This window comes from Paenarthrobacter sp. E2MeOHC11, from assembly GCF_058744955.1.
Genome location: NZ_CP196673.1, coordinates 1,383,722 through 1,440,481, shown reverse-complemented (window position 1 = coordinate 1,440,481; position 56,760 = coordinate 1,383,722). Strand labels below are relative to the sequence as shown.

At 63.8% G+C, this 56,760-nt stretch carries 53 protein-coding genes (2 of these 53 only partly in view); 14 read left to right on the top strand and 39 right to left on the bottom strand.

Annotation, left to right across the window (positions count from 1 at the left end; all coding sequences use genetic code 11):
* Positions 1-914 carry the 3' portion of a Gfo/Idh/MocA family protein gene (locus tag ACSSVG_RS06560; RefSeq protein WP_231340641.1) on the top strand. 106 nt of this gene lie to the left of the window's left edge, so the window shows 914 of its 1,020 coding nt (coding positions 107-1,020); its start codon lies off the left edge, out of view; the stop codon is at positions 912-914.
* 82 nt (positions 915-996) lie between these two features.
* Here the strand turns inward: ACSSVG_RS06560 and ACSSVG_RS06555 are convergent, their stop codons facing one another.
* Both ACSSVG_RS06555 and ACSSVG_RS06550 read right to left on the bottom strand, forming a co-directional pair.
* The gene (locus ACSSVG_RS06555; protein WP_253466293.1) at positions 997-2,256 is read right to left on the bottom strand and encodes an MFS transporter; all 1,260 of its coding nucleotides are present in this window, start codon (positions 2,254-2,256) and stop codon (positions 997-999) included.
* A 203-nt stretch (positions 2,257-2,459) separates the two neighbouring features.
* A complete protein-coding gene (locus tag ACSSVG_RS06550; RefSeq protein ID WP_492417995.1) occupies positions 2,460-3,755 on the bottom strand; it encodes an MFS transporter in 1,296 nt (431 codons plus the stop codon).
* A gap of 294 nt (positions 3,756-4,049) precedes the next feature.
* Between ACSSVG_RS06550 and ACSSVG_RS06545 the strand changes: the two genes are divergently transcribed.
* Positions 4,050-4,724 (top strand): ThuA domain-containing protein, encoded by a 675-nt coding sequence (locus tag ACSSVG_RS06545; RefSeq protein WP_231340638.1) that lies wholly within the window; start codon positions 4,050-4,052, stop codon positions 4,722-4,724.
* Here the strand turns inward: ACSSVG_RS06545 and ACSSVG_RS06540 are convergent.
* From ACSSVG_RS06540 to ACSSVG_RS06480, 13 genes are all read right to left on the bottom strand, one after another.
* Complete coding sequence (locus tag ACSSVG_RS06540) at positions 4,721-5,197, bottom strand: heme-degrading domain-containing protein (RefSeq protein WP_492417993.1); 477 nt, start codon at positions 5,195-5,197, stop codon at positions 4,721-4,723. The genes ACSSVG_RS06545 and ACSSVG_RS06540 overlap by 4 nt on opposite strands.
* Positions 5,194-6,216 carry a Gfo/Idh/MocA family protein gene (locus ACSSVG_RS06535; RefSeq protein WP_253466303.1) on the bottom strand — a complete coding sequence of 341 codons (1,023 nt, stop codon included), beginning with the start codon at positions 6,214-6,216 and terminating at the stop codon, positions 5,194-5,196. The genes ACSSVG_RS06540 and ACSSVG_RS06535 overlap by 4 nt, the downstream gene beginning before the upstream one ends.
* A gap of 4 nt (positions 6,217-6,220) precedes the next feature.
* Positions 6,221-7,105, bottom strand: coding sequence for a TolB family protein (locus ACSSVG_RS06530; protein ID WP_253466306.1), 885 nt, complete (start codon positions 7,103-7,105; stop codon positions 6,221-6,223).
* Positions 7,102-7,989, bottom strand: coding sequence for a 3-keto-disaccharide hydrolase (locus ACSSVG_RS06525; protein WP_253466309.1), 888 nt, complete (start codon positions 7,987-7,989; stop codon positions 7,102-7,104). The genes ACSSVG_RS06530 and ACSSVG_RS06525 overlap by 4 nt, the downstream gene beginning before the upstream one ends.
* Before the next feature lie 3 nt (positions 7,990-7,992).
* Positions 7,993-8,994 carry a sugar phosphate isomerase/epimerase family protein gene (locus tag ACSSVG_RS06520; protein WP_231340634.1) on the bottom strand — a complete coding sequence of 334 codons (1,002 nt, stop codon included), beginning with the start codon at positions 8,992-8,994 and terminating at the stop codon, positions 7,993-7,995.
* 2 nt (positions 8,995-8,996) lie between these two features.
* Entirely contained in the window at positions 8,997-10,187 is a 1,191-nt protein-coding gene (locus ACSSVG_RS06515) for a Gfo/Idh/MocA family protein (RefSeq protein WP_492417990.1), read from the bottom strand.
* Positions 10,188-10,208: 21 nt separating this feature from the next.
* On the bottom strand, positions 10,209-11,330 hold the full coding sequence (locus ACSSVG_RS06510) for a Gfo/Idh/MocA family protein (protein ID WP_253466318.1): 1,122 nt from the start codon (positions 11,328-11,330) through the stop codon (positions 10,209-10,211).
* Positions 11,327-12,073, bottom strand: coding sequence for a sugar phosphate isomerase/epimerase family protein (locus tag ACSSVG_RS06505; RefSeq protein WP_492417988.1), 747 nt, complete (start codon positions 12,071-12,073; stop codon positions 11,327-11,329). Before ACSSVG_RS06505 ends, ACSSVG_RS06510 begins: the two co-directional genes overlap by 4 nt.
* Positions 12,074-12,131: 58 nt before the next feature.
* The gene (locus ACSSVG_RS06500; protein ID WP_492417987.1) at positions 12,132-13,025 is read right to left on the bottom strand and encodes a carbohydrate ABC transporter permease; all 894 of its coding nucleotides are present in this window, start codon (positions 13,023-13,025) and stop codon (positions 12,132-12,134) included.
* Complete coding sequence (locus tag ACSSVG_RS06495) at positions 13,025-13,987, bottom strand: carbohydrate ABC transporter permease (protein ID WP_024819493.1); 963 nt, start codon at positions 13,985-13,987, stop codon at positions 13,025-13,027. Before ACSSVG_RS06495 ends, ACSSVG_RS06500 begins: the two co-directional genes overlap by 1 nt.
* A 12-nt stretch (positions 13,988-13,999) precedes the next feature.
* Positions 14,000-15,328, bottom strand: coding sequence for an ABC transporter substrate-binding protein (locus ACSSVG_RS06490; protein ID WP_492417985.1), 1,329 nt, complete (start codon positions 15,326-15,328; stop codon positions 14,000-14,002).
* A 118-nt stretch (positions 15,329-15,446) separates the two neighbouring features.
* Positions 15,447-16,262, bottom strand: a complete 816-nt coding sequence (locus tag ACSSVG_RS06485) for a hypothetical protein (RefSeq protein WP_492417983.1) — start codon at positions 16,260-16,262, stop codon at positions 15,447-15,449.
* The gene (locus ACSSVG_RS06480) at positions 16,259-17,350 is read right to left on the bottom strand and encodes a Gfo/Idh/MocA family protein (RefSeq protein ID WP_492417981.1); all 1,092 of its coding nucleotides are present in this window, start codon (positions 17,348-17,350) and stop codon (positions 16,259-16,261) included. The genes ACSSVG_RS06485 and ACSSVG_RS06480 overlap by 4 nt, the downstream gene beginning before the upstream one ends.
* A 144-nt stretch (positions 17,351-17,494) precedes the next feature.
* On the opposite strand from ACSSVG_RS06480, the gene ACSSVG_RS06475 reads away from it, so the two are divergent.
* On the top strand, positions 17,495-18,712 hold the full coding sequence (locus ACSSVG_RS06475; RefSeq protein WP_492417979.1) for an ROK family transcriptional regulator: 1,218 nt from the start codon (positions 17,495-17,497) through the stop codon (positions 18,710-18,712).
* A gap of 50 nt (positions 18,713-18,762) precedes the next feature.
* A complete protein-coding gene (locus tag ACSSVG_RS06470) occupies positions 18,763-19,956 on the top strand; it encodes an MFS transporter (protein ID WP_492417978.1) in 1,194 nt (397 codons plus the stop codon).
* Positions 19,957-20,082: 126 nt separating this feature from the next.
* Here ACSSVG_RS06470 and aceB read toward each other — a convergent pair whose 3' ends face one another.
* Together aceB and aceA are read right to left on the bottom strand one after the other, a co-directional pair.
* The gene (aceB, locus tag ACSSVG_RS06465; RefSeq protein WP_492417976.1) at positions 20,083-21,735 is read right to left on the bottom strand and encodes a malate synthase A; all 1,653 of its coding nucleotides are present in this window, start codon (positions 21,733-21,735) and stop codon (positions 20,083-20,085) included.
* 358 nt (positions 21,736-22,093) lie between these two features.
* Positions 22,094-23,422, bottom strand: a complete 1,329-nt coding sequence (aceA, locus tag ACSSVG_RS06460; RefSeq protein ID WP_492417974.1) for an isocitrate lyase — start codon at positions 23,420-23,422, stop codon at positions 22,094-22,096.
* A 143-nt stretch (positions 23,423-23,565) separates the two neighbouring features.
* Between aceA and ACSSVG_RS06455 the strand changes: the two genes are divergently transcribed.
* Both ACSSVG_RS06455 and ACSSVG_RS06450 read left to right on the top strand, forming a co-directional pair.
* Positions 23,566-25,080 carry a helix-turn-helix transcriptional regulator gene (locus ACSSVG_RS06455; RefSeq protein WP_253466350.1) on the top strand — a complete coding sequence of 505 codons (1,515 nt, stop codon included), beginning with the start codon at positions 23,566-23,568 and terminating at the stop codon, positions 25,078-25,080.
* Positions 25,081-25,220: 140 nt separating this feature from the next.
* The gene (locus tag ACSSVG_RS06450; RefSeq protein ID WP_492417973.1) at positions 25,221-26,522 is read left to right on the top strand and encodes a serpin family protein; all 1,302 of its coding nucleotides are present in this window, start codon (positions 25,221-25,223) and stop codon (positions 26,520-26,522) included.
* Here the strand turns inward: ACSSVG_RS06450 and ACSSVG_RS06445 are convergent.
* Positions 26,494-27,132 (bottom strand): TetR/AcrR family transcriptional regulator, encoded by a 639-nt coding sequence (locus ACSSVG_RS06445; protein WP_492417971.1) that lies wholly within the window; start codon positions 27,130-27,132, stop codon positions 26,494-26,496. The two genes, ACSSVG_RS06450 and ACSSVG_RS06445, sit on opposite strands and share 29 nt — an antisense overlap.
* 301 nt (positions 27,133-27,433) lie before the next feature.
* Here ACSSVG_RS06445 and ACSSVG_RS06440 point away from each other — a divergent pair, with 301 nt between their 5' ends.
* The gene (locus ACSSVG_RS06440; RefSeq protein WP_231340619.1) at positions 27,434-28,366 is read left to right on the top strand and encodes a cytochrome b/b6 domain-containing protein; all 933 of its coding nucleotides are present in this window, start codon (positions 27,434-27,436) and stop codon (positions 28,364-28,366) included.
* Positions 28,367-28,435: 69 nt separating this feature from the next.
* Here the strand turns inward: ACSSVG_RS06440 and ACSSVG_RS06435 are convergent, their stop codons facing one another.
* From ACSSVG_RS06435 to ACSSVG_RS06390, 10 genes are all read right to left on the bottom strand, one after another.
* The gene (locus ACSSVG_RS06435) at positions 28,436-29,272 is read right to left on the bottom strand and encodes a hydroxymethylpyrimidine/phosphomethylpyrimidine kinase (protein WP_492417969.1); all 837 of its coding nucleotides are present in this window, start codon (positions 29,270-29,272) and stop codon (positions 28,436-28,438) included.
* A gap of 61 nt (positions 29,273-29,333) precedes the next feature.
* Complete coding sequence (locus ACSSVG_RS06430) at positions 29,334-30,338, bottom strand: TAXI family TRAP transporter solute-binding subunit (RefSeq protein ID WP_492417967.1); 1,005 nt, start codon at positions 30,336-30,338, stop codon at positions 29,334-29,336.
* On the bottom strand, positions 30,331-31,743 hold the full coding sequence (locus ACSSVG_RS06425) for a sensor histidine kinase (protein WP_492417965.1): 1,413 nt from the start codon (positions 31,741-31,743) through the stop codon (positions 30,331-30,333). Before ACSSVG_RS06425 ends, ACSSVG_RS06430 begins: the two co-directional genes overlap by 8 nt.
* A complete protein-coding gene (locus ACSSVG_RS06420; RefSeq protein WP_492417963.1) occupies positions 31,740-32,402 on the bottom strand; it encodes a response regulator transcription factor in 663 nt (220 codons plus the stop codon). Before ACSSVG_RS06420 ends, ACSSVG_RS06425 begins: the two co-directional genes overlap by 4 nt.
* Positions 32,403-32,520: 118 nt before the next feature.
* On the bottom strand, positions 32,521-33,918 hold the full coding sequence (locus tag ACSSVG_RS06415) for an MFS transporter (RefSeq protein ID WP_253466369.1): 1,398 nt from the start codon (positions 33,916-33,918) through the stop codon (positions 32,521-32,523).
* Positions 33,919-34,463: 545 nt separating this feature from the next.
* A complete protein-coding gene (locus ACSSVG_RS06410) occupies positions 34,464-34,631 on the bottom strand; it encodes a hypothetical protein (protein WP_231340613.1) in 168 nt (55 codons plus the stop codon).
* 81 nt (positions 34,632-34,712) lie between these two features.
* Entirely contained in the window at positions 34,713-35,612 is a 900-nt protein-coding gene (locus ACSSVG_RS06405; RefSeq protein WP_231340612.1) for a TIGR01777 family oxidoreductase, read from the bottom strand.
* Positions 35,609-36,271 carry a TetR/AcrR family transcriptional regulator gene (locus ACSSVG_RS06400; protein ID WP_231340611.1) on the bottom strand — a complete coding sequence of 221 codons (663 nt, stop codon included), beginning with the start codon at positions 36,269-36,271 and terminating at the stop codon, positions 35,609-35,611. Before ACSSVG_RS06400 ends, ACSSVG_RS06405 begins: the two co-directional genes overlap by 4 nt.
* A 149-nt stretch (positions 36,272-36,420) precedes the next feature.
* Entirely contained in the window at positions 36,421-37,275 is an 855-nt protein-coding gene (locus tag ACSSVG_RS06395; RefSeq protein WP_492417960.1) for an IS3 family transposase, read from the bottom strand.
* A complete protein-coding gene (locus ACSSVG_RS06390; RefSeq protein WP_231343490.1) occupies positions 37,272-37,670 on the bottom strand; it encodes a helix-turn-helix domain-containing protein in 399 nt (132 codons plus the stop codon). Before ACSSVG_RS06390 ends, ACSSVG_RS06395 begins: the two co-directional genes overlap by 4 nt.
* A gap of 516 nt (positions 37,671-38,186) precedes the next feature.
* Between ACSSVG_RS06390 and ACSSVG_RS06385 the strand changes: the two genes are divergently transcribed.
* Entirely contained in the window at positions 38,187-38,897 is a 711-nt protein-coding gene (locus ACSSVG_RS06385) for a queuosine precursor transporter (RefSeq protein WP_231340610.1), read from the top strand.
* 15 nt (positions 38,898-38,912) lie between these two features.
* Here the strand turns inward: ACSSVG_RS06385 and tgt are convergent, their stop codons facing one another.
* From tgt to ACSSVG_RS06345, 8 genes are all read right to left on the bottom strand, one after another.
* A complete protein-coding gene (gene tgt, locus ACSSVG_RS06380) occupies positions 38,913-40,223 on the bottom strand; it encodes a tRNA guanosine(34) transglycosylase Tgt (protein WP_253466378.1) in 1,311 nt (436 codons plus the stop codon).
* Positions 40,224-40,270: 47 nt separating this feature from the next.
* Positions 40,271-40,981: an SRPBCC family protein gene (locus ACSSVG_RS06375; RefSeq protein WP_492417957.1), complete on the bottom strand. Its 711-nt coding sequence runs from the start codon at positions 40,979-40,981 to the stop codon at positions 40,271-40,273.
* Between the two features lie 50 nt (positions 40,982-41,031).
* Positions 41,032-42,048: a DUF6707 family protein gene (locus ACSSVG_RS06370; protein ID WP_492417955.1), complete on the bottom strand. Its 1,017-nt coding sequence runs from the start codon at positions 42,046-42,048 to the stop codon at positions 41,032-41,034.
* A gap of 73 nt (positions 42,049-42,121) precedes the next feature.
* A complete protein-coding gene (locus ACSSVG_RS06365) occupies positions 42,122-42,661 on the bottom strand; it encodes an NUDIX hydrolase family protein (protein ID WP_091465301.1) in 540 nt (179 codons plus the stop codon).
* Positions 42,662-42,738: 77 nt separating this feature from the next.
* Positions 42,739-43,347, bottom strand: coding sequence for an RraA family protein (locus tag ACSSVG_RS06360; protein ID WP_492417953.1), 609 nt, complete (start codon positions 43,345-43,347; stop codon positions 42,739-42,741).
* Complete coding sequence (locus tag ACSSVG_RS06355; protein ID WP_492417951.1) at positions 43,344-43,763, bottom strand: RidA family protein; 420 nt, start codon at positions 43,761-43,763, stop codon at positions 43,344-43,346. Before ACSSVG_RS06355 ends, ACSSVG_RS06360 begins: the two co-directional genes overlap by 4 nt.
* Positions 43,760-45,127 carry an MFS transporter gene (locus ACSSVG_RS06350; RefSeq protein WP_253466387.1) on the bottom strand — a complete coding sequence of 456 codons (1,368 nt, stop codon included), beginning with the start codon at positions 45,125-45,127 and terminating at the stop codon, positions 43,760-43,762. The genes ACSSVG_RS06355 and ACSSVG_RS06350 overlap by 4 nt, the downstream gene beginning before the upstream one ends.
* Before the next feature lie 156 nt (positions 45,128-45,283).
* Positions 45,284-46,495 (bottom strand): PucR family transcriptional regulator, encoded by a 1,212-nt coding sequence (locus tag ACSSVG_RS06345; protein ID WP_492417949.1) that lies wholly within the window; start codon positions 46,493-46,495, stop codon positions 45,284-45,286.
* 136 nt (positions 46,496-46,631) lie between these two features.
* Here ACSSVG_RS06345 and ACSSVG_RS06340 point away from each other — a divergent pair, with 136 nt between their 5' ends.
* Genes ACSSVG_RS06340 through ACSSVG_RS06320 form a run of 5 tightly spaced genes read left to right on the top strand, consistent with a single transcriptional unit; the run spans position 46,632 to position 53,996 of the window.
* Entirely contained in the window at positions 46,632-47,963 is a 1,332-nt protein-coding gene (locus tag ACSSVG_RS06340; RefSeq protein ID WP_231340602.1) for an MFS transporter, read from the top strand.
* Positions 47,960-49,582, top strand: coding sequence for a thiamine pyrophosphate-dependent enzyme (locus tag ACSSVG_RS06335; protein WP_492417947.1), 1,623 nt, complete (start codon positions 47,960-47,962; stop codon positions 49,580-49,582). Before ACSSVG_RS06340 ends, ACSSVG_RS06335 begins: the two co-directional genes overlap by 4 nt.
* 12 nt (positions 49,583-49,594) lie before the next feature.
* Positions 49,595-51,001 carry a gamma-aminobutyraldehyde dehydrogenase gene (locus tag ACSSVG_RS06330; protein WP_492417945.1) on the top strand — a complete coding sequence of 469 codons (1,407 nt, stop codon included), beginning with the start codon at positions 49,595-49,597 and terminating at the stop codon, positions 50,999-51,001.
* 8 nt (positions 51,002-51,009) lie between these two features.
* A complete protein-coding gene (locus ACSSVG_RS06325; RefSeq protein WP_492417944.1) occupies positions 51,010-52,731 on the top strand; it encodes an amidohydrolase in 1,722 nt (573 codons plus the stop codon).
* 8 nt (positions 52,732-52,739) lie between these two features.
* Entirely contained in the window at positions 52,740-53,996 is a 1,257-nt protein-coding gene (locus tag ACSSVG_RS06320; protein WP_231340598.1) for a M20 family metallo-hydrolase, read from the top strand.
* A 5-nt stretch (positions 53,997-54,001) separates the two neighbouring features.
* On the opposite strand, the gene ACSSVG_RS06315 is transcribed toward ACSSVG_RS06320, so the two are convergent.
* Positions 54,002-54,724: a hypothetical protein gene (locus tag ACSSVG_RS06315; RefSeq protein WP_231340597.1), complete on the bottom strand. Its 723-nt coding sequence runs from the start codon at positions 54,722-54,724 to the stop codon at positions 54,002-54,004.
* A gap of 101 nt (positions 54,725-54,825) precedes the next feature.
* On the opposite strand from ACSSVG_RS06315, the gene ACSSVG_RS06310 reads away from it, so the two are divergent.
* Positions 54,826-55,419, top strand: a complete 594-nt coding sequence (locus ACSSVG_RS06310; protein WP_492417942.1) for a YdeI/OmpD-associated family protein — start codon at positions 54,826-54,828, stop codon at positions 55,417-55,419.
* A 14-nt stretch (positions 55,420-55,433) separates the two neighbouring features.
* Here ACSSVG_RS06310 and ACSSVG_RS06305 read toward each other — a convergent pair whose 3' ends face one another.
* Complete coding sequence (locus ACSSVG_RS06305; protein ID WP_231340595.1) at positions 55,434-56,600, bottom strand: ABC transporter ATP-binding protein; 1,167 nt, start codon at positions 56,598-56,600, stop codon at positions 55,434-55,436.
* Positions 56,597-56,760 carry the final stretch of an ABC transporter permease gene (locus ACSSVG_RS06300; protein ID WP_492417941.1) on the bottom strand. The gene runs 1,438 nt beyond the window's last position, so the window shows 164 of its 1,602 coding nt (coding positions 1,439-1,602); its start codon lies beyond the right edge, outside the window — the gene reads right to left on this strand; it ends in the stop codon at positions 56,597-56,599. The genes ACSSVG_RS06305 and ACSSVG_RS06300 overlap by 4 nt, the downstream gene beginning before the upstream one ends.

The window sequence follows — 56,760 nt, the reverse complement described above, 5'->3', positions numbered from 1 at the left end:
TCTTCAGCAACGACGCCAAGCATGCGAAGTCCTATGCCCAGCGCCATGACATCGCCCGGCATCATGGAACCCTTGAGGAGCTCCTGTCGGACGGGGCAATCGATGCTGTCTACATTTCGAGCCGAAACGAATACCACTCGTCACAAGCCCTCGCGGCAGCCGCCGCGGGAAAGCACATTCTGTGTGAAAAGCCCGTAGCAACGACGCTCGAAGATGCTTACACAATGATCGGGGCGTGCCGGGCCAATGACGTCGTGTTAGCCGTCAATCACCACCTCCCGGCAGCTGGAACTCATCGCACCATCCGGGAACTTGTCGCCGCTGGCGCCATCGGACGTCCTCTTAGCGCAAATGTCAGGCACTCCACACTCCTGCCTGAACGCCTCCGTGGCTGGCGGCTGGAGAGCGCCCCGGGCGCCGGCGTAGTCATGGATCTCTCGTGCCACAATGCCTCAGTCGTCAACCCACTGCTGGGCACTCGTCCCCTTGATGTCGTTGCCACGACGCTTTCCCAAGGCAGTTGGCCTTCCGGCGCGGACGACGCCTCCAGCGCCTCAATCCGATACGACGGCGGGGTCCTGGTCGATTTCCAGGACTCATTTACGCTGCCCTTTACGCCCTCGTTTATCAGAATCAACGGTGAACAAGGCAGCCTCGTTGGGCTTGATGTCATGACGCCAGAGCCGGTCGGATCTGTCCATCTCACTGACAACAGGGGGTGCCGGGAGATCTTGGTGGGGGACCGAAGGCATAGCTATGACATCACGCTCGAGCATTTCCGCTTAGCGGTACGCTCGGGTGCCCGACCCGTAGTCGATGGGCTTGATGCCGCGAACAATCTGGCGGTGAGTCTCGCTATCCAAGCAGCGTCAAACAGTGGCAAGAGAGAAGAAATAAGGTTCATGGAACGGTAGCTGCAGCGCCCGGCCGTCGACAACCAGGAACCGTTGGCGGCCAAGTGCTGGCTCAGTGACGGGGCATATAGTGCCGCCCGCCCTAGCGATCAGAGCTGGACGCGGGGATGCTTCGCAGGTGGTCGGCTACACCATCGTCCTTCCCAGGGGCCACGGCTTTGGCAAGGAGGACTCCGAAACCACAAAACAGCAACGGCAGGATGAACGCCAGCGTCAGCCCAACCATTCCACCCAACCAGCCAATAATTGCCGGACCTGCCAGAAGGCCCACATACCCGCAGCTGACCACCCGTGCGAGTGTTTTGCCGGAATCGCTCCTTCCCGCAGCGCCCGCTGCGGTGTAAACCTGCGGAATGATCCCTGAAAGTCCCAGACCGAACAAGGTCCATCCGATGATGGAGAGCGGATAGAAGGTCGACACGACTACCGCAAGCATTCCTGCTCCGGCCATGATGGAACCGTAGCGGACCACTCGGACTGGACCCAACGCATTCGAAGCTCGATCGGCGAGGAGCCGACCGACTGTCATGGCCCCCGCAAACGCCCCATAGGCCAGGGCGGCCGCAGCCTCGGGCTCGTTGAGATGCTCGACCGTCTGGAGAGCGCTCCAATCGTTTGCCGCCCCTTCCGACAGCAGTATCAGGAACGCCATGACGGCGAGAGCGACGATTCTGCGCCTGTTACGACCAGACGTATCACGTACTGGCGATGCATGTTCGGCCAGCGACACAGGGCTGGTGCCGGTTTCGAGTCGGCGTTCGGTTGCCCGGGAAAGAAGGGCAGGCACCGAAGAAGCTGCGGCTGCCGCACCAACGAGGCAAGCAATGAAAAGAATCCATGCAAGGTCCAGACCGGTGGATTGCCCCGCTGCTGCGGCAACGGCACCCAGTGCGCCGCCAAGGGAATAGAAAGCATGGAAGGCGGACATGATGGGCCGCCCGTATTCCCGCTCCACGACCACGGCATGCTGATTCATCGCCACATCGGTAATCCCGTGGCCGAGACCAAAGATAAAAAGGGCGATCCCAAGGGAAACGGCGTCGGTGGCCATACCCGGTAAGTTCACCGTGATGACCAAGAGCCCTAGCCCCAACGAGCAGCTGGCACGGCTTCCGATCCTGCGGATCAAGAGGCCGGTGAACTGCATGGACACCAACGCACCGAGCCCCAGAAGAAGGATGAGTCCGCCGAGCACGGCATGGGAAGTCCCTGTCCGCTCTTGGATGTCCGGAATATTGACAAGCCATATTGCTGAGAGGAACCCGACTCCCGCGAACGTGCCGAACACACCCCATCGTGCACGGACGAGTGCCCGTCGAGGCGTGAGGATGCTGGGAGACATGGAGATCCTTCCGGACAATATTGTGGTTGGCGCTGCTACACATCGAGGGATGCGGTTGTCATTCGGAACGCGCATCCTCTAGAACCTGGAACGTTGGGAGCGGCCGTCAAAGGAGACCTCGAACGCCCCTCAGCCTCTGGACTGGTGCGTGCATCACAGGGAGAAGCAAGGTTCCCCCCCGAATTTATGTGTACGATCGTACGCTAACGCGCAGATTCGGACAAGGCCAGCTCCGCGCTGCGTTGCGCCGGAAGGACCTTTGAGACCATCGGTGAGAATGCGACGATCAAGACAAGGAGGGCAAGGGCAACAAATGGAATCGAAATCGAGCCAAACGCGCTCACGACGACGGTCATTCCCAGGGGCCCTGCGAGCATCGCAACGTAGCCGATTCCGGTGACGATACCGATGCTCCGCCCGGCGTTCGCGGGGTCGAGTCGACCCGCGCTCGATAGCATGACGGGGGCCATGCTTGCGACGCCTACGCCAACGAGGAACATGCCGCTGGCAAGTGTGAGATCACCTCGTCCCAGGATGAGGACCAGCGCTCCGAAGATGCCGATAAGTCCGCTCACCAGTAATACCCTGACCTCTCCGAATCGCATCACCAGCCGATCGGAAATCATTCGTCCGGCAAACTCACCCAGGGAGAAGAAGGAGATTGCGACCGCAGCGGCTGCGGTGGTGGAGCCGTAAACCTCGACTCCGAACGTTTGACCCCAATCCCAAAGGGAAGACTCAACCCACATGGACAACACGAGCATGCCGCCAAGTACGCATGCCAGGGCCGGCAAGCCTTTCTGGACGACACTCGTTTGTAGCCGCACTGAGTTCAGCTTGTGGTTCTGGTGGTCAGTCGGAAGGATCTGGTCTTTGCGGAGTACCCAGCCTCCGACCACCGCGCCAATCCCTGCGAGGATGAGGCCCTCTACTGCGTACAGGGGCAGCGGCGAATCATGGACGCCCAGTAGCACGATGAGGCCGCTCGACGCCCAGCCGCCCAAGAATCCACCGATGGGGAAGATGGCTTGGAATCCAGCCATGAGCGGCCGTTCGTAGTGACGTTCCAAGGCTATTGCCAAGGCCCCCGTGGCGGTGTCGAGGCCGCCCCTGACGAGGCCGATGGCGACGCCCAGCACCAGCGCTGCGACGAAGGAATTAGTCAGGGCAAGAGGGAGGAAGCTTGCGGGAAAAAGCACCAAGAGGGGCCAGATGACCATTCGCGGCCCATATCTATCGGCCAAGGGACCGGTCAAAAAGCTTCCAATGACGGCGCCGACGCCTATGGCCGTCGTCAGCATGCCGAAATGGAGGGCGTCGACGGTGCCGTCGGACCCGATCCAGCCATAGCTGCGCTGGAGCGAGGATGTGCTCGACGACCACATGTTGAGGGCTACGCCTATCTGGAAGTAGCCGAAGAAGGTGGCGATACGGGCACGCACAAGCTGCGTTCGCGTGACACCGCCCCACGTAGAAGATTGAGCGTGCGTTAGGGTCATTGCTGTTCTCCAATGGAAGGCGCCGGGCCGTTGCGCAGTTGTGCTGGCAGGCCGCCTCGGTTTCCAACGCCCTACCCCTCGGGCGTACCCAAGGTAATGTCCACATTACTTCCAGTAAAGGAAAGTAAACCTTATAAGTCAAGAGGTAACGGTTGCTGATGCGGCAGCTACAGAGGGCGCTTGGTCGCGCTGGTTGCATAAGGTAAAGTATGCGTAAGCTTCATATTTACATATATAAGCTTTTGCCAGTCTTGGGCCTGCCCCGGCTGGGCGGTGCACCGTGAAGGAGTCCGAATGACCAAAGTTCTATATCTCTACGGTGGCTGGCCGGGACACAACCCTTACGGCGTTGCGGACTGGACGCGGTCCTTGCTGCAGAGTCTGGATTTCGAGGTGCAGGAATCGACGGATATCTTCATCCTCGACCAGGATCTGACCGATTACGACCTGATAATCAACAACTGGAACAATGCCCTCCTCAGCGAGACTCTGACCCCGTCCCAGGAAGCACATCTGCTCGGCGCGGTGGAGGCAGGGACCGGATTCGTCTCATGGCATGGTGGTGGGGCGGCGTTCAGGGGCAGCGTGATGTACCACATGATGCTGGGCGCCGACGTGTTTTACCACCCTGCAGGTGAGGGAACGCGTCATCCATACCCGTTGTATGTGATGGATCGGGACCATCCGATTACCCGTGGAATACAAGACTTCCATGCTGCCAGCGAGCAGTACTACATGAACGTAGACCCCCGCAATCACGTACTTCTTGAGACAGTGTTCGACGGCGAACACATGCCCTGGCTTGATGGCCAGCGCATGCCGCAAGCGTGGACCAAAGACTGGGGCAAGGGCCGGGTGTTCTATAGTGCCCTCGGCCACTACTTGGACGACCTAACAGCTGCCCCGGTAGAGGAAATCGTCCGACGAGGTCTTCTTTGGGCACGCCGTAACCATCAATCCGCCGACTAAACCCCCACCGTCTTCAGATAGCTCCGAATCCCGTCCACCACCAGTTGGTGGTCGTCGTCGGACGACAGCCCGGACACTGTGATCGCGCCGACCACGCCGGCGCCGCGCACCCGGATAGGGAACGAGCCTCCAGCCAAGGTGTAGTCCTCGTGGGCGAGCCAGCCGCCACCAACAGGACTGTGTCCTCGGGCGGAGAACTCCTCGGACAGCAACGCCGTGCTGTGCTCAAAGCGCAGCACCGACGCGGACTTGCGGCGGATCCACTCCTCCTGGTCCGAGGTTGCCCCCGGCAGGACGCAGCGGAAGAGCACGATGTTATGACGGCGGATGTCGATGGCAACCCCGAAGCCGGCAGCGATGGCATGGTTGGCGATCAGCGAACCGAGCCGCCAGGCGTCGTGGTTGTCGAAGGCTGCGAAGACCAGCTCTTCCTCGTGCTGCTTCAGCTCAGCAATGCGCGGCGAGTCGGTCATGACGCACCCTCTACTGCGTCGGCCTCGTAGCTCAAACCGATCTGCCGGCGCATCTCGTCCATCGCCGCCATGATGGCCACGGTCTCGGCCGGGGGAAGGACGGTTCCAGCAGTAGAACCATCCCGAACCAGACGCTCCAGCTCAGCGGCCTGGAACTGCATCCCACGGCTGCCGACGGGCTCGTCATACCGTTCAATAACGCTGCCGTCCACGGCGTGGACTGTGAAAGGAACGGGGTTGTACCAAGTGTGCTCGATGTCGATCCAGCCGTTGGTTCCGATCACCATTGCGCGGTTGGCGCTGGCGGCATCGAGCTCACAATCAACAATCGCCTGGGCGCCGTTGGTGTATTCGAAGATCGCAGCGGTCTGCCGGTCGACGCCCGTCGCGGACATGGAGGCGCTGGCCCGGATTGCGGCCGGCGTTCCCAGGATGTCAAACGCGAAGGAGACCGGATAAATGCCCAGGTCCAGCAGCGCTCCGCCGCCGAGCGCGGGATCGTTGAGCCGGTGCGCAGGGTCTTGGGGGAGGCTCTGGTTGTGGCTGGCGACCACCTTGCGGACCTCCCCGATGGTGCCGGCAGCGATGATGTCGCGAACGCGGATCATGTGCGGGAGGAACCGGGTCCACATGGCTTCCAGGGCCACGAGCCCCTTGGACTCGGCCACGTCAATGATGTCCTGTGCTTCGCGGGCGTTCATGGTGAACGACTTCTCCACCAGCACGTGCTTGCCAGCGTTCAAGGCCAGCAGCGCATTGGCGTGGTGGAACGGGTGCGGTGTGGCGATGTACACCACGTCAATCAACGGGTCAGCCACCAGATCCTCATAGCAGCCATGCGCGGTGGCCACGCCATACTGCTCGGCGAACGCCTTGCTCGAGTCCAGCGAACGGGACCCCACGGCCTGCACCGTGAAGCCGTTCTCGTTCAGGTCCTTCGTCTGCAGCCCCGCAATAAAACCGGTGCCGAGGATTCCCCAGCGGATGGTTCCGTCGGAGGTGCCATTGCTGAGAGTCACGTGCCTAGTCCTTTGTTGGGTCGGAAATTGGGTACGCCACAAACGCAAAGCGCCCGGAATCCGGCGACCAGCTGTTGACGTTGAGGGTACCTTGGCCGCCGAAGAGTGGCCATGTATGGAGGGGAGTGGTCCAGTCCTCGGTCGAAACAAGCACGACGTCGACCGGCAAGTCGGCGGGGTGGCCTTCCGTTCCGCTGGGGAATCGGATGTAGCTGGCGAAGCGCCCATCGGGGGAGACGTGCGGAAACCAGTCGACGGTATCGGACTCGAGGAGCTGCTCGAATTCGTTGCCGTCGATCGTGATCCGGGCAAGCTGGGCGTGGCCGGGTACCGAGCTGAACGATTCTGTGTTCAGGTACAGCCACTCCCCATCCGGCGAGTACTCCGGGCCGTCGCAGTGACCGGACCCGACATCAACGCGGGCGGCAGCACCGCCGTCGGACGCCAGGGTCATCAGGCGGCCCGGCTGCGTAAAGTCGCCCGCCTCGATGCCCACGTAGGCGAGTTCCTTTCCGTCAGGGCTGACTCCGTGGAGGAAGTGGAAGGAACCGTCGTCGTCAGTGATCCTGGTGGCCGGGCCACCGGAAAGCGCGGCACGGTAGATGTGGCCATCGTTGGCGGAGAGGAAGATGTCCTTGCCGTCAGGTGCCAGAACGTGATCGTTGTTGAGGTCCGGGACGCCACTCAGCGGAACAGCCTCCAGGGAACTGGCGGACAGATCAAAGCGCCACAACTTTCCGTCCCCGTTGAGGACGAGTGCCTCGCCGTCGAGGGTCCAGTTGGGCGCCTCCAGCAGCACGTCATCAGCGGAGTACACCAGCTCGGCCTGGCCGGTGACCGACGCGATCCAGACTTCGCAGCGCTGCCCGGGTTGAAGGGCGCGGATCACTCTGACACCTCCGTGCCGATAGGCGTGAGTTCCTTAATACGGATATTCCGCCAGCGGCATTGCGCTCCGACACCCCAGCGTGCCTCGCCGAAGTACGAGTCGTTGTCGTGGACCTCCAACGCGATATGCCCGCGTTCGCCGAGCACGTCCAGGACATCGGACGGGTTGTAATCGGGCGAGTCCAGGGTGGCGGTGTCAAGCTCGGCGATCTTGAGGCCATTGACCCAGGTCGTTATAACAGGAAGCGCACCCACGCAACGGATCCGAAGCTCGTTCCAGTCGTCCCAGCGCCAGGCATTGAGGAAATCGTCGACGTCGGCCGCGTAGCTCAGTCGGGCACGCTTTTCTTCGGTGACTGGTTCGACAGACGAGGTGGGGTCATCGGCGATCAGGCCAGTCGGCCGTCCCGAGGTGTCGCGGGCTACGTCCACGGCGAACGGTACAGCCGAGAAACTCGCCAGTCCGTTGCCGAAGAACCCGCCGATGCCGCCGGACGGACGGTGGTCCACCAAGACCTGGAAGCCTTCCCAACTGTCAGGCAGGCGTCGAAGCATGACGCCAGTATCTGCAGGCCAGTCGGGCCGCATTTCCAGGACCAGTTCAAAGTCACCGTAGGCCTTCTCCGTGACGAGGTATCCGCCGTAGCCGCTCCCCGGGGAGTCCTGTTCGCCCACCAGCACACCGTTGTCCACGAACCACTTCGCTGGATGCTTCTCGGGCTCGACCGGAAGTTCCCTTCCGTCTTGCGCGAAGAGATCCAGGACGGAAGGGCCACCCGGGTACAAAGATCCGTAAATGCGGGGCACGGTTCTCCAACCGGACAGGGTGGTGCCGTCGAACAGGGGGACGAACCCGGCGTCCTCGTGAGTTTCTGTCTCAGCCACGCCCTAGTCCTTGCTGCTGAAGGCGGCGTCGAAGCTGGTCTGCGAGGCGGGGAAGTCGAACTTCTTCAGCGCCGCGAGGGCTTCGGGGGCGCCGTGCAGGCGGTCCATGCCGGCGTCTTCCCACTCAACAGAGATGGGTCCGTTGTAGCCGATGGCAGTGAGGGCGCGGAAGGACGATTCCCAGGGCACATCGCCGCGTCCGGCGGAGACGAAGTCCCAGCCACGGCGCGGGTCGCCCCAGGGCAGATGGGAGCCCATCACAGTGTTGCGGCCGGTGGGGCGGAGCTTGGTGTCCTTGCAGTCCACGTGGTAGATCCGGTCCTTGAAGTCCCAGATGAAGGACACAGGGTCGATGCCCTGCCACATGAAGTGGGACGGGTCCCAGTTCAGCCCGAACGCTTCGCGGTGACCGATCGCTTCGAGGGTCCGGACGGTGGTCCAGTAGTCGTAAGCGATCTCACTCGGGTGGACTTCGTGGGCGAAACGGACCCCGCATTCGTCGAAGACGTCCAGGATGGGGTTCCAGCGGTCGGCGAAGTCCTGGTAGCCGGCCTCGATGACTTTCTCGGGGACGGGCGGGAACATGGCGACGTACTGCCAGATGGAGGAACCGGTGAACCCGACCACGGTATCCACCCCGAGCGCGCGGGCGAGGCGTGCGGTGTGTTTCATTTCCTCGGCAGCGCGTTGGCGGACGCCTTCGGGTTCCCCGTCGCCCCAGACGCGCGTGCCGACGATGGCTTCGTGGCGGAAGTCGATGGGGTCATCGCAGACTGCCTGGCCTTTGAGGTGGTTGGAGATGGCCCAGACCTTCAAGTTGTACTTCTCCAGGATGGCGAGCTTGGACTCGACGTAGCCGGGCTCGTCCCAGCGCCAGGCGTCCAGGTGGTCTCCGGAGACGGCGATTTCCAGGCCGTCGTAGCCCCAGCCCGAGGCTAGGCGCGCGACTTCCTCGAAGGGGAGGTCGGCCCACTGGCCGGTGAACAGGGTGTACGGGCGGGACATGGTCAGGCTCCTTCAGTTGCGGTGCTGGAAAGTTGGATCAGTGAGCTTTTGGCGGCAGCGGACTCTTCCACGGCGGCGAGGATGTGCTGGACGTTCAGGCCTTCCTCGAACGACGGCGATGGCGCCTCACCGGCCGCGATGGCGGTCAGGAAGTCCCGGATCTGGTGGGTGAAGGTGTGTTCCCAGCCGATGATGTGACCCTGCGGCCACCACGCCTCGAGATAGGGGTGTTCGGGTTCGTTGACCAGGATCCGCCGGAAACCCTGCTCACGGACGGGCACGGTGGCGTCCAGGAAGCCGAGTTCATTGAGGGCTTCAAGGTCAAAGAGGATGGTGCCCTTGTCGCCGTAAATTTCGAGTTTGAGGGAGTTCTTCTGGCCCGTCGCTACCCGCGAAACCTCAACTGAGGCGATTGCCCCGGAGGCGAGGGTCAGCGTGGCCCAAGCGGCGTCGTCGACCGTGACATCTTCAAGCCCATTAGCGCCGGGGCGGCGGTCCACGAAGGTGTGCAAGCGGCCTGAAACCTCGGTGACCGCGTCACCCAGGAGGAACAGGACCTGGTCGATGGCGTGGGAAGCGATGTCGCCCAGGGCACCGGAACCGGCCGTTTCCTTCCGGAGGCGCCAGGTCATGGGGGACTCGGCATCCGAGAGCCAGTCCTGCAAGTACGCGGCGCGGACGTGGCGGATGGTGCCGAGGCGTCCTTCGGCGATGAGTTCCCGGGCAAGCGCCAGGGCCGGGACACGGCGGTAGTTGAAGCCGATCATGGACTGCACGCCGTTGGCCCGCGCGGAGGCGGCTGCGGCCACCATCAACTCGGCCTCACCCAGGGTGTTGGCCAGCGGCTTCTCCACCAGCACGTGTTTCCCGGCGGCCAATGCCGCAATGGCAATTTCGGCGTGCATCCAGCCGGGCGCGCAGATATCGATGATGTGGATGTCGTCGCGTTCAATCACGGAACGCCAGTCGGTGGCGGACTCGGCCCAGCCATACTTGGCTGCTGCCTCGGCCACCTGGGTGGCGTCCCGGCCCACCAGCACTTTCTGCTCGAAAGCCGGGACGTCGAAGAAACTGGCCACGTTCCGCCACGCATTCGAGTGGGCCTTTCCCATGAAGGCGTAGCCGATGGCGGCCACGCCGAGTGGTTGATGCGCCTGGGAAGGGTGGTCGGATGGGTGGGCGGGGGTGGTCATGTTCTTGTTCCTCGCTGATTCTTAGAGAGTGGCTGTTTCGGGTGCCCAGTCCTCAGGGAGGGCCGCCGAGACAGGTGCGTTGCTGGTGACGTCCACGAACGTTCCCGACTCCACGGACTCAGCGATCGAGACCATGCTGTCCAGCACGTGGTAGGCAAGATCGCCCGTGGCGCGGTGCGCAGTGCCGGAACGCAAGGCGCGGGCCATGTCCAGCACACCCAGGCCGCGGCCGTTGGCCGGACCGGTGGCAGGGATGATCTCCGGTTCTTCCGCGCCCGGACGCCAGAGCTTCAGGTCGCCGTCGAAGTAGTTCGGGTCCGGCAGGGACAGCGTAGCCTCCGAGCCCGTGATTTCAACGAAGCCCATCCGCAGACGCGGCGACTCGAAGGAGAACACGCTGTGCGAGGACTGGCCGCCTTCGAACTGCGCCATCGCGGACACGTGCGTGGGGACCTCGACGGCGAATTCCTCGCCTGCCTTGGGACCGGAACCAATAATGCGGGTCGCCTTCGCCGAGGAGCCGACGGCGGCTACCTTGCGGACCGATCCGAACGTCTGGATCAGGGCGGTCAGGTAGTACGGACCCATGTCGAACAGCGGACCGGCACCGTGCTGGAACAAGAACGCCGGGTTCGGATGCCACGACTCCGGACCGGGAGTCTGGAACGTGGTCATACCTGTCAACGGGGTACCGATGTCGCCACGTTCGATGATCCGGCGTGCCGTCTGCAACCCTGCGCCCAGGAACGTGTCCGGGGCGGTGCCCAGGCGGATGCCGGCGGCATCAGCGGCCTTGAGCAGACCCAGCCCCGACTCGCGATCCAACGAGAAGGGCTTCTCGGTCCAGACGTGCTTGCCCGCGTTGACCGCCGCAGTGGCCACCTCCACGTGCGCTGCCGGGATGGTCAGGTTCACAATGATTTCGACGTCGGGATGGTTCAGTGCCAGCTCGGGCGCACCGAACTCCGGGATCCCATATTCCTTGGCCCGTGCTTCGGCGGCCTCGACGAAGAGGTCCGCGATCACCAGGACCTTCAGGTCAGGGAAGGTGGTGAGGTTGTCCAGGTACTGCTTGCTGATGTTGCCCGCGCCGATGACGGCAACGCCCACCGGGCCTGTACGGGTGGAGGGTGCGAAGCTCATGCCTTGGCTCCTTCTGCTGCGGCGTTGAGGTACGCGAGGCTTTCCGTGATGCCCTGGAAAATGTCGCCGGAGTAGTCGTCGAATTCCACCACGCCAACTTCCAGGGACTTGGCAGCAGCGATGACATCCAGGACCGGAATGGTGCCTTGGCCAGCGGGCTGCTGAGCCTTGGTATCGGTGTTGCCCGGGCCGTCCTTAATGTGGATGAGCTTCACGCGGTCGCCGAGGCGGGCCAAAAGTTCCACGGGGTCTTGCCCACCAACGGCAACCCAGTACGTGTCTACTTCGAGGACGAGTTCCGGATCCAGCAGTCCTTCGAAGTATTCCAGGGCGGTCTTGCCCTCGATGGTGGACTCCAGCTCCCACGCGTGGTTGTGGTAACCCACGCGGACGCCATACTCAGCACCCTTCTTGGCTGCAGCGTTGAGCTTGGCGGCCGTGGCCTGAATGGTCTCGGCGTCCTGCCAGTGCTCCGCGGGAAGGAACGGATCGATCACCGTGGTGATGCCCAGTTCCTTGGCCGCGGCAAAGATCTCGTCCTGGTCCTGGCTCAACAGCGGGGCGTGACCGGACGGAGCAGTGAGACCGTTTTCCTTCAACGCCGCGCCGAGTTCCTTGGCGGTGGCCACGAAGTTGTACGGCTCAACCTGTGTAAAACCGATCTCGGCAACCTTCTTGATGGTTCCAGGCAGGTCCTCCTGGATGGCATTGCGGAGGGTGTACAGCTGGAGTGAGTAAGACATTGGGTTCCTTTTCGGGAGTTGGATTTTCCGGGAATTTAGGGACGTGCGGCCAGTCTAGCTAGCGGCCTGCGAGGGATCCGCCGATGCCGCCGACGCTGAAGTATTTGTTGAGGGCGGCGAAGACGATGATGGGTGGGAGCATCATGATGACGGCGAGGGCCATGACTCCGGACCAGTCGGTGAGGTTTTGTTGGAAGAAGGATTGGACGCCCATGGGGAGGGTGAAGATTTCGTTGGAGCGGAGGAAGACGATGGCGACGAGGTAGTCGTTCCAGGCTAGGAGGAAGGCGAAGATGGCGGTGGAGAGGATGCCTGGGAGGGAGTTGCGGAGGACGACTTTGGTGAAGGAGCCGAAGACGGAGCAGCCATCGATCCAGGATGCTTCTTCGAGGCTGATGGGGATGGAGTCGAAGTAGGCGGCCATCATCCAGGTGGCCACGGTCATGGTGGAGCCGACGTAGATGATGGTCAGGCCCATGAGGTTGTCTACCAGGCCCATGGCGGCGAAGAGGATGAAGAGGGGGACCACTGAGGTGATGATGGGCAGGGATTGCATGACGAAGAGCAGCAGGGAGTAGCCGGAGACGGCTTTGGATCGGCCGCGGGAGAGGACGTAACCGGCGGGTGCGGCGACGGCGACGGAGACGATCACGGTGGAGAGGGTGGTGACGAGGCTGTTTTGGAGCCAGACGCCGGCGAGGGTTTTGGTGAAGACGCCGGTGATGTTTTCGAAGGTCAGGCCGGTGGTGGTGCTGTTCGGTGCCGGGGTGAGGGCCAGGATGACGGTGACCATGATGGGGACCAGGACGATCGCGGTGATGGCCAGGATCAGGGCGAACCGCCACCAGCGTCCGCGCATGCCGGCTTCGGAGAGGGTGCGGCGGGTTTTGCCGGTGGTGGTGATGCCGAGGGCGGGTCCGGATTCGGGGTGGGCGTGGAGTACTGCGCTCATTATTCGACGCTCGACTTTCGGATCTGGCGGTACAGGATGACCGAGACGACTACCAGGGTGATGGTCATGAGGAAGGCGATGGCGACGCCGGGTCCGGTAGCGAAGTCCTGGAAGACGGTGCGGTAGGCCAGGACGACCAGGGAGGTGGTGGCGTCGACGGGGCCGCCGCCGGTGAGCAGGTAGATGGTGGGGAAGTCGTTGACGCAGAAGATCGTCATGAGGATCCAGGAGATGTAGGTGGATCGGGCGATCAGGGGCAGGGTGATTTGGGTGAATTGCTGGAAGCGGGAGGCGCCGTCCATGTTGGCGGCTTCGTAGACGGTGGTGTCTACGGAGGCCAGGGCTGCGGAGGTCATCATCATCATGAAGGGGAAGGAGACCCAGACTTTGAAGATCATGACGGTCACGGCGGCCAGGGTGGGGTCTGCCAGGAATAGGGGTGTTCCGAGTCCGAGGTTGCGGAAGATGGACGGGATGAGGCTGTCGGGGGTGGCGACGAGCCAGTTCCAGGCGGTGGAGGAGACCACGATCGGGACGACCCAGGGCAGGAGGAGGAGGACTTTGAAGGTGCCCCCGGCGGGGATTTTGGTGCGGAGGAGCAGGGCAAGGCCAAGGCCCACGGCCCAGGACCCGAACACGCCGACGATGGTGAAGAGCAGGGTGAATTGGGCGGCTTTCCAGAAGGCTGGTGAGGACAGGACTTGTTGGAAGTTCTCGAGCCCGACGAAACTGCCGGTTTGGATCAGGTTACCGTCGTGGGTGGCTTGGATGCCGGCATGGAAGAGGGGGTAGCCGTGGATCAGGACGAGCAGGATGACTGAGGGCAGCAGGAGCCAGAAGAACGTTCTGGATGTTTGCGCCGATAGTTTGCTTTTGCGGTTCCCGGTCCCGCCGCCGGACCCGCCGGGGGCGAGCCCCTTGCGGGCCCGGGCAAGGCCCGAGCTGGTAGTTGTGGAAGACATGATGGTGGCCGCTTACTTCTTCAGCACTGACTTGAGGCCGGACTCGAAGGCTTGCAGCGCGGACTTCGCATCAGTCTTGCCTGTCAGGACGGTCTGGGTGAACTGATTCAACGCCTGCCCACCATCCAAAGCAGCGAGATCAGCGCTGAGAGCTGTTCCCTGGGCGGCGAACGTCTTGGCGATCGGGACGTACTCATCGACAATCTTCACGTTGTTCGGGTCAGCAGTGAACTCGGGCATTTCGGTGATGGACTTGAACACCGGCAGGGCATTCATGAGCTTTTGCTGCCACAGTTCCTTGAGCTTGCCCAGGTAGTAGACCACGAACTCTTCGGAAGCTTCCTGGGACGGAGTGTTGGTGTACATCATGATGTTGTTCGGGAAGATCAGGGCTGCCTTGTCTCCGTGCGGACCGGCGATCGGGCTCGCCACCACGATGTCGCCGGAGGTGTCGCCCACGCGCTCGGGAACGCCCAAAGTCAACATGCCGTAGGCGGCCTTGCCGTCCTTCCACTGGGCGTTGAGGTTGTCCGTGGTGTAGCTAACGGCAGCAGGGTCAACGATGCCGTTGGAGACAAGCTCAAGCATGAACTCGATGGCCTCCACGTTTCGGTCGTTCATGACATCTAGCTGGCCGCCGTCCTTGCTGAAGACGCCGCCACCGTTGTTCAGCATCATCATGATCATCAGGTGGTTGCCGATATTATTGCCAGCGCCGGAACCCGTGGCGAAGCCAACAGCACCTATGCCCTTCATCTTCTTGCCCGCTTCCAGAAGCGAAGCCCAGTCCGTGGGAACCGCTACGCCTGCCTTCTCGAACAGGGACTTGCGGTACCAGAGCGGCCGGATATCCAGCTGCCACGGAACCGCTACGTAGCCCTTGTCCGTCTTGAACGGCTCCACCACGCCGGGCAGGAAGTCATCGAACTGCCCGTTGGACTTCATCTTCTCAATGACCTTGTCCGCGTACGCGATCTGGCCCTGCTGCTCGAACTGGAAGGCCTGGAAGCCGCCGCCGGTGGACACTGCCGGGCCGGTCTTGGACGCGATGGCCGAGGAGAACGTCTGGTAGAAGTTGTTCCACTGGATGATCTGGTAGCTGGCCTTGGCGTTGTTCGCACCCGCGAAGCCTTCTGCGATCTTCTTGGCGGAGTCGTTGTAGGCCGGCGTAGCCCAGGGCATATCCCAGAACTTTACGGTTCCACCGGCGCCGCCCCCGCCGCCCTGGGTGGCTGAGCCACCGCCGCAGGCAGCCAGGAGCGGCACCGAGGCCGCTGCTGCCGTGAGGCCGAGGAAATTGCGGCGGGAGAAGGAACGGGTGGCTGCGGACTGAACATTCATAGTGATTCCTTTCGGGACCGGCAACGCGTTCTCTGCGTTGATGTTCCGGTCCAGCTCAACTTTGAGGAGGGCAAACGGATACTGAATGGCTGGATAGTGCTGTTGTTGTAGAGCTCGGTTAGATGAGTGCTGTGATGGTTTCCGACAACACCGCGAAGCTGTGCAGGTCGGATGGGTTGGTGCCGGCGTCGAGGTGTTCCTTGAGCCGACGCCATGTAGCGCGGTGAGCGGATTCGTAGATCGTCGGAAGAATCAGGTCGCCTTGGGGCCCGGTGACTTTGATGGTTGCCGGCCACGCAGCGACCGGTTCCGGCAGCGTGACGCTGACGCCGCCGTCGTCGGTCAGCAAGGTGACTTTGACGACTGCCGGACAGGCGTTGGAGCGGACGCCCTGCAACGCAACCGGTGCGCCGTTGGCGAGTACCGCCGTCGCCGTGTAACCGTGCGGTCCGCGGCTCAGGACCCTGAGGCTCCCCAACGGTCCGGTGACGCGTACGACGGCGGCAAGATGGTCCGCGAGCAGCTCGCCGGAGTCGGTTCCCACCGGCGCGGTGGCCACGGAGTCGAGCACGGCGGCGCGGCCCGCCATGGAACGGACGGCATCCTCGGCTGCCGGGATGGCGGGGTTGGAGGCCCAGCGCTGGTCGAGGACAACGACGGTGCCCCTGTGTTGGGCTGCTGCCTGGAGCAACTCCGTGTTTTCCGCGGCGGGGTTCACCACTACGATTCCGCGGGCTCCGGCGCTGATGGCCTCTACGGCGTGGGCGGTCCAGCCCGGCGTACCCGCGATGACCTGGACGTGGGGCTGGTTGTCTCCGGCGGCTGGGCCGAAGGATTCGGGAAGGGACGCGACTGCCAGGGCAACCGCACCAGCTTCCTGGGCCTCCGGGGTGGCGCGGACGGTGTAGTGCTTGGTTTCCACGGCGGCGCTCATGCGTGGGCTCCTTCGGCAACCGCGTGCTGGGCTGCGTGCTGTGCTTCGACATTGGCCACCGTGGCGTCGGCGATGTCCAACGCGAAAGTCAGGTCGTCAATCAGGGTTTGCGCAGACGGCGGTTGCTTTGCTCCTGCAGCCAATGCGGCCAGTTCGCGCCACTCACCTTCGTAGCCGTTGTGGTCAAAGGGGCCGTGAATGGTGGTTTCGTTGCCGCGGGTGAAGGTCGCCACGGCCGAACCCGCCTGGACGTAGGACGGCGTGAAGTCGATGCGGAGGGTGGCGTCATCTGAGATGGCCTCAAAGCTCCACTCGGGCTTCCACGTGTTGTTCATGGCTGCGCGGAGCTCGATGGTCCGTGTGGGGGTGCGGAGCGGGATGACGTAGCCGAACGGGCGGACGTGGCGTGCTTCCAGTACTTCGATGTCCTTGAAGTCCGGTGTGAACCTGCGGATCAAGGGGAGGTCGTGGATGGCCAGGCCCATGATCCCGCCGCGGAGTGCGCCCTTGATGACCTCGGGGTCCGAGTAGTCCGGGGCGCCGCCGGCGGGACGGGTGATGATCTCAGTGGCGAAGTCCTCAAACCGGGCGTTGGGCGGCAGGACGATCGAGGAACGGATCGTGTGGACGTTGTCCGGCAGGTCTCCCCAGTTCTCGCTTGCGGCGAGCCAGCCGGGATCGAAGGTGTGCATGGCGCCCACGATGATCGGCACTCCCGTTTCTTCGCTGACGGCGGAGATCTGCGCTGCTTCTTCGGCGTTCATGGCGAATGGCTTCTCGCAGAGGACGGCTTTCTTGCCGGCGCGGCAGGCGGCGATGACCTGCGCGGCGTGGAACTGGTGCGGGCTGCAGATCGCCACGATGTCTACGGAGGCGTCGCCCAGGAGGGCGTCGATGCTGGTGCTGTGCGCGGCACCAACGCGGGCGGCCACGGACTCAGCGACGACGGGGTCGACGTCCATGATGTGGCGGACGGTAAGGATGTCGCCCAAGCGGGCGAGTGACGGCAAGTGGATGGCCTGGGTGACCGGGCCGGCGCCGAGGATGCCAACTCCCAAAGTAGGGGCGACGTCTATGTGGCTGGACAAGTTCAGTTACCTCTTCGTAAGCGGACTGGTGTGCTGCTCATCACAACCTAAAGGGACTTTTGCCGAGCGTCAAGCAAAAGTTGAAATATTGCCGACAAACTTCTGCTGCATGACACGCATAAGCAATCGTGCTTCACTAAAGGCATGACAACAGCCACCGGAAACGACGCCGGAAATACCTCCGTTCTGGAGGCTGGCAACCTTTCGCGTGCTGGCGACCTGTTCCAACTACTTCGCGACGGGCAAGCCCGCACCCGCGCCGAACTCGCAGTCACCACCGGGCTGGCCCGATCCACCGTCGCTTCCCGTATTGACGCCCTCATCAGTTCGGGTCTGGTGGGACCCGCCGGTGAGGCGAGCTCCAGCGGCGGCAGGCCGCCGTCGCGCTTTGCTTTCAACCCCGCCGCACGCGTCGTCCTCGCGGTCGACGTCGGAGCGACCCACGTGATTGTTGCCGTCACCGACCTCAGCGGCAGCATCCTCGCGGAGCGACGCCTCGCACAAGAAGTCGCCGACGGCCCCGAGATGGTCCTGGGCCGCGTCATCTCCGCGGGCCGTGAACTTTTGGCCGAGGCGGGCCGCCAAATTGGCGACCTCGCCGGCATGGGCATCGGCTTGCCCGGGCCCGTTGAACACGACACCGGGCGGCCCGTGAAGCCGCCCATCATGCCCGGGTGGGACGGATTCGACGTCGTCACGTACGTCCAGCGCTCGTTGCCCGTTCCCGTCCTGGTGGACAACGACGTCAACATCATGGCCCTCGGCGAACGCACCGCGTACTGGCCGGACCTCGACAACTTCCTGTTCATCAAAGTGGCCACCGGCATCGGCGCCGGCATCATCAGCAGCGGTGAGCTGCAGCGTGGTGCCAACGGCACCGCCGGCGACCTCGGCCACGTCCGTGTTCCCCGCGGCGACGACGTCCTCTGCCGGTGCGGCAACCACGGATGCCTCGAAGCGCTGGCCTCAGGTCCCGCCGTCGCGCGTCAACTGCAGGCGCAAGGCCTGGAAGCGTCCACAGGTGCCGACGTCCTGCGGCTGGTCGGCGAGGGAAACCTGCAGGCGATCCAGGCGCTGCGCCAGGCGGGCCGCGATGTTGGCGATGTGCTGGCAACCGTGGTCAACCTGCTCAATCCGTCCATGATCATCATCGGCGGCAGCGTGGGGGAGGCCGGCGAACACCTCGTGGCCGGCATCCGCGAAGTGGTGTACCGACGTTCGCTGCCGCTGGCCACCACGCACCTGCGCATCGGCATCTCCATGGCCGGTGACCGCGCGGCCATCCTGGGTGCCAGCCAGATGGTCACCCAGCACGTTCTGTCGCCGGCAGTGATTGAGGCCACGCTCCAAGCGACGGGCTAAGCCTTGTTCGGTGCCGTATGCCGGGTGGTGGCGTGATAGCAATGAAAGTGATGTCTACTTTCCTCGCCAAAATTCCCCGCGGTTGGCTGATCCTCGCGTGCATCGGCCTCATTGCCCTGAACATGCGCGGACCCTTCGTGGCCGTGGCTCCCGTGGTGGATTCCCTGCAGCAGGATCTCGGCTTCTCGCCCGTTGAACTCGGGCTGCTGACCGGCATTCCGGTGCTCTGTTTCTCCCTCGCGTCCCCCTTGGCCTCCCTGGCAGGACGACGCCTCGGAGCCGAATTCGCCGTGATGCTCACGCTGCTCGGCGTGCTGGCCGGGGTGGTGATCCGTTCCAGTGGCGGCAGCGCTTTGGTGATGGCGGGCACGGTCATCATTGGCGTGGCCATCACCATCGGCAATATCGCAGTGCCGCTTATTATCCGGCGCGACTTTGCACCTCGGCGGCAGGCAACCGCGATGGGCGTCTATACGGCCGCGCTCAACATCGGCTCGTTCCTCACGTCGGTGGCAACTGCGCCCTTGGCTGAGCTGGTGGGGTGGCGGCTGGCCCTTGCTGCGAGCGCTTTGTTGGCCTTGGCGGCCATCCTGTTCTGGGTGCCCACCGTGGGTGCCCGACGGGCCTTTATTCCGGCAGCTGTTCCTGCGCCTGTTGCTTCCGGCGCCGGGCCTGTTGCGGGTGTGGGCTGGCTGACTGTGGGCCTGACCTTCGGTTTCGCTGGCCAGGCCTTCTCCTACTACGGCATCACCGCGTGGCTGCCCAGTTTCCTCTCCGATGAACTCGCCATGGGCACCGCCGAAGCCGGTGCGGGGTCCTCGCTGTTCCAGATCTTCGCGATCGTGGGCGGTCTGGGCGTGCCGCTTCTGGCCCGCTTCGCCAGTACGACGACGGTGGCGGTCACCTTGAGCGCGCTGTGGCTGACAGTTCCCGTGGGCTTGCTGCTCTCGCCTTCGCTGTGGTGGTTGTGGTCCTCGCTGGGCGGGGTTGCCCAAGGCGGTGGCATCACGGTGATCTTCATTGCCATCATCAAGTTCGCGCAATCCCAGGCCGCTGCCGGGAAGATGTCCGCGATGGTGCAGGGGGTGGGTTACTGCTTTGCTGCGTTGGCGCCCACGGTTATTGGCTACGTTCACAGTGTTACCGACGGCTGGACTGTCCCGCTCTTCGTGATCCTCGGCTCGGTGCTCGCGTTCTGCGTGTGCACCACTTTGTCCGTGCGCTGGGTGGCCCGGCAGCGCTAGGGTTGCCCGGCAGCCCCAGGGTATTCCGCTGCTGGGCTGCCTCCCCGGCGGTCGGGGTCACTTGTTGCGAAGAGTGCAGGCAGCCCAGCGTCGGGGCTTGATGTGTCGCTTGCTCAGGTCCTGGACCTAAGCGGCGACGAGTTCCTCTTCCGTGGCCTCTTCTCGGGCCTCGGTGAGGAAACGGGCGTACGCGGGGATGGTCAGGAAGGTGGGGAATTCCTCGGCCAGGGTGACTTCCTCGAAGATGGCGCGGGCGTCGGCGAAACGGTCTCCGTCGAAGCGTTCCAGGCGGGCGAATTCCTCGTCCAGCAGGTCCTCTACCCATTCACGGGTGATGACGTCACCGTTCTCGACGATCGCGTGGGCGTGAATCCACTGCCACAGCTGGGACCGGGAGATCTCCGCGGTAGCGGCGTCTTCCATGAGGTTGTGGATGGCCACAGCCCCGTTGCCCCGCAGCCAGGACTCGATGTAGCGGATGCCCACCTCGATGTTCAGACGGACCCCGCCCTCGGTGATGGTGCCCTCCGTGCTGGCGATATCGATCAGCGCACGGTCATCCGGGGTGACATCCTCGCGGGAACGGTCCAACTGGTTGGAGCGGTCTCCGAGAACTGAGTCAAAAACTTCCCGGCATACCGGCACCAGATCCGGGTGGGCCACCCACGAACCGTCAAAGCCGTCGTTGGCCTCGCGGGTCTTGTCAGCACGAACCTTCTCGAACGAAGCAGTGTTGGCTGCCTCATCCTTGCGGTTCGGGACAGCTGCTGCCATCCCACCGATCGCCATGGCCCCGCGGCGGTGGCAGGCCCGGACCAGTTGCTCGGTGTAAGCGCGCATGAACGGCTGGGTCATGGTCACCTGGCCGCGGTCCGGGAGCACGAAACGTGGTCCTCGGGTACGGAAGTTCTTGATCAGCGAGAAGATGTAGTCCCACCGGCCGGCGTTCAAACCGCTCGCGTGGTCCCGCAGTTCGTACAGGATCTCTTCCATCTCGAACGCGGCGGTGATGGTTTCGATCAAAACCGTGGCGCGGATGGTGCCCTGCGGGATACCGAGCAGATCCTGTGCCAGGACGAAGATGTCGTTCCACAACCGGGCCTCGAGGTGGTTCTCGATCTTCGGCAAGTAGAAGTACGGGCCCTTGCCCTGGGCCAGCAGGCGGCGGGCGTTGTGGAAGAAGAACAACCCGAAGTCCACAATTCCGCCGGCGATCGGCTTGCCGTCGATCAGCATGTGCTTCTCCGGCAGGTGCCAACCACGCGGGCGGACCACAATGGTGGGCAGGTCCTCGGCCGACTTGAGCTTGTACTCCTTGCCCTCAGGAGACGTGAAATCGATCCGGCGCTCCAAAGCATCGGTCAGGTTCAGCTGACCCTGGATCACGTTGCGCCACGTCGGCGTGGACGAATCCTCCATGTCAGCCAGCCACACCTTCGCCCCCGAGTTCAGGGCATTGATGGTCATCTTCTTATCCACCGGACCCGTGATCTCCACGCGGCGGTCCTCCAAACCCGGAGCCGGGGGAGCCACCCGCCAGGTCGGATCGTTCCGGATGCCCTCGGTCTGCGGCAGGAACCGCGGATCCTGGCCACCGGAAATCTGGTTGCGACGGGCATGCCGCGCCTGCATCAGCTCCTGACGACGATCAGCCGTAGCCCGGTGCAACTTGCCAATGAACTCAAGGGCATCCGGCGTCAAGACCTCGTTCTGCCGGCACATGGGCTGCGCGGTCAAAGTAATGCCATTGATAGTGAAGTTGTCAGTGAAGCTGTTCATTTCAATCTCTCCTATGAGAAGCAAATGTTCGACGGCGGCGGGCCGGGTTGGGTAATCCTCCGCGTGCTAGTCCCCATCCCGCCCGCTTGGCCTCGCGGAGCTCGGCCGGCGTCCGGGACAGGGCCCCTTTTACGCACGCTTCCGGATTCCCCATCCCGACAGTCGGGACGGTCCGGAAGGCGCGATCCGCACGAGGCCGGAGGGCCGGTAATGCGGCAGCCTGCGTAAAGGGGCCCTATATCCGCCCTCGACCGAGTTCTACGAGGTCAAAGGCCGGGTATGGGGATAGCAGGCAGAGCGTTGCCGGTCCGTAGGCCGGAGGTGACAACCGGCAGCAGAGCTCGGCCGTCGTCTGTGGTTAGTGGAATTGGCCCTCTTCGGTCGATCCGACCAGTGCGAGGGTGGATGCGTTCGGGTTGAGCGCGGTTGCGATGTCGTCGAAGTAGCCGGTGCCGACTTCGCGCTGGTGCTTGGTGGCGGTGTAGCCGCGGGACTCGGAGGCGAATTCCTTTTCCTGGAGCTCGACGTAGGCGCTCATGCCTTCACGGGCGTAGCCGTGGGCGAGATCGAACATCGAGTAGTTCAGGGCGTGGAAGCCGGCCAGGGTGATGAACTGGAACGTGAAGCCCATGGCGCCGAGTTCACGCTGGAACTTGGCGATGGTGGTGTCGTCCAGGTGCTTGCGCCAGTTGAAGGACGGGGAGCAGTTGTAGGAGAGCATCTGGTCCGGGAACTCGGCCTTGACCGATTCGGCGAACTTGCGGGCCAGTTCCAGGTCCGGGGTTCCGGTCTCCATCCAGATGAGGTCGGAGTACGGTGCGTAGGCCTTGGCCCGGGCGATGCAGGGTTCGATTCCGTTGCGGACCTTGTAGAAGCCCTCGGCAGTGCGCTCGCCAGTGGTGAATTCCTGGTCGCGCTCGTCAACGTCTGAGGTGATCAGGGTTGCTGCTTCGGCGTCCGTGCGGGCAATGACCACCGTGGGAGTATCGGCGACGTCGGCTGCCAGACGTGCGGCGTTCAGGGTCCGGATGTGCTGCTGGGTGGGGATCAGGACCTTGCCGCCCAGGTGGCCGCACTTCTTTTCGGAAGCGAGCTGGTCTTCCCAGTGAACGCCCGAGGCGCCAGCGGTGATCATGGATTTCATGAGCTCGTAGGCGTTCAGCGGGCCACCGAAGCCGGCTTCTGCGTCGGCGACGATCGGGACCAGCCAGTCTTCAACGGTCTTGACGCCCTCGGCGTATTCGATCTGGTCTGCACGGAGCAGGGCGTTGTTGATGCGGCGGACAACCTGGGGCACCGAGTTGGCCGGGTACAGGGACTGGTCCGGGTAGGTCTGGCCCGACAGGTTGGCGTCTGCGGCCACCTGCCAGCCGGAGAGATAAATGGCACGGAGGCCGGCCTTGACCTGCTGCACTGCCTGGTTACCGGTCAGGGCTCCGAGGGCGTTGGTGTAGCCGCCGGTGGGAGCTTCCTCAGTGAGCTGCTTCCAGAGCTTCTCCGAACCGCGGCGGGCCAGGGTGTGCTCTTCGGAGACGCGACCGCGAAGGCGGACGACGTCGGTGGCCGAGTAATCACGGGTGACGCCTTCCCACCGCGGGTTGGCGGACCATTCAAGTTCCAGCGCTGCGGCCTGCTCGCTTGCCGTTTCCTGAGCGGAAGATTCTGCTGGTTCAAATGAAGCGGTCATCTTGATCTCCTAGGTGGTGCCCGGGCCGGCCTCCGCTGCGCCTTTGCTGCATCGGCCGGCTTACCCGGGTCTGTATTTCTTTTTCGTAAGTCCTACTTTTCTGCACTTCCAAGAGGGTTGCTAGAGGAAAACTATGGAAAGAAATGCACTTCTTCGCGTATTCTCAAGAAATGTCGCCTGTGAGCTGGAATCGTGAAGTCGCATCACCGTCGTTGTCGCCTGCGTCCCCTGAACTGGACGTCATCAGCCTTGGCCGCCGCGTGCGGCACCTGCGCAAGCAGGCCGGACTGACGCTGGACGACTTGAGTGCCGCCGTCGGGACCGCACCGAGCCAGCTGAGCCTGATCGAAAACGGCAAGCGCGAACCAAAACTGGGGCTCCTTCAGCAGCTCGCTGCGTCACTGAACGTCAGCATCGATCAGCTGCTGGGAGCGGAGCCGCCGAGCCGCAGGGCGGCCTTGGAAATCGAGCTCGAACGGTACCAACGCGGACCGCTGTACGAGTCGTTGAACCTGCCCAGAATCCGCATCAGCTCGAGGCTTCCGCTCGATGTGCTGGAGTCGCAGGTGGGGCTGCTTCAGGAGCTCGAACGCAAACTCAACGAGCAGGTGGCGACGCCGGAAGAAGCCCGCCGCGCGAACGGCGAGTTGCGTGCCATGATGCGCGAGCGCGGTAACTATTTCCCCGAGTATGAGGCCGAGGCGCAGAAGGTCCTCAAGGGGGTCGGCTACACCGCGGGCCCGCTGAGCCAGCACGTCATTGCTGACATCGCTGAGAACCTCGGCTTCAGCCTGCATCATGTGGGCGATTTGCCGCACTCCACACGGTCTGTGACGGACTTGAAGAACCACAGAATTTATCTCACGCAGAACCAACGGCAGGATCACGATCCCCGCTCGGTGCTCCTGCAGGCTTTGGGCCACTACGTCCTGGGGCATGAAACTCCGCGGAACTACGGGGATTTCCTGGCACAGAGGGTTGCCACCAACTACTTTGCTGCGGCGTTGTTGCTTCCGGAACAGGCAACGGTGGACTTCCTGCAAAAGGCCAAGGCGGCTAAGGAAATCGCTGTGGAGGACATCCGGGACGCTTTCGCCGTGTCCTACGAAACGGCTGCGCACCGCTTCACCAACCTCGCCACCAAGCACCTGGGCATCACCACGCACTTCCAGAAGACGCACCAGTCCGGCATCATCTACAAGGCCTACGAGAACGACGGCGTGACGTTCCCGCAGGACCACACCGGGGCCATCGAGGGCCAGCCGTCGTGCAAGGCGTGGACCTCACGTGCTGTGTTCGACGTGCCGGACAAGTTCAGCGCCTACAGCCAGTACACGGACACGCCGTCGGGCACGTACTGGTGCACAGCCCGCACCGAGCGGTCTGCAGCGGGTGAGTTTTCGCTCAGCATCGGCGTGCCGTACCAGCATGTGAAGTGGTTCCGCGGCCGGGAGACCACCGCACGCGCAACGTCCAACTGCCCGGATCCCAACTGCTGCAAGCGGCCCCCGGCATCTTTGGCGAACGAGTGGGCCGGGAACGCCTGGCCCTCCGCGCGGGCCCATTCGCATCTGCTGGCCGCCATGCCTCCCGGGGCGTTCCCCGGCGTGGACGAGACCGAGGTGTACTCCTTCCTGGCAGCCCACTCCGAGCGCTGACGCTCCATCACCTTCCGCGTGCTTAAGCGTGACGCTCCATCACCTTCCGGCAACATTTGGCGATCCTTCTCTCACCTCCCGTGAGTTTCCACGTCAAAAGGGGCACGATGTGAGGACAACACCAAGCAGGGGGATCCGCCATGAACCGAGTCCGCAAGGCGACGACGCTACTCGCGGCAGCCGCATTGGCCACCAGCTCCGCGACCATCAGTGCCTGCGCGCCCCCACCAGCCGACGTCGGGCTCCTAACCGCCGACGGCGTGACTCGCGTTTCGGTCCAAACAGCGGACTATTCGGCGCAACTTGAAGCCTTCAACGTCTCCGCGCGGAAGCTCGGCGCCGCGCTGTTGGCTGACGGCGGCGACGCGACGAACGGCAATGTGGTGTCATCCCCGTCAAGTTTGCTGATCGCACTGAGCATGCTTCGGGCGGGAGCCAGCGGGCCTACGGCGGCGGAGATGGACGCCGTCCTCGGCCTGCCCGCCGAGGGGCGCGACGAAGCAATGAACGCGCTCCTGGCCTCCCTTGAAAAGTTCGACGGCGACCCCGGCTCGGTGGACGAGGAGAACCCGCCGCGCACACCGGTGATGCACGCTGCCAACGGGCTGTTCGTCGATAAAGGCGTGCCCACGGGCGAGGGCTATCTGGCCACGCTCGCCAAGCATTTCGGCACGGGGGTGTACCCGGTATCGTTCCAGGATGAGGCCGTGACCAAACCGGCAATCGACCAGTGGGTCAGTAAAAATACCGGGGGCCGCATCAAGGAAGCGCCTGCGAAATACAGCCGCGACAACACCTTCAGCCTGCTCAACGCACTCTACTTCGCCGCCGCCTGGCAAACACCTTTCGACGCCAACGACACATCAGACCGCCCCTTCACCAAGGCCGACGGTGAAGTGATCAACGTGCCAACCATGCACACAGGCACCAGCATGGCCTACGCCGAAGCTCCCGGCTGGAAGGCTGTGGACCTGCCTTACGCAGAGGGTTTCGTCATGCGGCTGGTGCTGCCCGACGGCGGTGCGTCGGGTTCGTCCGGCTCGGCTACGGTTTCCGCGGAGGTGCTTGGAGATGTGGCGGAGCAGCTTTCCGGGGCAGAGCCTGGCATGGTGCAGATTAGTCTGCCCAAGTGGGACCACAAAACCACGTTCGAGCTGAGGGAGGTGTTCGAAACCCTCGGGCTCAACGAGACACTGGCGACGGACAAGGATTTCGACGCGATCCAGCAGGGCATGAAGCTGACGCAAGCGGCCCAGGCAGCCAACATCACGGTCGCCGAGAAGGGGACCATCGCCTCTGCCGTGACCCAAGTCAACGCCGAGGCCTCAAGTGCCTTCATCCCCGAACGGCAGATCATCCTCGACCACCCGTTCCACTACGAGATCGTGCATGTGGAGACCGGCATGCCGCTGTTCACAGGGTGGGTGGCGGACCCGCGTTAGCTGCCAGGCGCTGCACCAGCACAGCAGCGGCGTCCACAACCTCGTCGGCCTCGCGCTTAGAGGCGCTCAGGGCCACTTCCTGCCCGGACACCGTCACGATGTCCGTGATCACTGCAATGGTGAGCCGGCCCAGAGTGTCGTCGCTGGCGCCCAGGAGTACGGAGTTCTGCCGGACCCATTCGCGTCCGCGCTCCCGCCGCAGGACTTCGAAGCCCGGGGGAGTGTCCCCCTCAATGAAAACCCGCTCCAAGTCCCGGTGTTTCCAGGTGTAGTCGAAATAGCTGCGGCTGCCTACGTTGAACAGGGCCATGGGATTGTTCTCACCGGCCTTCCGTGCTTTGGCCACAGCCGCGGCTACGAGCCTTTCATGTTCGTTTTGGTAGTCGCCCCACAACGCGAGGAAGAGCTCGGTCTTCCCGCCGAAGTGGTGGTAGAGGCTGCCGACACTGGATCCGGCGCGGGTCACGATGTCCGAGATGCTCGCGTCGGTAAAGCCGTGTTCCACGAACACTTCGGTGGCCGCATCCAGCAGATTGCGTCGGGTGGCAGCTGTTCGCGTCCACTGCCAGGAGCCCGCGGTACTGGCCACTTCGGATGTTTTCCGAACCATTTCGGGCTCCTCTCATCGGCAGAACGAAGACCGGAGTGTCGACCTGTCATTTTTTGGAATCCTACCTTCCAATTAATCCACATAGCCAGCAAGAAGCCTTGACTGGCCCAAGATCAAGGGGAAATAATTCTGGAAGTCTGTTCTAGAAATATGTATTGCGGCATGTATCCGAATGCTGCGATTTTTGACGTCGGACGCCCCGAAACCCGGGTGCCGTTTTCACCGTCGGGCTGCAACTGGTTGAATCGCTATATAGCGCCAACTGGTCGCAGCCAAACAAGCCAGAGAGGAACGCGGCCTGATGTCCGTTTCAAGCAAGTCGTCCGGGATCACGTCGAACAGGTGGTTCAAACCCGTCGCCGTCACCGCAGGAGCTTTGGTGGTGGCACTGATCCTGGTGCTCGTTGCGCAATGGCTCCGGACCCTTCAGCCGGTGCAGCAGTTCCTCACCGACTACCCCGGGCACTCAGCCATTCCTGAAGGCACTCCCACCGGCTTCCCCGCCTGGCTGGGCTGGCAACACTTCCTCAACATGTTCTTCATCGTGCTGATCATCCGTTCCGGCTGGCAGGTGCGGACCACCACCCGCCCGGCCGCCAACTGGACCCGGAACAACAAGGGCTTCATCAAGACCAAGAACCCGCCCACCAAGATCAGCCTGGACCTCTGGTTCCACCTGACGCTGGACGCGCTCTGGGTCCTCAACGGCATCATCTTCATCGTGCTGCTCTTCGCCACCGGCCAATGGTTGCGGATCGTCCCCACCACCTGGGACGTCTTCCCGAACGCTGTCTCCGCCGGCCTGCAGTACGCGTCCCTGAACTGGCCCGTTGAAAATGGTTGGAACAACTACAACAGTCTTCAGCTCCTGACCTACTTCATCACGGTCTTCATCGCCGCCCCGCTGGCCATCATCACGGGTATCCGGATGTCCGGGGCGTGGCCCAAGAAGGCCGCGATCAATAAGTTCTACCCGATCGAACTGGCCCGCAAGATCCACTTCCCGGTGATGATCTACTTCGTCGCGTTCGTGATAGTCCACGTGACCCTGGTGCTGGCCACTGGTGCGCTGAGGAACCTCAACCACATGTACGCATCCAACGACGACAACAACAGCTGGTGGGGCTTCGGCATCTTCGCAGCTTCCATCGTGTTCACTGCGGCCGCCTGGTTCCTCGCCCGGCCGCTGTTCCTGCGCCCGATCGCGTCGCTCATGGGTAAGGTCTCGCGCTAACCCGCACGAAAAAAGCAGCCGCCTCGGAAGCGTTTCCGGGGCGGCTGCTTTTGTCTGTATCGAGAGAGGCTAGGACAGAGCCCCGCCCTGCCACAGGGCATCAAAAGGAGCGCCGGAGGACACCCGGTTCTTGATGCCGGCAGTCACGAAAGCCTTGGCCGTCCGTGCAGCTTCAAGGGGCGTCGCGCCCTTGGCGAGTTCGGCGGTCACAGCTGCAGCAAGGGAGCAGCCAGCACCGGACACAGCCACTTCGCCAACCTTCGGAGCGCGAAGGACTTCCAGCGTTTCGCCGTCGTAGTAGACGTCGACGGCGTCCGGGCCTTCCAGCCGCACCCCGCCCTTGGCGAGGACTGCTGCGCCGCTGATCTCGTGGATGCGGATCGCCGCGGCCTTGAGCGATTCTTCGTCTGTAATGGTGAGCCCGGACAGCGACTCGGCCTCGAAGTGGTTCGGTGTGACAAACGTTGCCAGCGGCAGGATCTGGGCTTTCAGGGCCTGATCGGTGTCCAAGGCGTGGCCCGGTTCCTGGCCCTTGCAGATCAGGACAGGGTCCAGGACCACATTGGTGAACGAAGCATCAGTGAGTGCCTTCTCCACGGTGCTGATGGTTGCCGGGCTTCCGAGCATGCCGATCTTCACCGTGTCCAACACCGAAGGTGCGCCGGAAGCGGCACCATAGGCCGCCGTCGTGGCTTCCAATTGGTCTGCAATAACCTGCTGGTCCACCGGCACAAAGCGGTGGTTCCAGTTGTCCTTCGGGTTGAAGGAAACAATGCAGGTGAGGTTCGCGATGCCGAACACTCCGAGTTCCTGGAAGGTCTTGAGATCGGCCTGCGCGCCGGCGCCACCGGTCGCTTCGGAACCGGCGATGGTCAGGGCGATGGCAGGGGCAACGGCTGAAGTCATGGTTTCCATTTTGCCAGTTGCCCGGCCGTACGCCGATTCAGGCCCCCGACACTCGCGAGGCCTAGCCGTGCAGCGCCCTGTAAGCAGCTTCCGCGGCCGGATGCAGCGGGATACCCGCGGTGTTGATGAGGGTTTCGGGGCTGAGGAACTGCACTCCGGTGCTCGACGTCGGAACCAGATCCTGGGCCTGGTCCACCAGCAACTCCACCGTCTGCCGAACAACATGGTCGGCCAGATCCCTGCGGCACAGGAGCAGGTTCGCGACGCCGATGGTCCACACGGCGGGAGCGTTGCCGTAGTTGTTGGCCGGGATCAGGACACGATCATAGAAGAATCCCGACTGCGCCCGTGTTGCGGGGATGAACTCGGAAATGTCGAGGAGACGCACGCCGATTTCCTGGGCTGCCGCAGCGATGGGTGCCGTCGGGACACCTCCGGACTGGATCATCACGTCAATGGAACCCTCCCGCAAGGCGGCCAGGGCCTGGTTCAAGCCGAGATTCACCTGCTTCACGGTGCGGGGTGGTTCAGAAAGTCCCGCCGCTGTGATGATCCGTCCAGCGGTCAACGTGGTCCCCGAGCCCACTTCACCCACGCCCGCAGTCTTCCCGGCGAGGTCCGCGAGGGTCCGTAGCCCGCTGTCCTCCCGCACGATGCAGTGAACGTAGTTCTGGTACACCTTGCCGATCGCAACAAGGTCTCCGGGCTGTGCTGGCTTCCCGGCGGGCGCTGCGGCCTGCGCTGCTGCAACGGCCTGCGCTGCTGCATCGGCCAGCGCGACGGCGAAGGTCGCCTCGCCGGACACAACCCGCTGAATGTTTTCAAGGCTCCCGCCGGTGGTCAGCGCGACGGCGTTTGCGGCCACGCCTTTGCGCTGCAGCAAGGCCGCGAGCAGGGTGGCGAACTCCAGGTAGAAACCCCCGGATTCGCCACCGGCAACCGTGAGTTCTTTTGGTTGTTCCTCCGGCGTGCAGGCGGTGGTCGACGCGAGCAGGCTGCCGCCCAAGCCCGTGGCGACGGCGGCTTTGAGGACGCTTCGCCGGGAGAACACGGGGGAATCAGGCATGTGTGTCCTCCTCCGGTTTCACGAACTCGAGGCGTGCTGTCAGGCCGTGGGGCTCGTGCGGCTCAAGGACTAGCCGCCCACCATTGGCCTGCGCCAGCCGCTCCACGATGGTCATGCCCAAGCCGTTGCCGGGGATCTTGCCATGATGCGGCGCCCGCCAGAACCTGGTGGTGGACGCAGCGCGCTGTTCGGCTGGGAGGCCGGGACCGTCGTCGGAAATCACGACGGCGGTACCTCCTTGCGTCGGTTGGGTCGCCACCGTGATGCGGGAGCCGGGTGCGTACTTTATGGCGTTCGTGAGGAGTTCACCCACCATGTGGGCGAGTTCGTCGGGGTCGCACACGATGTGGCTTTCGGACGTCGGGTCTTCCAACGTCAGCTGTGATCCGGCCTGTCTGGCAGCCGGTGCCGCCCGCTCGACTTCGCCCTGCAGGACTGGGAAGGGATCGATGACGGCCAAACGCTGATGGTCTGCTTCATCCGCGCGGGCAGACCCCTCGAAGGCGCGGTGTTCCGCCGCAGCCAGCTTCAGCACGCCGTCGAGCATTTCCTCCACTCGCTCAAGTTCCGCGACAACGCCGGCCGCCGCATCTTGCCCCGGCTCACTTTTCAGCTCCAGCTGCAGCAAATCGATCCGCAAGCGCAGCGCGCCAACGGGGTTCCGGAGCTGGTGCGAGGTATCGGCGATGAGCCGGCGCTGGGACTCCATACTTTCCGTCAGGGTATCGGCCATGGCCGTGAAGGAGCGGCTGAGCTCGCGCAGTTCCGGCGGCCCTGCCTCGGGAAGCTGGCTGGTTTTGCCGGTGGTTTCCAGTTCGTGGACTGCCTTGCTCAGTCTGTGGACCGGGCGAAGGACCCAGCCGGTGATGCGTAATGCCGCCAACAGAAGCAGCGCACCCAGCGCCACAGCTGCAAGCCCGACGACGAGCCACCGCTCCCGTAGCTTCTGCCGGGCCGCGTCGAGGTCCACTTCAAGGACCACCTCGCCGAGTACCTGGCTGGCGGTACCGAAGGACCGCGAGATGATGTCGTTGCCGGTTCCGAAAGCTCGGATGGGGTTGAGTGTGGTGTCGCTGAGGTTGAGGCTGGCCCGGTTGAGTGCGTCCCGGGCCTCGGGCTGGTCCGCGCTGATTCCGCCGGAACGGATTGTCTTTTCTTGAAGCCGGATCAGGATCCCCTCACCGTAAAGCTCGGAATAGCGGTCCATCTCGCGTTGCAGTTGAGTGGTGTCGTTGTCTTCCGCAGCATCGCTGGCCAGTTGGGCAAAGCGGTTCAGCGCGGCGACGCGGTTGATTTGCAGTTCCTGGGTGAGCTCGCGGCCGGCCGATGTCAGGATCACGCTGGAGACCGTCACCACGATGATCACCACCAGCAGGCTCAGGATGCCGAGGACGCGGAACTTCACGGTTGCTCAACGCGATAGCCGACGCCGCGGACATTGATGATGAATCCGGGCAGTTGGAGCTTGGACCTCAGCCCGGTGAGATGCACGTCCAAGGAGCGCGAATGTGCCAGGAACGCGTCGCCCCAGAGTGCGTCCAGGATCTGCTCGCGGGTCACCACCGAGCCTGCGTTCCTGACGAGGAGGCTGAGGAGGTCGAACTCTGTTGCCGTCAGGGCGAGGTGCCGTTCCCCGATGGCGGCCACGCGGCGATCGAGGTCTACTTCCAGTTCTCCAAGGACGATGTTGTGGGGGGCTTGCTGGCCCGACCGGTTGGTTCGCCGCGTCACGGCTTCGATCCTGGCGAGCAATTCCACGAGCTTCACAGGCTTGACCAGGTAGTCATCGGCCCCCGAACGGAGTCCCAGAACCACACTTCTCTCGTCATCGCGGGCCGTCAGGATCAAGATGGGGATCTGGGTGACCTGCCGGAGTTTCCTTAGGACTTCCAGGCCGTCCAAGTCCGGAAGGCCAAGGTCCAGCAGGATCACCTCGTGCTGCCGGTGGGCCAGGAGCGCGTCCTCGCCCCGGGATACCCGGGTGTGCGTGTGACCAGCAGAGGCGACGGCTGCGTTCAAGGCCGACGCCATGGCGTCGTCATCCTCGACGATGAGCACGTGCACTGTCTCTGCTCCTTTGGGTCGCGGGCGGGTTTGCTACTAGAGCTTAACGTTGTGAGGCCCGCTCTGCGCCCTTCGGAGGATCCAAAGTGCGCAGAACGGGCCTCACAAGGCACCTGGGTCAGGCGTTGACGCGATCCTTCGTGCCGTCGTCGTCCTTCACGGCGCCCTTCGCCGCGAAAGCGTTGCCCTGCTCCGCGTCCAAGTGCGTCGCCTTCTTGTTCTTCAGCGCGAAGATGTAGACCAACAGCGAGATGAAGATCGCGGCCGTGACGTAGGTGAAGAACATGTCCACCTGGCCCGACTTCTGCAACGCCGCACCAATCAGCGGCACCGTACCGCCGAACAGCGAGTTGGCAATCGCGTAACCGAGCCCCACGCCGAGGGCGCGGATGGATGCCGGGAACAGTTCAGCCTTCACCAGCGCGTTGATGGATGTGTAGCCACCAACCATGAGCAGGCCGCCGAACATCAACAGGAACGCCACGAACGGGTCCTTGGTTCCAGCAAGTGTGGAGAGCAGCGGCCACGTGAAGAGCACACCGGTCACACCAAACCAGATCAGCAGCGGCTTCCGGCCGATCTTGTCCGAGAGCATGCCGTACACGGGCTGCAGCAGCATGAAGATGAACAGCGCCCAGAAGTTGATGACGGAGGTATCGGTCTTGGCGATGCCGGACGTATCGTTCATGAACTTCAGGATGAAGTTGGTGTACGTGTAGAACGCCACGGTGCCGCCGAGGGTGATGCCGATGCAGATGAGCAGCGGCTTCCAGTGCTTGGTGAACAGCAGCTTCATAGTGCCAGGCTGGGCCTCGCCCTCAACCTTGACGTGCGCGGCGCGGAGCTGGTCAGCAGAGAGGGTTTCCTCCATGGATCGGCGAAGCCAGAGCACGACCAGCGCCGCCACGCCGCCAATGGCGAACGGAATGCGCCAGCCCCACGCGGTCAGGTCTTCCTTGCTCATGGTGTTCTGCAGGATCACCAGTACCAGGAGGGCCAGCATCTGCCCGCCGATCAGCGTGACGTACTGGAAGCTGGAGAAGAAGCCGCGGCGCTTGGCCGTCGCAGCCTCGGACATGTAGGTGGCGCTGGTGCCGTACTCGCCGCCCACCGAGAAACCCTGGATCATGCGGATAAACACCAGCAGGATCAGGGCCCACAGGCCAATAACGTCCTGCGTCGGCAGAATGGCGATGGCGAAGGAGCCGGCAGACATCATGGTCACGCTGAGTGTCAGGGCAGCTTTGCGGCCCTTGCGGTCGGCGTAGCGGCCGAAGAACCAGCTGCCGATCGGGCGCATGAGGAACGACGTCGAGAAGACGGCCATCGCCTCGAGGCCGGCCTGAAGGTCGTCGGAGGAGTTGAAGAAGTGCGACTGGAAATACGCCGCGAAAGCTGTGTAAACGTAAACATCGAACCACTCCACGAGGTTGCCCGCGGAGCCCTTGAGGATGTTGCTCACGGCCTTGCGTGTCTGGGCGGCTTCGCTCAGAGTTTCAGCTTGTTGGGTGCTCATCAATGAACCTTCCTGGACGGCAGCGTTTTGCAGCGGCCGTGTCTTGCATGAGTTCGTTCTGTCCATGAAGCTGGTGCTCATGGCGTCCTTGCGCATGGCTCTTCGTCGACTAAGAAAGGCCCTCCAAGGTGAAGAGGACATGTTCCAAACTAGGGGTGATGCACGGCACAGCCCTAGCTCGCGGGGGATTTCCTAACACTTCCTTAGGTTTCGGCCTGCGTTGGGGTGCGGGCCTGGCCCACGAACGTTAATGCTCGACGGCGGCCGCTCGCCCCGGACCCTCGCTCACCGTCTGTCGTGTTTTGGCGGACCCTCGCTCACCGTCTGTCGTGTTTTGGCGGACCCTCGCTCACTTCATGGGGGTTTCGGGGGTTACCGTGCTGGCATGGCGAAATTTTCGGGGACGGCCGAGGGAACGACGCGACCCCTTGGACCGCCGTCGTCATCGCGTCATGTGAGTGAGCGTCCCTCCAAAGGCGCGAATAGGTGATGGAGGGTCGCTGAAACTCTCAATGAGGTGAGAGAGCGGTGGGTTGAACGGCCGATTAGCTGAGAGAGGGTTCGTCGTTGGTGCGGACGAGCTTCCAGATTGATAGCCGGCCGATTCCGGCGGCGACGGCCGTGCAGACAGAAAAGCCAATAATGGGAAGTGTGCTGAAAAGTGCGCCGACCAACGCGCCGGCAGCTGTTCCCGCAACAACGAACGCAGCCACATGCACCACTGATTGCGGACGGCGCGGAGTGCCTTGCCTAGCAGCGTTCCGATCGGCAGGCTGCCGGGGGACTGACCGCGCTCATCGATTCCCCTCGGCGATCTCGTTGAGAGCGCCAGCAAGCGAGGGGTGCTCGAACGCGAAGCCCGCATCGAGCAACTTCCGGGGTTCCACCCAGCGGCTCTTCAGCACCAGTTCTGTCTGCGTCCGGATCAGGACAGCGCCGGCCTCGAGGAGCCATGCGGGCGTTGGAATTCCGAACGGGACGCCCATGCTTTGCCGGACCAGTGACATCAGTTCGCGGTTGTCTACGGGGTAGGGTGTCGCCGCATTCACCGGACCGCTCAGCTCACCGTGACCGTGGATGAACAGGACAACACGGAACAAGTCCTCCACATGGATCCAGCTAAACTTCTGCGTGCCCGGTCCCATGTGCCCGCCCAAGCCGAGCCGGGCAAGATTCCGGAGAGGGCTCATGACGCCCCCGGCCCCCAAGACAATCGCAATGCGCAGGGGCACTCTGCGGGTGCCCGGCACATCAGCTGCCGCCAACTCGTCCTCCCAAGCACGGGCGACATCCACGGAGAACCCACTGCCGAGTTCGCCTGAAACCTCCGACTGCGGGTGGTCTTCCGCGTGCCGGTAGATGGTTCCAGTGCTGGAATTGATCCACGTCCCGGGCGGTTCGGCGCACGCGGCAACCGCCCGGCCCAAGGCGCGAGTTGTGAGAACCCGGGAGTCCAGAATCTCCCGCCGGCGCCGCTCGTTGTAACGGCAATTCACGGAGCGTCCGGCGAGGTTCACCAACAACTCGGCGCCGTTCAGCGCTCTGGTGATGGCGCCGTCGTCGTTCCATTGCGCATCGGCCGACGCGTCCCGCCCAACCGTTCGAACCTGCCAGCCCTCGGCAATGAATCGCTGCCGGAAGTAGTTGCCGATGAAGCCGGTGGCACCCGCGATCACCACTGTCTGCGAGCTCATGAGTCTTCCTTGACGTTGCGGACGAGTCCCAGGACGTCGTCGAACACCTTGCTCACGCCCGGAATCTTAGCCAGCGACAAGCCGCGAGCCACCAAAGGCGCGGCCCCGTCGATCAGCTTGCGCGTGCGTCGCTGGCCCTCGGATTTGTCGTAGACCCAGAACAGCGCGACGCCCATGTAGGCCAGCCACAGCAACTCTGGCAGATCACCGCGAAGCTTCTTTGCGACGGCGGGGGAGGAACCCTCGACGGCGGAGCGGAAGATCGCGAGCGAAGCCTCGCGGGCGGCGGTGGACGCCTCGCCAAACGGGTTGACGGGCGACGACGGCCGGATCGCCGTCGCGATGAAGTCGGAACCGAACTGATGGTACGGCGCCATGACGTCGATGCCCGTGTGAAGCACTGCCTTCAGGCGGCCAGCGAGATCCTGGACGTCGTTGAGTGCCTTGGCGGCAACAACCGAGTGTTCGTCCTGAACCTGGAGGTACAGCTCTTGGACGAGCTCGTCCTTGGAAGCGAAGTAGTAGTAGGCGTTGCCGACCGAAACCCCCGCTTCCTGGGCAATGGCTCGCATGGTGGTTTTTTCGAAGCCGATCTCACGGAACATCCTCAGGGCAATGTCGGCTACCAGTTGGCGGGTCTGCTCACTCTTCGCTGCCATGCTGCACTCCTTCGATGAAACTTTTGAACGTGTTCAAGGACGAGTATGCCACCAGTTCTGAACGTGTTCAAAAGTGTACGTGAGAGAGCGTTTGCTTCAAGCACGTGGGATGAACTGGTCCCCGTTTGTTGGACTGGCTAATTGGGATTTTAGGCTGCGAGGGTCTGGGCCCGGTATTGCACCGGGCTCAGGCCTTCGAGTTTGGTGGAGATCCTTTCGTTGTTATACCAGCGGATGTACTCGTGCAGTGCTGTTGCCAAGGCGTCGGTGCTGAGGAACCGGACGTGGTGGAAGAGTTCTTCCTTGAGATGTCCGAAGAAGTTCTCCATGACGGCGTTGTCGTAGCAGTTGCCCTTGCGGGACATTGACTGGGTGGCGCCGGCTTCGGTGAGCAGCTGCCGCCAGAACACGTGCTGGTATTGGAAGCCTTGGTCCGAGTGAACCAATGGTTTTTGTCCCGGTTCCAGGCAGGTGATGGCCTGAGATAGTGAGGTGTTGGTTAGTTCCAGGTTCGGTGAGTTGCCGATGGAATACGAAATAATTTGCCGGTCGAAAAGGTCCATGACTGGTGAGAGGTAGAGCTTCCGGTCCCCGACGCGGAACTCGGTGACATCAGTGACCCACTTCTGGTTCGGAGCGTCGGCGTCGAACTTCCGGTCCAGCACGTTCGGTGCAATCACCCCCTGCTCGCCTTGGTAGGAGTTATAGCGTTTCCGCCGCCGGATCTTGCAGCGCAAGGCCAGGGCGCGCATCAGTTTCAGCACGGTCTTCTTCGCCACCGTCCATCCTTGCTTCGTCAGCTCGGTGTGGATTCGGCGATGTCCGTAACGGCCATGGTTGGTCGTGAAAACCTCCGTGATGGCGCTCTTGAGTGCTTCCTGCGGGTCCGGGGACAGGAGCCGGGCCTGATGGTAGAAGAACGTCGAGCGGGCCAGGCCCGCGGCCCGCAGCAGAACCGGGAGCGGGTAATCAGCCTTGAGGGCAACGAGGGCTTGAACCTTCACCGTCGTTCCTGCGCCCTCAAGGCCCGCAATTTTCCCAAGTAGGCCACCTCTGCCCGCAACAGTTCGTTCTCCCGACGCAGTTGCTCAAGCTCCGAAACCTCCGGGGCCTGCGGCGTCGCCCCGGGCTTCACGGACAGCATCGCACCAGGCTTCCGCGACGGCAGGGCCACGGGTTCCCCAGAAGGTGCGGCCTTCGGCTTCGCTGGCGTGCCGTTGCGTTTTGGCATCAGCCCGTCTTCGCCCTCCAAGCGATACGCTCTGACCCATTTCTGCAGCAGTTGCCGTGAAGACAGGCCCGCTTCAACGGCCAGGTCGGGACCGGTTTCGCCCGCCAGGAACCGCTGCACCAAGGCCAGTTTGACCTCGAAAGAGTATGACTTCGGCGCCTTGGTCACCAAGACTCCTTCCCCATGAATCCTCCATAACCCATACAGTCCCCTTACCGGCACCTGGGGCGCATCAAGGTACCGGGCCGCCGCCCGATAGCCAAGCCCTCTTTCAAAACACGCTACAGCCGACACCCGCTGCACCACAGACAAAGAACTACGCGAACACATAAAACTGCTCCCCTCAAATCGGAACTGAAATTCTCAGTCCAACTTCAGGGGAGCAGTTCAGGGAGGTGAGAGAGCGCCGGGGGAAAGGGCGTGAAAGGTGAGAGAGCGCCGGGGGAAAGGGCGTGAAAGGTGAGAGAGCGCCGGGGGAAAGGGCGTGGGAGGTGAGAGAGCGCCGGGGGAAACGGCGTGGGAGGTGAGAGGGCGCCGGGGGAAACGGCGTGGGAGGTGAGAGGGCGTCGGCAGGTGGGAGAATGGAACCGGTGCCGGGCGGTATGCCCCACCAACCACAGTGCTAATACAGCGGGGCTCCCTGAACAAAGGGGCCTGCGCGAACCACTACGAAATGGATGACCCATGCCCTCGCCCTCAGGCTCCAGTACCTTGAGCAAGCCCGCCCCACGCTTTGCTTCAATCGGTTCCCCGTATTTCGGCATCATGCTGGCCGTCATGGCCGTGGTGCTGATCCTGTCCAACATCGGCGCGTCCAAGGGCGTCGCACTCGGGCCAATCCTGACCGACGGCGGGTTCTTCCTGTTCCCTCTCGCCTACATCCTGGGCGACGTGATGAGCGAGGTCTACGGCTTCAAGGTGGCGCGCAAGGCCATCATCACCTCGTTTGCCCTCTCGGTCTTTGCCTCCCTCTGCTACTGGATCATCATCGTGTTGCCTGGTTTCAGTGACGACTACAGCACCGCCAAGCAGGCAGCCATCGAGGGGGCCCTTGGGCCGGTGCCGCTGATCGTCCTTGGTTCACTCCTTGCCTTCCTGGCAGGTCAGACCATCAACTCATGGATCCTCGTGAAGATGAAGGCCCGCACCGGCGAGAAATCCCTGTGGGCACGCCTGATGGGCTCGTCCGTGGTAGGCGAATTCGTGGACACCCTGATCTTCTGCAGCATCGCCGCATCGGTCATCGGCATCACGGACTTCGGCTCGTTCCTGAACTACGCCCTGGTTGGCTTCGTCTACAAGACCGCAGTGGAGTTCCTGTTCGTCCCCGTCACGGTGCTGGTTGTCGGCTGGATCAAGAAGCGCGAGCCCAGCTACGGGGTAGTCGCTGCGTAGCCTCGAACTCGGCGACTAGGAGTAGTACCGGCCCAGCGTCTCCGCCTTGAACTCGAAGAAGTCCCCGGATTCGATGGCCAGTCGGGCATCGTCCACCATCTTCACCACGAAGCGTTCGTTGTGGATGGAGATGAGGGTTGCCGAGAGCATTTCCTTGGCCTTGAACAGGTGGTGGATGTAGGCCCGTGAATAGTTCACGCACGTGTAGCAGTCGCATCCATCCTGCAGGGGCCCGAAGTCGGTTTTATAGCGAGCCCCACTCAGGTTGAACCGGCCAAACGGCGTGTAGAACGCTGAATTCCGGGCCACACGGGTGGGGGAGACGCAGTCGAACGTGTCGGCGCCGTTCTCGATAGCCGTGAAGATGTCGTCCGGTTCGGAGATACCGAGCAGGTGCCGGGGCTTGTCCTCGGGCAGTTCCTCGTTGCACCAGCGCACAATCGTGCCCAGGTTTTCCTTCTCCAGCGCCCCGCCGATTCCGTACCCATCAAAGGGCATGGCGCCGAGGTCCTGGCAGGCCTTGCGGCGAAGGTCCTCGTACTGGGCGCCCTGGATCACGCCGAACAGCGCCTGGTATGGCTTGCCCACGCGGGACGAAGTCAGGGAAGCGTGCTCCTCCAAGCACCGTAGCGCCCACAATCGTGTCCGCTCCAGCGACTCCTCCTGATACGCCCGCGAGTTCTGCAGCGTGGTGAGCTCGTCGAAGGCGAACATGATGTCCGCGCCGATCTGGTGCTGGACCTGCATGGAGATCTCGGGGGAGAAGCGGTGCCGGTCACCGTTCAAGTGGGACTTGAACCAGACGCCGTCATCATCGATGTGAGCAAGCCGTTCCTTGCCGGGCGCCACCGCGTCATCCGGACCGGAGCTGTCCACGTTCTTCATGTCGATGACCTTCTTGAACCCCGAGCCCAGGCTCATCACCTGGAATCCACCGGAGTCCGTGAAGGTCGGCCCGGACCAGTTCATGAACGCGCCCAACCCGCCCGCGGCGTCGAGGATTTCGGGCCCGGGCTGCAGGTACAGGTGGTAGGCGTTGGCAAGGACAGCCTGTGCCCCGAGTTCCGCGATGGACTCGGGCAGCACTGCTTTCACGGTGGCTTTGGTCCCGACGGCGATGAACGCGGGCGTCTGGATGGTCCCGTGCGGCGTGGTGATGGTTCCGGTGCGGCCCAGGAAGGCGCCGCCGTTGGCCTCTACCTGGGCGTCCGACGGCGAGCACGTTTCAGTCAGGCGCTTGCCCACCGAAAAGGAGAACTCGGATTGCCGGTGGGACAAACCGGGCAGCGCAGGGGAGGATGCAGGGGCAGATGAGGAAGCTGGCACGCTACCAAGTGTGCCAGCTTTACCGGGAGCAGCCTGCCGAAAAAACCCTAGGACCCGTAGTTCGACTCTTTCCAGTTGTCCCACGAGGACCGGATGTCCGCCAAGGTGTGGGCCCCCAAATCGTAGGTGGAGGCAATCACCATGGACCCGCCGTCGGGCCTCTTCTCCGGAATCGGCAGCTGCTCGGCGACGATCAGCAGCCCTTCCCCGTGCTCGGCGTAGCTGTGCACAGTCAGGCCAACCTGGTGCCGGCTCTTGAACCAGACCTTTCCGGAAATCTTCTCGCCCGTGGACAGCGTGAGCGAATGCTCATCACCGACGGGCGGCAAATCCCCGAGCCCCAGCTTCTCGATCGCCGGCCCGCCCTTGCCCGGGAGGGAAACGAAATGCGTCCGCCGGTGCCCGTGCGGGTGCCGCTCCAAGGCAAAGCGCAGTTGATGAAGGAACGTGAGCCATCCCTGGGTGATGTCCTCGTCCCAGTCAGCCCACTCGGAATCGTGGTCCAGGGCCACCCGGGTTACCCGCACTTCCGTGCCGCCGGAGACGGGGTGGAGTTCAAAGACGTCGCCGCCGTTGACAGCCAGGCTCGTGTGATCGGGCCCTTCCACAACGTCGGTGTTGAAGTAGATCTGCTTGATTTCGGCAGTGAGATCATCGGCTTCCCAGCCATGCCATTGGGCCACCAACGACGGTTCACGCAGCATGGTCCAAACCTGCTGTGCATCGGCATTAACCACAACGCTCAGATTGTTCGTCATGGCCCCGAATCTACCGCCGTTCGCGCCCACATAACAGCCTTGCAGCAGCGTTAGGCGCGCACCGATTCCAGCTCATTGCCGATCCTCCGGGCCAACTCTTCCTCGCCGATGGTCTTCGAACCGCCGTGCGCGCGCAGGAACATCAGCGCTTCGAGGCGCAGGAACCGCCATTCGCGCTCGGCTTCGTGGTTGCCGTTGTCGATTGCGCGGAAGATTTCCTTGTCGTACAGATTGGGTTCGTTGAGTGAGCGCTGGCGGACCCTGGCATTGATCCGGGCCTTGAACGGGTCCTCTTCCTGGGACTCGGGTGCGCGCAGCAGCTTCTCGTAGACGGCGGCCCGTTCGGTCTGCCCGGCTTCGCGGCAGATGAAGCTGGACAGCGCCAGCGCCCGTTCGATCGACGCCCAGCGGTCCAGGTTTCCGTCGAACGGCAGCACGTTCAACAGGTCCGCCACGGCCAAGGCGTGGTCCGGATCGCGCAGCACGATGCAGAGGTCGAACGCGAGGTCGCTGAGGTCCCGGAGGCAGCTTCCGGACTTCGTATTGATTCCCTTGGCGAGCCGTTCGGACAGTACCTGCACGCCGTTCTTGCCTTTGTGGTTGGCGGCGGCGGCACGAACCACGGCTTCAGGGGTTCCGTCGGGCTCGGGGATAAGGGCCAGCTCTTCGGCGCCGGGGCCCGTGTACGCGGGCGGCGTTTCCGGGCGGGGAGGCACGACGACGGCGGGTCCGGCGGAAGCCTCGGCGTCGGTTTCCGCGGAGGTGCTGGAGCCTGAGGTGCTGGAGTCGGGGGCTCCCGATGCTGCGTCGCCGTCCGTGGCCGCATCACCTGGGCCGGCCGAAACTCCGTCACCCACAGGAACACTGGACCCGACAGCGATCCGCACCGTGCCGCCGTCGACCATTGTCACCAGTAGCAGCGCGGCCACGCCGTAGTCGTCATGCTGCACCTCGATGCTGCCGATTTCGGCGGCTGGCCCGTCGCCGGGCGGATAGACAAAATCTCCGGGCAACAGGTCCCCAGCCTGCTTCTCTCTGTATTGCTGTGTGGCTGGGCTGTGAGTCATCGGAAGTCCTTTGGTTCTCTTGGGGTCCGCCGTCCAGTCTACAAAGACCGGCCGGCCCGGGGGCGGGGACCCGCTAGAGAACGATGCCCGAGAAAGCCAGCGCCTGCCGCACGAGGTTCCCGCGTCCGCCGTCGAATTCCTGCTGGACGTTCTCGCTCAGCACCTCTTGGGGCGTCATCCATGTGAGTTCGAGGGCGTCCTGGCGGGGTTCGCATTCACCGGTCACGGGAATGATGTAGGCCAGCGAGACGGCGTGCTGGCGGTCGTCCGTGAAGCCGGTCTGCGACGGAGCCGGGAAGTATTCCGCCACGGTGAAGGGAACGGGGCTGATGGGCAGCTGCGGGAAGGCCAGGGGACCGAGGTCCTTTTCCATGTGCCGGAGGAGCGCCGCGCGGATCGTTTCACGGTAGAGGACGCGGCCAGAGACGAGGTAGCGGACCATGTTGCCGTCGGCGTCGCCCTGCAGGAGCGTGCCAACTTCGTTCACATACCCGAGCGGATCCAACCTGACCGGGACAGCCTCCACGTAGACCATGGGGAGGCGGCCGCGGGCTTCGAAGAGGTCTTCATCTGAAAGCCAGCCTGGATACGGGTCGGGTGTACGTACGCTCATGGTTAAGTTCTACCCCATCCCCAGCCGAAGTTCCTTGGTGGCGTCCCGGTGGCCGGACGGTTACGCTCTCGGCAGTATTACAGGGCCAGGATCGACTCGAGCGGTTCCCCGGATGTTATGCGCGCAAGGATGGCCGGCTCGGCCGCGTCCGACGCGAGCGCCTTCCCCAGCACCTCGCGGGCAGCTTCGGGGGAGAGGATGACCAGCCCGTTGTCGTCGCCCAGGATAAGGTCGCCGGGGTTGACCTCCACTCCTCCGCAGTGCACCGGAACATTGACGGCGGAGCCAGTCCCGTACAGGCGTTTGGTGGTCAGGCATGACGTCCCGCGGGCGAACACCGGAAGGCCGGCCTCCCTCAGTTCCAGGACGTCGGTGGCCACGCCATCAACCACGACGCCGGCCGCTCCTTGGGCGAGCGCCGCGGCTGCCGTGACGGCCCCCACGGGCGCGTGCTGGTGGTCACCGCCCATGTCCACCACCAGCACATCGCCGGGACGGAGCGCCAGGAGTGCGTGGTTCATGGCGATGGCGTCGTGGTCCTCGATGCGTACGGTGACGGCGGGTCCGGCGATTTTCACGTTTGCCAGCAGCGACTGGATGGCAGGGGAGACGAAACCGTCCTCGAGGAAGTGGCCGATGGTCGGGTAGCTGACTGCTGCCAGGTCTCCAAGGAGTGTTGGGGTCATGGGGTTTCCTCAGGGGTGTCCGGCGTGATGTTGGCCAGCACTGCTACGCATTCGATTTCCAGGGATACGCCCCACAGGCTCACGCACACGGTGGTCCGCGCCGGCTTGGCGGTGCCGAAGTACTCCACGTACACCCGGTTGTATTCCTCCAGCTGGTCCTGGCTGGTCAGGTAGGTGTTGACCTTGACTACGTGTTCAAGGCTGGATCCTGCGGCTTCCAACACGCCCGCGAGGTTCTGGATGGTTTGCCGGACTTGCCCTTCAAAAGTGTCCGGCTGATGGTCCAGGCCGGTGATCGCGGGGATCTGGCCGGAGGTGAAGACAAAACCGTTGGCAATGACCGCTGGGGAAAAGGGCCCGACGGCGGGCGCCTGGCCGGGGATGCCAGCCAGGCGCCCGATGGTGCTTGGCTTCACTTCGCTGCCGCGGCTTCCGTGGAGCCGGCCAGGGCCGGAGCTTCATCGACGGCGTCGATGTTGCCGTACCGGGTCTCGGTCAGCAGGAAGAGGGCCACCAAGGACAGCCCGGCCGCGGCCATGATGTACCAGGCGATCGAGGAGCTCTGTCCCGTCATGCCCAGCAGCCACGTGGTGACGAACGGCGTGGCGGCGCTGCCCAGCAAGCCGGAGAGCATGTAGGCCACGGAGAGGCCGGAGTAGCGGACCTTGGAGCCGAAGAGCTCGGCGAGGAACGTGGCGATGGGGCCGTAGTTGGCGCAGAACGCGGTCATCATGGCCAGGTAAGCAACAAAGAGCAGTGCCACCGACTTGGTATCCATGAGCCAGAACATGGGGAACGCGAGGGCGGCCTCGGCGGCAACGCCGGCGAAGATGATCGGTTTGCGGCCGAACTTGTCCGAGAGCTTGCCGAAGAACGGGATGAGGAACAGCCCCAGGATGCAGGATGCCAGGACTACCCAGAGCATCAGGCTCTCGGAATGGCCCAGTTCCTTCTTGCCGTAGGAGACGCCGGAAGCAACCAGCAAGGTGAACGTGCTGCCCGTGGACAGGGTGGCGACGCCGCCAAGGACCACCTGCTTCCAGTACTTGGCCATCAGTGCGGCGAACGGCATCTTCGCCTTGGCGCCGGCGGTCTTGACGGCCTGGAAGGACGGGGTTTCCTCAATGTGCAGGCGGATGTAGATGCCCACGCTGACCAAGAGGACAGATGCCAGGAACGGGATACGCCAGCCCCACGAGTACAGGGCTTCGGTGCTGACCGTGGAGGCCACAATCAGGAATGCTACGTTGGCGATGAGGGTGCCGGCGGGAACGCCAACCTGGACGAGGGAGCCGTAGAAGCCGCGGCGGGCGGGAGGAGCGTGTTCAACCGTCATGAGGACGGCACCGCCCCATTCGCCGCCGAGGGCCAGGCCCTGGATGACGCGCAGGAACAGCAACAGGAGCGGGGCCATGATGCCGATGCTGTTGTAGTCGGGCAGCAGGCCGATGGCGAAGGTAGCCGCACCCATGGTCAGGAGGGACACCAGCAGCATGGACTTGCGGCCCAGCCGGTCACCGAAGTGACCGAAGATGATGGCGCCCACCATGCGGGCAATGTAGGCGGAAGCGAACGTACCGAAGGCCAGCATGGTGCCGACGATCGGATCAAAGCTGGGGAAGAAGATCTTGTTGAAGACAAGGGCCGACGCCGTCCCGAAGACGAAAAGGTCGTACCACTCGACGGTGGTGCCAATAACGCTGGCGAGGGCAATCTTGCGCATCTTTGCCAGGTCGAGCCTGGACGATGATGCGGGGGCAGTATCTACCGTGTGGGCCATCAGATTCTCCGGATGGGGTGCGGGGACGAGTGTCCGGTGCAAGGTAGCTACAACTATGGTGTGTGCCCGATCACACCATCAATGGCATAAATTCCATCAAAAGGGAGCTTGGAATGTGGAAACACACATCGGCTCGCCCCTGCGCGCGCGAGAGAGTTACGCCCATGCCACCACCAACCTGGCCGTCTTCGCGGGAACGGCGAGATCGATTCCCGTGAGCTCCTGGAAGCGGTTGAGCCGGTTGAGGATGGTGTTGCGGTGGCAGAACAGTTGCTCGGAGGTGACGGTGACGTTGCCGGTGGCCAGGTAGTTCCGGACCGTTTCGAGCAGGCGCTCGCGCTCGCCGCCCCGGCACTCCGCCAGGGCTTCCTCGAGTTCCGCGGCGAGGTCCAGCCCGGCGTCCTGCAGGTTTTGCTGGGCCAGTCGCGCCCAGGCCGAGTCGGCGGAGAGCGGTCCGGCATCGCGGGGACGCAGGAGTGCCGCGAGGCTCTCGGCTGTTCGGGCCGCTGTTGGGAGGGCGCGGAGGCCAAGGACCTCGGGCACGTAGCCGCAGGGGACGTTCACGACGCCGGGTGGCAGCTGCTGACCTTCGGCTTCCGGGCTGCGCGTCTCGCCACGGGGTTCAGGGCCGCGGGTCCGAACTGCAGGCAGAGCCCAGAAAACATAGGTGTTGCCGCCCGATTCATGCAGGAACAGCCGCTGCCGGAGGTGCTGCCCGGATCCGAACTGGGACGTTGCCGCCCTGAGCCGCGCCCCGGGATCGCCGCTGGCGGCAACCAGGGCAAAGCGTGATTCAGGGTTGATGCCCAATGCGGAAGCCACTTGGGCGGAGGTTTCCAACGAAGGGCTGCTCTGGTTGAACAGGCGGGCAATGAACTCGCGTTGAATGCTCGATTCTTCCTGGGCCATCCTGACGCGCTCGGTCAGGTAGCTGGTGTGCGTGCGGGTGGCGAACTCGTCCACGACGCTCCACACCTGGTCCACCCGTGTCGCCAGCAGGGCGGCGTCCGCAGTGTCGGCGATTTCCAGCAGTTCGGCCCACAGAATGCTGAAGTCCAGGCGGACGGCAGAGGTGAGGGACTCTGGTGGAATACCGGCCCTGGCCCGCTTGGAACCGAGGTCCGAGGCGAAGTCGAGCAATCCTTCGCTGCTGTCCGCCTTGCCATTCCTGAGGCCGCTGATCAGGCGCCGGAATGTCTCCCGCGCGGTCTCCTGGATTTCCAGGACCGTCACTTGGCTTTCGCCGTATTCGGGGATCTCGCGAACCCTCGTGGTGAAGGCCTGCGCCAAGGTGTCCAGCCTGCCTTCGAGCTCATCCACCAACTCGGCCCAACGAACAGAATGCCCTGAAGTTTCGGAATTGTGCATTCACACATTCTAGCGCCCTGATTCCGTGGTGTATCGCTAGTCTTTTTGGGGAAAACTACTGGCACTATGGATTGAGTCACACAAATTTGCCCGGGCACCCCCAACGTCCGGTCCCGTTCGCACTCATGGAGCAACTATGGCAAGCACGGTCAGCGGAGCCACGGACGCAAGTCCCACGGCAGTACGCGTCGTCGATGAAAGCGTTACCAAGAAGGTGGCCCTCGCTGCCCTCGTGGGCACTGCACTGGAATGGTACGACTTCTTCCTTTTCACCACAGCCGCTGCGCTGGTGTTCAACGCACAGTTCTTCGTTTCCCAGGACCCCTTCGTGGCGGCCATGGGTTCCTTCGCTACGCTCGCGGTCGGCTTCGTGGCCCGCCCGATCGGTGGCTTCATCTTCGGTGCCCTTGGGGACAAGGTTGGCCGCAAGAAGATCCTCATGGTCACGATCGTGGGCATCGGCATTGTCACCGGCCTCATCGGCCTCCTGCCGAACTACATGACCATCGGCCTGGCAGCCCCCATCCTGCTGGTGGCCCTGCGTATTGTCCAGGGCCTTGCCGTGGGTGGCGAGTGGAGCGGCGCGGTGATCATCGCCGTCGAGAATGCTCCAGTGGAGAAGCGCGCACGCTACGCCGCCCTGCCGCAGATCGGTTCCCCGATCGGCACCATCCTGTCCTCCGGTGGCTTCTTCGGCATGCTGTTCCTGGTGGGCCAAACGAACTTTGACGCGTGGGGCTGGCGCATCCCGTTCATCGCCGCCATCCCGCTGCTTGCCATCTCCCTGTGGATCCGCAGCCGACTCAGCGAATCACCCGAATTTGAAGCCCTGATGGAATCCGGGGAGACCGAACATGCTCCCATCCGCGGCGTCTTGAAGAACAGCTGGCGCCAGATCCTGGTGGGTATGTGCTCGGCGTTGCTCGGCATCGGCGGTTTCTACCTCATCACCAGCTTCGTGGTCTTCTACGGCACCAAGGTCCTCAAGCTGCCCTCTGAACTCCTGCTCATGGGCACCCTGCTGGCTGCAGCCCTGGAGATCGGCGCCCTCATCTGGGCCGGCCGACTGGGCGAGAAATTCGGCGCCAGCAAGGTGATCCTCTGGGGCGGCGTGGCCTCGGCGCTTATCGCAGTTCCCGTGTTCCTGGCCATCGACAGCCGCAACCCCGTCCTTGTTGTCCTGGGCATGATGATCGGCGTCGCCGTCCTCTCCATCCCGTACGCCGTCTCCGGTACCGCGTTGACTGCCCTGTTCGCCACGAAGGTCCGCTACACCGGAGTCGCCATCACGTCCAACACCGCCGGCGTCATCTCCGGCTTCGTGCCGCTGATCGCCACCGCCCTGGTGGCAGCCAACAACTCCTTCTGGCCCGGCGCCATCATCCTGCTGGTGGTTTCCGTGCTGACGGCGCTGTCCGGACTGTTCCTCCCCGCCCTTTCCATCGAAGAAGAAGGAATGAAGCATTGAGCACCACCACCGCAGGCCACCTGATTGTCGGCCAACTCGAACGGGCAGGCGTCAAGCGTGTCTACACCGTGCCGGGCGAGAGCTTCCTTGACGTCCTTGACGGCTTGCACGGCTCGCCGATCCAGAACGTGGTGGCCCGCCAGGAAGGCGGCGCCGGGTTCATGGCACTGGCCGAAGGCCGTCTGACCGAGCTCCCGGGCGTTGCCATGGTGACCCGCGGTCCGGGGGCAGCCAACGCCTTCATCGCCATCCACACCGCATACCAGGACGCCACGCCCTTGATCCTGTTCGTGGGCCTGATCCCGGTAGCCGACCGTGGCCGGGAGTCCTTCCAGGAGTTCGACATCAACGCCTGGTTCGGCAGCACGGCCAAGAAAGTGGTCACGCTCGACGACGCCGCCTCCGCAGCCCGCGTTGTGGACGACGCCATCTTCACGGCCCTCAGCGGCCGACCCGGCCCCGTAGTGATCGGCCTCCCGGAAGACGTGCTGGTACACGTCGTGGAGAACGCCACCGTCGAACCCCGCAGGATTGCCCGCCCGGAGCCAGCCCCCGTTGACCTGGATGAGCTGAACCAGAAGCTGGCGGCGGCACGCAAGCCGCTTGTCGTCGTCGGCGGTGAAGGCTGGACGCAGCAGTCCGGCGAGCAGCTGGCCGCCTGGGCAAGCCGCAACAGCATCCCGGTGGTGGCCGACTTCCGTGCCTACGACGCCGTCCCGCACCGCAGCGACGCCTACGCCGGCTTCCTCGGCTACGGCCGCAGCGACGCCAACGCCGAACGCCTGGACGACGCCGATCTGATCGTCTTTGTTGGCTGCGTTCGCGGTGACGTCCTCTCCGATGGCTACAAGCGCGGACTGAACGCCGACACCGTGGTGGTCAACGCCGACGCCAACCTCCTGGGCCACTTCGGCCGGGTGGACCAGCACATCATCGCCGATGTCACGGCGTTTGCCGCGGCCCTCCCTGGCACGGCCGGGGCGGGCAACCGCGAGGAAGGCTGGTTCGCCAGCGCCCGCGCCGATCAGATAACGTTCTCCACGCCCCGGCCCGACGGCGGCATCGGCGTCGACCTTGGCGTCGCCATGGAGGTTCTCACAAAGGAAATGGCCGACGACGCCGTCCTCACCTTCGGCGCAGGAAACCACGCCCTGTGGCCCGCACGGTATCTGGACCACAACTCGGCCAACTCCCTGGCCGCTCCGCGCAACGGCGCCATGGGCATGGGGATTCCCGCAGCCGTGGCAGCATCGCTGGCATACCCCGGCCGCCAGGTCATCTCCGTCGCCGGCGATGGCTGCTTCATGATGAATGGCCAGGAAATCGCCACGGCCATGGGCTACGGCGCCGCGTTCATCGTTTTGGTGGTGGACAACGGCATCTTCGCCACCATCCGCGAGCACCAGGAAGCGCACTACCCGGACCGCCCCTCCGGCACCCACATGACCAACCCGGACTTCGCCGCACTCGCCCGTTCCTACGGCGGCTACGGCGAGCGCGTGGACCGCACGGAAGACTTCGCAGCCGCGTTCCGCCGCGCCGTCGACTCCGGCCTCCCGGCCTTGCTGCACCTGCCGCAGGACCCCACCACGCGTTCTCCCAAGACTTCAACGAACTGACCGGAGCCTCCTGTGATTCAGCTTCAGAACATCATCAACGGCGAGTCCGTGGACGCCGCGGCCAGCCTGCCGTTCTTCGACCCCGCCACGGGCCAGCAGATCGGCATCGCGCCGGACAGTGACGCGGCCGCCGTCGACTCCGCCTTCCAGGCCGCTGCCGCAGCTTTCAAGAGCTACAAGCGCACGACGCCGGGAACGCGCCAGTCGCTGCTGTTGCAGCTGGCCGACCTCATCGAGGCAAATGTTGACCGTCTGGTCGAGGCCGAGGTTGCCTGCACCGGCAAGCCGTCCGCCCTCACCAAAGAGCTTGAAATCCTGCGCGGCGCGGACCAACTGCGCTTCTTCGCCGGAGCATGCCGAGTGGTTTCAGGGACGGCCCAGACTGAGTACGTGGAGGGCTTTTCGTCCACCATCCGGCGGGAGCCCATTGGTGTGGTTGCCCAGATTACGCCGTGGAACTACCCGTTCATGATGGCCATTTGGAAGATCGGGCCAGCCCTCGCGGCGGGCAACACCCTGGTCCTCAAGCCTGCCGACACCACCCCCTGGTCCACTCTGGTCCTGGGTGAACTGGCACAGCAGGTCTACCCGGCCGGCGTCGTTAACGTTGTTTGCGGTGGCCGCGAAGCCGGCGCCGCGATGGTGGACCACGACATCCCGGAGATGGTCTCCATCACCGGCTCCACCCGGGCCGGTGCCCAGGTCATGTCGGCGGCGTCCAAGACGCTCAAGGACGTTCACCTTGAACTTGGCGGCAAGGCGCCCGCCGTGGTGTTTGCCGACGTCGATATCCGGCGGACCGCCAGCGAAATCGCCCTTGCGGCCTTCTTCAATGCCGGCCAGGACTGCACCGCGGTGACCCGAGTGCTGGTCCACCAGGACATCCACACGGAATTCGCAGCAGCCCTGGCCGATGCCGCTTCCGCCTTGAAGGTAGGGGGCGAGGAGGCCGACCTTGGCCCGCTTAACAGTGCCGCCCAGTTGGAGCGGGTGGAGGGGTTCATGTCCCGGCTGCCTGCCAACGCCCGCGTCCTGTCCGGCGGCAAGCGCACCGGAACGGGCTTCCACTTTGAGCCGACAGTCATTGACGGTGTGTTCCAAACCGACGAAGTGGTGTGCGATGAAATCTTCGGTCCCGTACTGACGGTCCAGCCGTTCTCCACCGAGGAAGAAGCGATCGAGCTCGCCAACGGCACCAAGTACGCGCTGGCATCGAGTGTGTGGTCCGAGAACCATGGCGTAGTCACCCGCGTGTCCAACGAACTCGACTTCGGCGCCGTCTGGATCAACTGCCACCAAGTGATCCCGGCCGAAGCACCGCACGGTGGCTTTAAGCACTCGGGCACCGGCAAGGATCTCTCGGTGTTCGGCCTCGAGGACTACACCCGCATCAAGTCCGTCACCACCTCGCACCGCTAGAACCTGACATGAAACTCGACCTCCTCCTGCGGAACGCAGACATCATCACCATGGATCCGGACCGCCCCGTGGCCAGTTCGCTGGGCATCTGGAAGGGACGCATCGTGGGCCTCGACGAGGACCTGGACGGCTTGGACGCCGTCGAGGTCCTGGACCTCGCCGGGGCGACGCTCACTCCGGGCTTCATCGACGCCCATTGCCACACCACGTGGTTCGGGCTGGGCCTGGCGGAACTGGACGTGTCCGGCGCGCGCGGCCTGGAGGAGCTCTATGAGTTGCTGCGGGGCGCTGTCACAAACGCCGGGTCCGACGGCGAGGGGTGGCTTTTCGCCACCGGTTTCAGCCAGACCCAGCACGGCGGTTCCTTCCCGGATATCGACGAGCTTGATCGGATCACGGGGGAGCGGCCGCTGTTCATGCGGCACAACTCAGGGCACATGGCGGTGGTCAACACCGCTGCGCTGCGGCTGGCAGGTGCCGAGTCGCCGTCGTTCCCCGATCCCGACGGCGGCGCGATCGTCCGTGACGAAGCGGGACGGCCCACGGGACTCGTCCAGGAGACGGCCCAGGAACTGATCCAGCAGCTGATCCTGCCGTATGCCTTGGAGGACATCGAGGCCGCCCTTGAACGGGCAACGCTGTATTACGCCTCCGAGGGCATCACGAGTTTCACCGAAGCCGGAGTGGGCGGCGGCTGGATCGGGCACAGCCCGGCCGAGCTCGCCGCCTACCAGGGCGCTGCGGCCACCGGCCGGCTGCACGCCAGGGCACAGGTGATGCCGGTGCTGGACGTACTGCACGGACTCAACGGCCATTCTTCGGACAGCCCAGGTGCCGCGCCGGCCGGACTGGATCTTGGCATCACCAGCGGATTCGGGAACGAGTTCCTTTCCCTCGGCCCCGCCAAGGTCTTCCTGGACGGCTCACTCCTGGGCGAAACCGCTGCCGTGAGCCACGAGTTCTGCAGCCACGGACACAAGGACAACCGAGGCAATACCGGCTACTTCCAGGCGGACCCGGCCCAGCTGCGGGAACGCATCGAGGCCGCCTACGCCGCCGGCTGGTCCATTGCCGCGCACGCCATCGGGGACCGGGCCGTGGACCTCGCCGTGGACATCATCACGGATTGCCAGGCTGCGTATGGGCCGCGCCGCGTGCCCAACAGGATCGAGCACGCCTCCATGACCCGTCCGGAGCAGCTCGAGAGGCTTGCGGACGCCGGCATTGCCGTGACACCGCAGGCGAGCTTTTTCCGGGACGGCGGGGACGGCATGACCGCTTCGCTCGGACGGGACCGCCTGCCGTGGGCCTACCGGGCAGCCAGTTTCCTGGAAGCCGGAGTGACGCTTGCCGGAAGCTCGGACCGGCCCGTCGCCGACGGAAACGTCCTGCGTGGCATGCAGGCGTTCGTGGACCGCCGGACCGAATCCGGCTCGGTGTTTGGGAACCCGGCGGAGCGCCTGACACCCCACCAAGCATTGGCCGCCTACACGTCCGGAGCCGCCTCAGCAACGGGTTCCCTTGCGGACAAGGGCACCCTGTCAGCGGGCAAACTCGCCGACTTTACTGTCCTTTCCGCTTCACCGTTGACGGCACCGGCCATCAGCGAACTGCAGGTCCTGGCCACCGCCGTCGGAGGCCGCTTTACCTACCAATCACCCGACTTCCAAGCGGCACTTTCCCCGGAAAGTCCGTTCGCGGCGCGTGTTTCAGCCACCCAGAGCTCATAGGGGAGACCATGACAACCACCACAAGTTTCACCACGCAGGACACCGCGTTCGTCCAGGACTTCCGGACCATGAGCGCCTTCGGTGCCACTGAGAACGGCGGCGTGGACCGCCAGGCCGCCACCATTCCTGACGGTGAACAGCGCCGCTGGCTGGCAGGCCTCCTTGAGCAGCACGGCTTCACCGTGAAGTTCGACCACGCCGGGAACCAGTGGGGCCTCTACGAAGCCGTGCCCGGTGCACCCTTCGTGGTGGTCGGCTCGCACATGGATTCACAGCCGACGGCGGGACGTTACGACGGCGCGTACGGCGTCCTCGCCGCCGCCCACGCCGCGTTCCGCCTGGCAGCCCGCTGGGAAGCCGGCGCCACTGCACCCAAGTTCAACCTCGCCGTCGTCAACTGGTTCAACGAGGAAGGCAGCCGCTTCAAGCCGTCCATGATGGGCTCGTCCGTCTACACCGGCAAGCTGGAACTTGAAGACGCCCTCAACACCAAGGACGCCGCCGGGGTTACCGTCCGCGATGCCTTGGACGCGATCGGCTGCCGTGGAACCTTTGAAGGGCCGGAGGCGGCCTACTGCGCCGAGATCCACATCGAGCAGGGCCGCAGCATGGAACGCGAAGGCGTCACGATTGGCCTGGTCAGCTCCAACTGGGCTGCGAACAAGTACGAGTTCGTGGTCCACGGCGAGCAGGCGCACACGGGTTCCACGGTGATCGCAGACCGGAAGGACGCGCTGCTCGGCGCCTCGATGCTGGTGGTTGCCGCGCGCGAACTTGCCGATCGCTTCCCCGGCGCCCTCCACACCTCCGTGGGGCAGCTGAACGTGTACCCGAACTCGCCCGTGGTGGTGCCCTCCCGCGTGAACCTGCTGCTGGACCTGCGCAGCGCCGATGAAGCGGTCCTGGCCGAGGCCGACGCCCTGCTGCACGCCCGCATCACGGAGATCGAACGGCTGGCCAATGTCTCGGTGGAGAAGCACCATTCACACTCCTGGGCCGTCACCCCGTACCAGCCGGAGGGCGTTGAGCTCGCGGCGAAGGTGGCCGCCGACCTGGGCCTGTCCAACAAGGAAGTCATGACCCTGGCCGGACACGACTCCACCAACATGAAGGACCTCGTCCCCACCGTGATGCTGTTTGTGCCGAGCGTGGATGGCATCTCCCACAACGAGCACGAATACACCACGGACGAGGACATCGTTGCCGGACTGACCATGCTCACCGAAGTTGTCGGCCGGCTTTGTGATGGGGTGTTGGAGGACTAGCTGCTTTAGGGGGCCGGCGTCTTCTGTGGTGGTGTTCTTTCCACCACGATCGACGCCGGCGCCGCACCGCCCGCGGCATCCGGGTTGGCGACGTACAGGACATCTTCGCTGATTCTGGCCTCTATCTTGGCCGCCCTGAGGCGGTCCAGCAGCGGCTCCAGTCCGCCGTCGTACTCGAATGCGAGGTCACCGTTGGTGCCGTCCGCGCCGTGGATCACCCGCAGTATTCCGCCGTTCTTGGTGGTGAACGTGGCCGATTCGTCGTCCTCGGATGACGGGCGGGCACCGATGTTCCGGAGGTCGTTGGCGGCAAGGCCCACAAAGGGACTGACCCAGGTGGCTACCACCGTGAGGGCTGGATCGGCCTCCGTCGACGTTGCCCACGTGCCGTCCAGGGCCCGCCGGGCGGGGAAGGCGAAGAACTCGAACCCGTCCTCAGTGGAGATTCGCACAGTGGTTCCGTCGGGTGACTCGTGGATTTCCGCCTGGGTGCCGGCTTCCTCGGTTCGCCGCGCAAACTCCTCAAGGTTTCCTGCCTCGACCCCAAAGATCGTGGATCCGTCCAGCGGGTGGCCGTGCTCCACGTAGCCCAGCGCGAGGCGACCCGAACCGGCGTCGTATTCCCGCCAATCGCCCTCATCCACGGTGGTGAACAACCCCAGCGCCTGAAGAAGCGTGGCCCACTGCTCGGGGTGGGATGTGTAGTGGGTGGGGCGGGATCGCAACATTGGTCCTCCTGGGGTGGGTCCTGCAGGTACGGTGGCGTCAGCTTCCAGCCTATGCCGCGTGGCCTTGTCAATGGCCGCCTGTTTCACAGCAGAATGAACCCATGGCAATTGAGCTTGAGGAATTACTGGTTACAGACGGTGCCGCTTGGCGTGGCTGGCTTTCGGCACATGCCGCGGACAGTCCCGGAGTGTGGCTGATCCTGCACAAGAAGGGTGGCAAGGTCACGGAACTGGACTACGACGCCGCCTTGGATGAGGCCCTGTGCTTTGGTTGGATCGACGGGCAAGCCAGGAGCCGCGACGCCGACAGCTACTTCCAACGGATGACGCCGCGTGGCCGCAAGAGCATTTGGTCCGTAAGGAACGTGGGGCACATCGCCCGGTTGGAATCCGAAGGCAAGATGACCGACGCAGGCCGTGCCGCCGTCGAGGCCGCCAAAGCCGATGGCCGTTGGGAGGCCGCTTATGCCGGACCCGCGGACTCAGTTGTCCCGGACGACCTCGCAGCTGCGATCGCCGAAGTTCCCGAGGCCCAAGCCATGTTCGACGTCCTGACGTCCCAGAACCGCTTTGCCCTCATCCATCGCACCAACGGGGTCAAACGGGCAGAAACCCGGGCGCGCAAGATCGCCGTATTCGTCGAGATGCTTGCCCGGCACGAAGCGCCGTACCCGCAGAAGAAACGTCCGGTGTAGTTGGACTTGCCCGGTCAGGACTCGAAAGGGAACGCCACGCCTTCGCCCACCACACGCAGGCACAATTCCGTGCCCGGCTTGGTGATCGAGGCGTTCCAATGCCGGATGGTAATGATCTCGCCGCCGCCAGGATAGCGGTGGCTGTTGCCGGAGGCGCCACCGTCAGGGGCCTTGTATTCACCCAATTTGATACGAACAGTGGTCTCCGGGCCGAAGTAGTCTGTGTCCACCACAACGCCGCGGATGGGCCCGTCCGATGCAATGCGGATTTGCTCCGGCCTCAGCATGAGTTGGACCTTTCCCTGAGCCGGCGGGCGCCGGACGGGTATGCCGCCCAAGGAGCAGGTAGCCAGCGAGCCCTCCATCCACGCATCGAGAATGACGGCATCGCCCAGGAACTCGGCGGTGGCGCGATCGGCCGGGCGGGTGTAAACCACAAAGGGATTGCCGATCTGAGCCAGCTTTCCGCCGCGCATGATGGCCACTTGGTCTGCGAAGGAAAGCGCTTCTGCTTGGTCATGGGTCACCAGGATGGTGGTCACGCCGGCAGCGTTGAGCACCTTGGCGACGGCCCGGCGCGTGGCCACCCGGAGGCCTGCGTCAAGGGCAGAGAAAGGCTCGTCAAGCAGCATGAGTTCGGGTTCCCTGGCCAGTGCACGGGCCAAAGCGACCCGCTGCTGCTGGCCGCCGGACAACTGGTGGGGTCGGCGCTTGGCCATGGAGGCGTCCAAGGACACCATGTCCAGCAGTTCCTGCACCCGTGACCTCACGGCGCCGCGACCGCCGTCGAGCTTTCCTGGATCCACGCCGAACGCGACGTTCTGTCCTACCGTCAGATGGGGAAAGAGGGCACCGTCCTGGGCGACGTACCCTACCTGCCGCTTGTGGGCAGGTACCCACACGCCGTCACCTGCCACCGGGGCGCCACTGAGCCTGATGGATCCAGTGTCCGGATGCTCAAAGCCCGCGATCAGCCTCAACAACGTGGTCTTGCCGGAACCCGACGGGCCAACGATTGCCGTGGTCCCGCCCTTGGCGACAGAAAGGTTGACGCCCTTCAAGACAGCCTGGGAACCGAAGTTCTTGGTGACCTCCGAGATATCCAAGTGCGCATTCGTGGTGGGCGCCACGGAGGGGGCCACCCGCGGTGACGGAAGCCTGGAAGGGGATTGTTCGGTCACTGTCCGGCTACTTTCTTGGACTGTTGGAAGAGAAGGTACGTCATGGGGGCCGACAACAGAATCATCAACAACGCATACGGTGCGGCACCGGCGTAGTCGATCTCGCTGCTTTTGCTCCAGAACTCCGTGGCCAACGTCCGCGTGCCGTTGGGCGAGAGAA

Bases quoted from the DNA above. Each gene is read 5' to 3' on its own strand.
- ACSSVG_RS06375 (WP_492417957.1), bottom strand. From the start codon at position 40,981: ATGACGAACAATCTGAGCGTTGTGGTTAATGCCGATGCACAGCAGGTT.
- ACSSVG_RS06405 (WP_231340612.1), bottom strand. From the start codon at position 35,612: ATGAGCTCGCAGACAGTGGTGATCGCGGGTGCCACCGGCTTCATCGGC.
- ACSSVG_RS06485 (WP_492417983.1), bottom strand. From the start codon at position 16,262: ATGAGCGCCGCCGTGGAAACCAAGCACTACACCGTCCGCGCCACCCCG.
- ACSSVG_RS06310 (WP_492417942.1), top strand. From the start codon at position 54,826: ATGGCAATTGAGCTTGAGGAATTACTGGTTACAGACGGTGCCGCTTGG.
- ACSSVG_RS06415 (WP_253466369.1), bottom strand. From the start codon at position 33,918: ATGAGCACCCAACAAGCTGAAACTCTGAGCGAAGCCGCCCAGACACGC.
- ACSSVG_RS06490 (WP_492417985.1), bottom strand. From the start codon at position 15,328: ATGAATGTTCAGTCCGCAGCCACCCGTTCCTTCTCCCGCCGCAATTTC.
- ACSSVG_RS06495 (WP_024819493.1), bottom strand. From the start codon at position 13,987: ATGTCTTCCACAACTACCAGCTCGGGCCTTGCCCGGGCCCGCAAGGGG.
- ACSSVG_RS06520 (WP_231340634.1), bottom strand. From the start codon at position 8,994: ATGTCCCGCCCGTACACCCTGTTCACCGGCCAGTGGGCCGACCTCCCC.
- ACSSVG_RS06450 (WP_492417973.1), top strand. From the start codon at position 25,221: ATGAACCGAGTCCGCAAGGCGACGACGCTACTCGCGGCAGCCGCATTG.
- ACSSVG_RS06400 (WP_231340611.1), bottom strand. From the start codon at position 36,271: ATGGCAGCGAAGAGTGAGCAGACCCGCCAACTGGTAGCCGACATTGCC.
- ACSSVG_RS06555 (WP_253466293.1), bottom strand. From the start codon at position 2,256: ATGTCTCCCAGCATCCTCACGCCTCGACGGGCACTCGTCCGTGCACGA.
- ACSSVG_RS06320 (WP_231340598.1), top strand. From the start codon at position 52,740: ATGACAACCACCACAAGTTTCACCACGCAGGACACCGCGTTCGTCCAG.
- ACSSVG_RS06540 (WP_492417993.1), bottom strand. From the start codon at position 5,197: ATGACCGACTCGCCGCGCATTGCTGAGCTGAAGCAGCACGAGGAAGAG.
- ACSSVG_RS06350 (WP_253466387.1), bottom strand. From the start codon at position 45,127: ATGGCCCACACGGTAGATACTGCCCCCGCATCATCGTCCAGGCTCGAC.
- ACSSVG_RS06515 (WP_492417990.1), bottom strand. From the start codon at position 10,187: ATGACCACCCCCGCCCACCCATCCGACCACCCTTCCCAGGCGCATCAA.
- ACSSVG_RS06510 (WP_253466318.1), bottom strand. From the start codon at position 11,330: ATGAGCTTCGCACCCTCCACCCGTACAGGCCCGGTGGGCGTTGCCGTC.
- ACSSVG_RS06315 (WP_231340597.1), bottom strand. From the start codon at position 54,724: ATGTTGCGATCCCGCCCCACCCACTACACATCCCACCCCGAGCAGTGG.
- ACSSVG_RS06370 (WP_492417955.1), bottom strand. From the start codon at position 42,048: ATGACTCACAGCCCAGCCACACAGCAATACAGAGAGAAGCAGGCTGGG.
- ACSSVG_RS06505 (WP_492417988.1), bottom strand. From the start codon at position 12,073: ATGTCTTACTCACTCCAGCTGTACACCCTCCGCAATGCCATCCAGGAG.
- ACSSVG_RS06470 (WP_492417978.1), top strand. From the start codon at position 18,763: ATGTCTACTTTCCTCGCCAAAATTCCCCGCGGTTGGCTGATCCTCGCG.
- ACSSVG_RS06445 (WP_492417971.1), bottom strand. From the start codon at position 27,132: ATGGTTCGGAAAACATCCGAAGTGGCCAGTACCGCGGGCTCCTGGCAG.
- ACSSVG_RS06475 (WP_492417979.1), top strand. From the start codon at position 17,495: ATGACAACAGCCACCGGAAACGACGCCGGAAATACCTCCGTTCTGGAG.
- ACSSVG_RS06365 (WP_091465301.1), bottom strand. From the start codon at position 42,661: ATGAGCGTACGTACACCCGACCCGTATCCAGGCTGGCTTTCAGATGAA.
- ACSSVG_RS06545 (WP_231340638.1), top strand. From the start codon at position 4,050: ATGACCAAAGTTCTATATCTCTACGGTGGCTGGCCGGGACACAACCCT.
- ACSSVG_RS06360 (WP_492417953.1), bottom strand. From the start codon at position 43,347: ATGACCCCAACACTCCTTGGAGACCTGGCAGCAGTCAGCTACCCGACC.
- ACSSVG_RS06500 (WP_492417987.1), bottom strand. From the start codon at position 13,025: ATGAGCGCAGTACTCCACGCCCACCCCGAATCCGGACCCGCCCTCGGC.
- ACSSVG_RS06435 (WP_492417969.1), bottom strand. From the start codon at position 29,272: ATGACTTCAGCCGTTGCCCCTGCCATCGCCCTGACCATCGCCGGTTCC.
- ACSSVG_RS06345 (WP_492417949.1), bottom strand. From the start codon at position 46,495: ATGCACAATTCCGAAACTTCAGGGCATTCTGTTCGTTGGGCCGAGTTG.
- aceA (WP_492417974.1), bottom strand. From the start codon at position 23,422: ATGACCGCTTCATTTGAACCAGCAGAATCTTCCGCTCAGGAAACGGCA.
- ACSSVG_RS06325 (WP_492417944.1), top strand. From the start codon at position 51,010: ATGAAACTCGACCTCCTCCTGCGGAACGCAGACATCATCACCATGGAT.
- ACSSVG_RS06340 (WP_231340602.1), top strand. From the start codon at position 46,632: ATGGCAAGCACGGTCAGCGGAGCCACGGACGCAAGTCCCACGGCAGTA.
- ACSSVG_RS06385 (WP_231340610.1), top strand. From the start codon at position 38,187: ATGCCCTCGCCCTCAGGCTCCAGTACCTTGAGCAAGCCCGCCCCACGC.
- ACSSVG_RS06455 (WP_253466350.1), top strand. From the start codon at position 23,566: ATGCACTTCTTCGCGTATTCTCAAGAAATGTCGCCTGTGAGCTGGAAT.
- ACSSVG_RS06440 (WP_231340619.1), top strand. From the start codon at position 27,434: ATGTCCGTTTCAAGCAAGTCGTCCGGGATCACGTCGAACAGGTGGTTC.
- aceB (WP_492417976.1), bottom strand. From the start codon at position 21,735: ATGAACAGCTTCACTGACAACTTCACTATCAATGGCATTACTTTGACC.
- ACSSVG_RS06550 (WP_492417995.1), bottom strand. From the start codon at position 3,755: ATGACCCTAACGCACGCTCAATCTTCTACGTGGGGCGGTGTCACGCGA.
- ACSSVG_RS06430 (WP_492417967.1), bottom strand. From the start codon at position 30,338: ATGCCTGATTCCCCCGTGTTCTCCCGGCGAAGCGTCCTCAAAGCCGCC.